Below are 57,402 nucleotides of genomic sequence, written 5' to 3' on the forward strand. Positions count from 1 at the left end.
TTCCTGCACGACTTGTAATTGCGATGGGGGGACGGAGAAGGCTAGGTGGGCCAGGCGACGGTTGTCCTGGTGAAAGTGCGTAGGTGGTGTTTCTAGGCAAATCCGGAGACACAACACTGAGACACGAGACGAACGCACTACGGTGTGGAAGCCATTGATGCCCTGCTTCCAGGAAAAGCCTCTAAGCTTCAGATTACAAGTCATCGTACCCCAAACCGACACAGGTGGTCGGGTAGAGAATACCAAGGCGCTTGAGAGAACTCGGGTGAAGGAACTAGGCAAAATAGAACCGTAACTTCGGGAGAAGGTTCGCTCCTGACAGTGAAGTCCCTTGCGGATGGAGCAGTTGGGAGTCGCAGTGACCAGATGGCTGGGACTGTTTATCAAAAACACAGCACTCTGCAAACACGAAAGTGGACGTATAGGGTGTGACACCTGCCCGGTGCCGGAAGGTTAATTGATGGGGTTAGCGCAAGCGAAGCTCTTGATCGAAGCCCCGGTAAACGGCGGCCGTAACTATAACGGTCCTAAGGTAGCGAAATTCCTTGTCGGGTAAGTTCCGACCTGCACGAATGGTGTAACCATGGCCATGCTGTCTCCACCCGAGACTCAGTGAAATCGAATTCGCCGTGAAGATGCGGTGTACCCGCGGCTAGACGGAAAGACCCCGTGAACCTTTACTACAGCTTGGCACTGAACATTGAACCTACATGTGTAGGATAGGTGGGAGGCTTTGAAGGCGTGACGCCAGTTGCGCTGGAGCCGTCCTTGAAATACCACCCTTGTATGTTTGATGTTCTAACGCAGGGCCCTGAATCGGGCTCGCGGACAGTGCCTGGTGGGTAGTTTGACTGGGGCGGTCTCCTCCCAAAGAGTAACGGAGGAGCACGAAGGTTGGCTAATCCTGGTCGGACATCAGGAGGTTAGTGCAATGGCATAAGCCAGCTTAACTGCGAGACGGACAGGTCGAGCAGGTACGAAAGTAGGTCATAGTGATCCGGTGGTTCTGAATGGAAGGGCCATCGCTCAACGGATAAAAGGTACTCCGGGGATAACAGGCTGATACCGCCCAAGAGTTCATATCGACGGCGGTGTTTGGCACCTCGATGTCGGCTCATCACATCCTGGGGCTGAAGTCGGTCCCAAGGGTATGGCTGTTCGCCATTTAAAGTGGTACGCGAGCTGGGTTCAGAACGTCGTGAGACAGTTCGGTCCCTATCTGCCGTGGGCGTTGGATGATTGAAGGGAGTTGCTCCTAGTACGAGAGGACCGGAGTGAACGAACCTCTGGTGTTCGGGTTGTCACGCCAGTGGCACTGCCCGGTAGCTAAGTTCGGAATCGATAACCGCTGAAAGCATCTAAGCGGGAAGCGAGCCCTGAGATGAGTCATCCCTGACCCCTTGAGGGTCCTAAAGGGCCGTTGGAGACCACAACGTTGATAGGTGGGGTGTGTAAGCGCGGCGACGTGTTGAGCTAACCCATACTAATTACCCGTGAGGCTTAACCATACAACACCCAAGAAGTGTTCTAAGGCTTGTAGCAAATACCAAGCGAACTACTCAAAATTCAGTGATAGTGACAAGCCAAGCGAAACATCACTACTCACGTCAGCTTTCTAGATTAAGAATTTGCCTGGCGGCCATAGCGCCGTGGAACCACCTGATCCCATGCCGAACTCAGAAGTGAAACGCGGTAGCGCCGATGGTAGTGTGGCATTCGCCATGCGAGAGTAGGACACTGCCAGGCACCTAATTAAACAGCGATGTGAAGAATCACGACGCTGGCTGCGAGGATGACACCTCATAGAAGCGGCACATGATTTAGCGAAAGCTAACCGAATGCGGAGCGGTAGTTCAGTCGGTTAGAATACCGGCCTGTCACGCCGGGGGTCGCGGGTTCGAGTCCCGTCCGCTCCGCCACTAATTTGAAGGCCTTCCCAGATGGGAAGGCCTTTTTGCTATGGGTGGTTTTGTCCAGTGGCCACAGATTTGTACGCAAGAATCAACACAAAGCCCGGTTTCATAACCGGGCTTTGGTGTTTTTAGCCTCCGACATCCCACCGCGATGACAATACCTTCCTCTGTTGGCGTTCTTGCTACTGTTTCCACCTCTATATCGCAGCACATCCCATCTTGGCCATAGAGCTTGATGATTAAATCAGGCCACCTTGCAGCGGTACATCATCGCTTCCGCTTGTTTGTGTAATTCCCTGATTTGTTTATGGATTTATTCCATTAAAACAGTCTCTTATCAAGAGTGTGAGCTGTTCTGCGGCAGGAATACCGCATGAACCAAATGATAATGATTATTGTTTGAATGATCGAGGCAGGGTCGTTACAATGCGGGCTGATTAATAAAGTGCTTTTCAAATGAGCCTTTTCTAATGCTGCGTCTGGCCGGATGCCAGGGCGTTGTAATGAGTGAAGTAAGGGAATACGTCACCTTCCTACTAATAATGTTCAGGCTAAAACATGACAACAGTGAAACCGAACAAGCTTGCCTTGCTGATCTGCTCCCTTCTTGTGACCCAGGCCTATGCTTCCGAACAAGAGGTGATGGTCGTCACCGCTTCCGGCTTCCAGCAGAAGATTGAAGACTCTGCCGCCTCCATCTCTGTGATTACCCGTGAGCAACTGCAAAAGCGGGCATATCGCGATGTGACCGATGCCCTGAAGGATGTGCCCGGTGTTGTGGTGACCGGCGGTGGCAGTAGCAGTGATATCAGCATTCGTGGTATGGGTTCGAAATACACCCTGATGCTGGTTGATGGCAAGAAGGTGGATAGCCGTGGCACTCGCCCGAACAGCGATGGTCCGGGTATCGAGCAGGGCTGGCTGCCGCCACTGCAGGCGATTGAACGCATTGAGGTCGTCCGTGGCCCTATGTCATCCCGTTATGGTTCCGATGCCATGGGGGGCGTGATTAACGTGATTACCCGCAAGACCACCGGCCTGGCCTGGCAGGGCTCGGTTCATGCTGATTCTACCTTCCAGGAGAACAAGGATGCCGGCAACAGCTTCCAGACCGATGCCTATACCGCAGGTTCACTGATCGATGGCGTGTTGGGGCTGCGTTTCAACGGTCAGCTTGCCCATCGTGGTGAAGACAAATTTACCCAGGGTTTTGCCGAGCAGGAGACTCGCACTGGCACTGCGGTGCTCAGCTTCAAGCCTGATGACCATAACCGCTTCGATCTGGAAGCCAGTCGTAGTCTGCAGGATCGGGATCGCACGGCCGGCAATTCGCTGGCTGCCAAGGCGAAAGATAGCCTTAACCGCTACGAGCGCACCAACTATGCGCTGACCCATGATGGCCAGTATGATTTCGGCTCTTCCAGCAGCTATCTGCAGCAGGAGACCAACACCAACCCCGGCCGCAAGATGGAACTTACCAACACCATCGCCGATACCCATACCCAGTTTATTCTGGGTGATCACTACCTGAGTGTCGGTGGTCAGTATCGCTATGAGGATCTGCACGATCAGGGCAATACCCTGAAAGTGGCCAACCCTGCCGAGCAGCTGACTCGCTGGAGCTGGGCGATGTTTGTCGAGGATGAGTGGTCACTCACAGACAGCTTTGCCCTGACCGGTGGCGCCCGCATGGATCGGGATCAGAATTACGGCTCTCACTGGAGCCCGCGCCTCTACGGAGTTTGGCATCTGGATGATAGCTGGACCCTGAAAGGGGGCGTATCGACCGGTTACCGCTCTCCTGACTTGCGGATGTCAGCGGCCAACTGGGGTCAGGTCACCGGTGGTGGTAGCCTGGATGGCATGCTGGTCGGTAATCCTGATCTCAAACCCGAGACTAGCGTGAGTGAAGAGATCGGCCTGTTGTGGAACGGTCATCAGGGCTTCAACGCCGGGGTTACCCTGTTCAACACCGACTTCAAGAACAAGATATCCGAAGTGCGTCGTTGCACTAGCAAGAGCGATCCCGCCTGTACCCTCAATGGTCACAGCTATGACTTCATCAGTGATCGGGTCAACGTCGACAAGGCGAACATGCGCGGTGTCGAGGGGATGATGGATTGGGCCATCAATGAGGATTGGTCGGTCAGCTCCAGCTACACCTTTACCCAGTCCGAGCAGAAGAGTGGTCCACTGGCGGGTCATGCCCTCAACCAGATGCCCCGCCATATGTTCAACGGCAGTGTTGACTGGCAAACCACCGAGGATCTCAGCCTCTGGTCACGGGTAAACTTCCGTGGCGAGACCTCCGAGTACCTGAGCCGGGTCAAGATGGCGGAGGGGACTCCTTCCTACACTTTCTTTGACATGGGCCTGGTCTACAAGGCCAACAAGCATCTGGATCTGACTGCCGGGGTCTACAACCTGTTCGACAAGACGGTGGATTACAGCAGCTATGGCACTGTGCTGGATGGTCGTCGCTACAACCTGGGCGTAACCTACAACTTCTGATAGGGAACCCGTCATGCGGCCGCCATCTTCCGATGGCGGCCTTTTTTATTGCGCGTCCGTCAGGGGACTATGCCTGATAGGCGGCGGCTTGCCAGGTATTGCGCCCCCGTCCCTTGGCCTGATACATGAGGGCGTCAGCCTGCCGCAGTAGCTGGTCGGCATCAGCCTCTCTCTCTGCGGCTACCCAGACTGCCCCAGTGCTGATGGAGAGGATCACCTCGCCGCTGCTGGTGTGCAGGGTTTGCCGGTTGCTCTCCAGGCAGATCCGCTCGGCCCATTGCTCTGTCTCTGCCAGCGTGGCCAGCGGCAGCAGCAGGCAAAACTCTTCGCCGCCGATGCGGGCCAGCAGAGCCTCTTCGGGCAACAGGTTGGTCACAGTCGTGGCCAGCTTTTCCAGCAACAGATCCCCGATGCCATGACCAAAGCGGTCATTGGTCTCCTTGAAGTGATCCACATCGAACAGCAACAGGGCACAGGGCATGCCGCTTGCCAGCCGCTGCTCCATGGCAGGCATGAATGCCCGTCGGTTGAGCAGGCCGGTCAGGGGATCTGTACTGGCTTGTTGCTCCAGTCTGGCGTTGGCGCGGCTCAACTCGGTGGTGCGGCTGGCAACAGCGCGGCGCAGTTGCACTATGTAGGCCACCATGATCAGCACTCCGGCCAACAGCAACCAGGGACCGAGATGGATGGGGTAGACGGTTTCGACATGCATCCATTTGCGGATGATCCGCTCCCGATCGCTCTCTTTGAGCTTGGCGAACCCCTCTTCCAGCCGGTTTAACAGGGCAAGGTCGCCCTTTTTCACCGCAAAGCGGATCTGGTCGGTATAGAGGTGGCGAACCGGAATAAAGCGGGTGGGATCGTCCGAGGTATAGATGTAGAAGTTGGCGACCTGCAGATCGGCGATAAAGGCCTTAATGTCGCCCCGAAAGGCCGCCGCCAGCAGGGTGTCATTGTCGTCGAAGGTCTGCAGTCTGGTGCCGGGGAAGTAGCGTCTGGCGTAATACTCCTCGTAGCCACCGGCTACCACACCGACCGTTTCATGGAGCAGGTAGTAGTGGACATCGGTGCCGCGCAGTTCGCTCGAGAAGAAGAGTTGGGAGTCGAGCTGGGCGAGAGGCCGGCCATAGTCGAACAGTTTGTCCCGCTCCGGTGACCAGAGCAGTCCGGCGTGAACATCCGCTTTCCCCTCATGGAGCAGGTCGAGAGAGCCTTGCCAGTCGACCAGCCTGAACTCGATCTTCTGGCCGGTGACCCTGGCATATTCACGCCACAAATCGATCAGCAGGCCATCCGGCTGGCCCGACTCATTGATATAGGAGAAGGGCTGCCAGGCTTTGGAGTTGGTAATGATGATCGGCTCTTCCGGGGCTTTGGCCCAGGCAGGCAGGGCAAGGGCGAGCAGCAGGAGCCCCCATCCGATACTGACTATGACTCCTGTCCTGGAAGAGGCCATCCTTGCTCCAATCCGTTGCCGTATACCGTCCCGTGGTCACCGATTATCACCGCCTTTCTCATCGAAGAACAAGCGCTCAAATGATGAAGTTTGCATGATGCAAATGGCGCCATGACAAGGCTGGCGGATAGAGTGACTACTTACAGCGGCAGGCTGATCCGCGCCTCCAGTCCCCCCTGTGGTCGATTGAGCAGGGTCAGCTCGCCGCCGTGCTGATGGACCAGAGTGCGGGCGATGGAGAGGCCCAACCCGACACTGCCGGACTCGGTGTTGCGCGCTTCATCGAGCCGCACGAACGGCTTGAACACATCCTCCAGCCGCGCCGGATCGATCCCCGGCCCGTTATCGCAGACCCGGATCAACAGCTCCTCCTTGCGCCGCTCCAACGACACTTCGGCGCTACCGGCATATTTGATGGCGTTGCCGATCAGGTTCTGCAGTACCCGGCGTAGGGTGTTGGCCCGGCAGGCGTAGACCTCTTTGCCTTCCGCCAGACAGGTGACCGGCTGTCCGGTATCGGCATAGTCATCGCACAGGCTGACCAGCAGGCTGACCAGATCCAGCTCGCGGGTCGCTTCCTGCTGCCCCTCCTCGCGGGCAAAGCTGAGGGTGGCCGCCAGCATCTGTTCCATCTGTTGCAGGGTCTGCTGGATGCGCTCCTTGTCCTCGCTATCGGCCAGAAACTCGGTGCGTAGCCGCAGGCTGGTGATGGGGGTGCGCAGATCGTGGGAGATGGCCGCCAGCATCCGGGTTCTGTCCTGCACGAAGCGGTCGAGCCGGGTGTGCATCCGGTTGAAGGCCTGAATCGATTCGCGGATCTCGGTCGGCCCCTCCTCTTTCAAGGGCTCGATATCCTCGCCCCGCCCGAGCCGCTCCGCATTGCCTGCCAGCTGCTTGAGCGGGCGGGTGGCACGGCGAAACAGCAGCACCATCAGCCCGATCACCAGACTGGCAACAAGCATCAGGTTGAGGGTAGTCTGCCACGACCAGCTACCCGCCTCCTTGTCGACCAGCGAGCTGAACTGCAGCCAGCCCCCCTGCGGCAGTTCGATGGAGCCATAGAGCCGCATATCCCGTGGTGGGGGCGGCCCCTTGCGATCCCGCATCATGCGGGCGTGATGTTCCCACGCCTTGCTGCGCTGAGTATCCTCTTTCAGCTCGGCGCTGATCTCTACCGTGAGGCCGGGGGGATAGTTGAGGCGCGAGCGCACCAGCTGCTCGAAGCGGGGACTGCGGTTATCCGGTTGCAGCGGCTCGTCGGAGAGGCGCAGCAGCAGGGTCTCGCTGCGGCTCGCCTTGAGGATCTCGTCATAGAGGGACGGGGGGAGAGGGAGAGCAGCCTGACCACAGAGATGATCCGCTGCATGGCGTTGCGGCTGTTGACGAAGCCGAGCGCCTCCTCCCGATCCGTGCGGTAGATCTGGATACTGAGCAGCTGGATCAGGATCAACCCCGCCAGCGCCACCAGAATGATCTGGCCGGTCAGCCCCTTGGGCCACATCCGTGCCCACAGTCGTCGCAAGGTGCCCACTGCTTAAACCTGCGTCACATCGGCGGAGAACATATAGCCACCACCCCAGATGGTTTTGATCAGTTCCGGATTCTTGGGATCCCGCTCCAGCTTGCGGCGCAGGCGGCTCACCAAGGTATCGATGGCGCGATCGAAGGCTACCGCCTCGCGGCCACGGGCCAGATCCAGCAGTTGATCCCGGCTCAGCACCCGCTGCGGGCGTTCGAGAAACACCTTGAGCAGATCGAATTCGGCAGTGGAGAGGCTCAGGCCCACCCCATCCTCATCGACCAGCTCCCGGCGATTGACGTCGAGCAGCCAGCGATCGAAGCGCAGATCCCGGGTCAGGGTCTCGGTGGCGGGCTGGGTCTCGGCCTGGGTGCGGCGCATCACCGCCTTGATGCGCGCCAGCAGCTCGCGCGGGTTGAAGGGCTTGGCCAGATAGTCATCGGCCCCCATCTCCAGCCCTATGATACGGTCAGTCTCTTCCCCCATGGCAGTCAGCATGATGATGGGCAGGTTCGATTTGACCCGCAGCTCGCGGCAGAGGGTCAGACCATCTTCACCCGGCATCATCAGATCCAGCACCAGCAGGTCGAACTCCCGCTCCTCCAGCAGGCGCTTCATCTCCTTGCCATCCCGGGCACAACTGACCCGCAGGCCGTGCTGTTCCAGAAAGCGCTTCAACAGATCGCGGATCTCGCTGTGGTCGTCGACCACCAGAATGTGGGTGTTACCCTGGTTCATGAATACCTCCCCTGCTTGGCGTTGGCACGAGTATACGAAAATCCGCCCGGCGGTTTGTGTCAAAGTGTGCCAGATCCGCACGATGCCACACTCTGCTACAAAAAAGGGTGATGCTGGCAAAGTTCAGACACCGATAGGGTGTTTACTTGAGGGCAAGGCAAGAGCGCCGAACCAGAATCATCCCTACAGGAGATAGACCATGAAAAAGCTGACCAAAACCCTGCTGACCGCCACCCTGATCCTTGGCCTGCCGCTGGGTGCCTATGCAGCCAGTGAAGCAGCCCCCACTGGCCAGCCCGGTGCCATGGTGGATTGCCCGATGGACGGTGGTGGCATGATGGGTGGCAAACACCACGGTGGTCGCCACGACAAGATGGCCCGCATGCAGAACATGACCCCGGAGCAGATCCAGGCCAACCTGCAGCAACGTTATGACCGCATTGAAGATCCTGCCAAGAAGGCGGAATTCATCAAGAAGCTCAACGAGCGTGCCGCCGGCATGACCAAGCACGCCGAAGCGATGAAGCAGTTCGCCGAAGCGAACCAGTAACAGCGCCAGCTGTTATCAACCCAAGGGTGGCCGAGGCCACCCTTTTTGTGATCGTATCGATCCATTTTCGCTCGAATCCTTATCTTACTGTCGCTTATGTGAGCGATGGCAAACGCGCCGTGAGCGAATTGCAAGATAATGCCCGCTCATATAACAAGCTGCAGTGAGCAGTGGCCGAAAACAGGAGAGGGTATGGGTTGGGATCTGGGGACAATCAAGGGGCGATATACCGCCGTTTTTCTGGGATTCATGGTGGCGGTCTGTGTGCTGACCGTAATCGGCATCCAGTTATGGGTCAAACCCGAGCTGCAACGGGCGGGTGAGCAGAATCTGGTGCTGCGGGTCAGCGAGATTGCGACCGACATTCGCGATCAGCTCAACGGGGTGCAGAGCCAGTCACGCAGTATCACTCAGCTGGTTGCCCAGCTGCCGAGTGAGCAAATCGATGCTGTTCTCCCTGCTCTGATCGATCAATATGGCAATGCCATGGTGTTTGGTGGCGGCATCTGGCCGATGCCGGATCAGCGGGAAGCCGGTCGCATCAAGTTCAGTACCTTCTTTCATCGGGATGGTGCCAACAAGCTGATCCCCAACACCTACTGGAACTCGGCCGAGGCGCCCAACTATTTCGAGCAGCCCTGGCACAGAGCCGGGCAGCAGGCGGAGAAAGGCATGTGTGTCTGGGCGGCGGCTTACAAGGATGGTGCCAGCCAACAGCCGCGCACCAACTGTGCCATGGGGATCTATCGTGACGGTTCCCTTTACGGGGTGTCCACCATCGATGTGACGCTGGGTTTCTTCAATGATCTGGTCGCCAAAAAAGAGCAGGAGATCGGTGGTCAGGTGATGATCGTCGAGGCCGACGGCAAGATCCTCAGCAAGAATGGTCGTTTGAGCGGGGATGTGGTGCTGGGCAACCTCTCATCTCACGGGGACTATCCCTTTGCCAGCGCCATCGCTAGCCTGCTGGGGCCGGGTAATGGCGCCGCGTTGCAGCGCACTACCTTTCAGGATCTGGGTGAAGAGCAGACATTGCTGATGCAACCCATCGAAGGAACCCCCTGGCTGTTGGCGGCGGCGCAGCCGACCAGCACCCTGACCCACGACAGTCAGGAGGTGCTCAAGACGCTGGCAGCGATCCAGCTACCGTTAGTGGTGCTGCTGTTTGCGCTGATGTTGATGGCCATCAAGCAGCTGGGCAGTCGACTCGACACCCTCAAGCAAAACATCGATGCGCTCTCGGCCGGAGATGCTGATCTGACTGCCCGGATCCGGGTCAAGGGGCGCGATGAGCTGGACCATATCGCCCAATCGGTGAACCGCTTTATCGCCTATCTGCAGCAGATGATGTTGCAGGTGACCGAGACCACAGAGCTGATTACCCGTGAATTGGCCCAGCTTGACCAGCAGACGAGCCAGGCCAGACGTATTCTCGGTGAGCATGCTGCCGAGACCGATCAGATAGTGACAGCCCTGACCGAGCTCAGCTCCACTGCCGACAGTGTGGCGCACCACGCGAGCGATTCCGCCAGCTTTACCGAGTCTGCCAATGGTCAGGCGATTCAGTCCCGTCAGGTAGTGGGTCAGGCCTCTGCCAGTGTGGCGGCGCTGATCGATGAAGTGGATCTTGCTGCGACCAAGGTATTGGGGATGCAGGAAGATGCTCGTCAGATCAGCAGTGTACTCAGCGTGATCGGCGATATTGCTGCCCAGACCAACCTGTTGGCACTCAACGCGGCCATCGAGGCGGCGCGGGCCGGTGAGCAGGGCCGTGGTTTTGCCGTGGTTGCTGATGAGGTGCGCGCACTGGCGGCGAGAACCCAGAATAGCACTGCCGAGGTGGGGAGCATGCTCTCCCGGTTGACGCAGGGAGTGGCCGAAGCCGTGGTGGCCATGGAGCACACCAAGCAGAGCTGTCAGGCGGCGACCGAGAATACCGAGCAGGTGACCGGCGGGCTCGACAAGATGGCGGATGCCGTGGTGCAGATCAACGATCTGGGTACCCAGATTGCGACTGCGGCAGAGGAGCAGAGTCGAGTGACCGAAGAGATCAACCGCAACATGGTCACGATCCGCGACATGGTCAATCTGCTGGTGGATAACGGTCAGAATACCGAACAGAGTTCGGCCACCCTGCTGGAGTCCAATCGCCAGCTGGTGGCGTTGGTGCATCGCTTCAAGGTGTAACAAACCGATAATGAAAGAGGGGGAGCCTGATGCTCCCCCTCTTGCTATCTGTGTCGGTGCGAGTGTGCAGCCCACTCCACCGGACGAGCGAACTTAGCCCTGAGCCTTGTCGGTCAGGTCTACTTTCTTGACGGTTTCGCCTTCGAACTTGATGACCACGTTTTTCTTGGCGGCGTCTGTATCTTTCAGCAGGGTTTTGGTGGTTTCTGCCAGCAGCGGAGAGGCTTTGTTCAAGGCATCCAGATCATAGGTCCACACTTCCAGACCGGATTCGGTCTTGGTGGTGGCAGGAGCGCCCAGCTTCTCTTTAATAGCCTGCTTGTTGGAGCCGCCTTCCTTGATATCCAGTGCCTTTTTGATGGCTTCGTTGGATGCGCTGTCCATGGCACCGGATACGGCAGTGCTGGCCGCATCCTTGACGCTGCTGGTGACGCTGTCGGTCAGCGAATCCATCAGGCCGGCATTGGCAAACAGGGGCAGGGTGGTGAGGGCAACCAGCAAACTCTTTTTCATTTTCTACAGCTTCCATGGGTTCAATGAGGCGGCTATGAAATCAGCAAAGATATTGGGCGTCAAGTGAGGCATGCAATTAACATTTCTGTTAACTGGATCTCATTTCTCACCAGTTGCAAATAGTTTTGGTATCTCCCGCACCAGCCAGCTTTTGGCCTTGCCCATGGTGTCTCGCCGCCAGGCCAGCACCACCTGCAATTGATGGCGATATTCGGGGCTGATCACCTTGAGCCGACCGGCCCGGATGTCTTCCTCAATCCAGCTCTGTGGCATGGTGCCGACGCCGATCCCTGCCAGCAGGGCATCCCGTTTCTCCGTCATGGTGCTGACAGTGAGGCGCGGCTGCTTGTCCAGCAGGCGGTAGGTGAGAACCGGTTTGCGCAGGGCTGTGTCGGCCACCGCGATGGCGCGGTAGCGGCGCAGGGTCTCGTCGGCCAAGGGTTCGGGCTCCTGATGCAGCGGGTGATCGGGATGGGCGACGTAGAGCATCACCTCGTCCTTGATCACCTGATGCTTGATGCCGGTCATCATGATGTCCGGGTTGATGGAGGAGATAAGCAGGTCGGCGCGACCATCTTCCAGACACTCCAGCTACCCGCCAGCACCTCGGCCCGCAGCCGCAGTCGGGTATCGGTCTGTTCGGCCAGCTTCTCCACCAAGGGGTAGAGGGCCTGCACCGGGACCAGTGCATCGACGGCGACTGTGATGTCGGTCTCCCAGCCACGGGCCAGCGCCCGGGTCTCTCCCACCAGATGCTCGGCTGCCTCCAGCAGTACCCGGCCGCGCTCCAGCAGCATGCGTCCCGCAGGGGTGAACTTGGTGCGGTGGCCACTGCGGTCAAACAGCATGGCATCCAGTTCATCCTCCAGCTTCTGCACTGTGTAGCTCAATGCCGAGGGGACCTTGCCCAGCTCGTCGGCCGCCGCCGCAAAGCTGCCGCGGCGGTCGATGGCGTCCAGCACCCGGATTGCCTCCAGGGTCAGCGCCCGCTCCTTGTTCGATTCCTTGGTCATTCCTCACCTTCAATTTTTTTGAATATGTTTGCCAGTTTATCTCGCTAACAAGTTAGGTCATGTCACTTTAATATTCAATCAACGCTTAGGCAGGAACGTCGAGCGGCCAAATATGCGGGTAGTTCCGTACTGTGACACACCAAATAGGTCTGTCTGACGTCGGTGAAAGAACAACACACTATTTGAATGACCTCTTGCATGGATGCATTGATTCTGGCCGAAAAGGCCTTGGCAATGACATATAAAACAAGAGAGTGAATGAACATGAAAAACGTAATCAAGATGCTGGCCGTTGGAGGCCTGATGACCACTGGTTTCGCCCAGGCTTCCGTACCGGCTGACTTCAATGCCATGCCCGGCGTGCTGTTTGTGAACTGGAACGCCACTGCCGCAATGGATGGCAAAGCCAATCCTATGCTGGAAGTGCGTGACGAGTCTGGCGATCTGCTGGCATCAGTCCACGCCAACCTGACAGGCACCCAGCAGGTGCGGATCCCGAGCCGTACCCAGGGCAACCTGACTGTCAGCTTGGCTGACCAGAGCAGCGAATACCGTATTCCGTTCGGTATCGGTAGCGGCAAACAGCGTTAATCAACCGTCCCGGTAGGTGAGGAGCACACCATGATGCAATTGAGAGCCGCAGAAGCGCGGGGCAAGGCCAACTTTGGCTGGTTGGACGCGCGCCACAGTTTCTCCTTCGGTCACTACTATGACCCGGAGTGGATGGGACACTCGGTACTGCGGGTGATCAATCAGGATCTGGTTGCGCCGGGTGGCGGATTCGCCACCCACCCTCACGCCAATATGGAGATCCTCACCTGCGTGCTGCAAGGCACCATAGAGCACAAGGACAGCCTCGGCCATGCCGAGCAGATCCCGGCTGGGGATTTCCAGCTGATGAGCGCAGGCAGCGGGATCCGCCACAGCGAGTACAACCCCTCGCAGACGGATCCTCTCTCCCTGTTGCAGATCTGGATCGAGCCGAACGAGTTTGGCACGCCACCCGGATATCAGCAGAAGAAGATCGAGTCCAGACCGGGCATGACGCTGGTGGCGTCACCGGATGGTGAGGCAGGATCGCTGCGGATCCGCCAACAGGCCCGCGTATGGCGGCTGGAACTGGCCCCGGGCGAGACGCTCGACTGGGCACTGGCTGGCCGACACGGTTACCTGCAGATGATTTCAGGGGGGTTGACCGCCAACGGTCTGGCTGCCCGACCCGGCGACGGGGTACTCAGTCGTGATGAATACCGGTGGGAGCTGGTTGCGACCAGTGCCAGCCAAGCTCTGTTATTTGACCTACCCTGAAGCAGTCAGCGGTGATGTGACACAAACGAGGAATATGAAATGGACAAGATGAAAGATGTAGCGCTGCTGGCGGGTCGTGTACTGCTGGCGCTGATGTTCGTAATGGCGGGCTGGAGCAAGATCGGCGGTTACGCAGGTACTCAAGGCTATATGGAAGCGATGGGCGTGCCGGGCTTTATGTTGCCGCTGGTGATCCTGCTTGAGCTGGGTGGTGGCCTTGCCGTCGTGCTGGGTCTCTTTACCCGCAGCCTCTCCGTGCTGCTGGCCGGTTTCACCCTGATGGCTGCCTTTATTTTCCATTATCAGCCTGCCGAACAGATGCAGATGCTGATGTTTATGAAGAACGTCTCAGTGGCCGGTGGTTTCCTGGCCCTGGCGGCGGCCGGAGCAGGGGCTTTCAGTCTGGATGCCCGTCTCGGCAAAAACTGGTAATGCCCTGAAGAGTCAAGTTTTCCAATGCCTTTTGGCCGGTGCAACTGCACCGGCTTTTTTCTGTCTGCGTTTTCCGGATAGGTGAGGCGGCGCGCCAAATCTGCGGCGCCTCTCATGGTTCAGCGGTTTACCCGCCTGCTGGCCACAAGAGCCTTTTGCATCTTCCCCCCCGATCCCCGACAATTCCCTCTCTTGTAAAGTGACGGAAATGGCTCGCCTTTTCCCTCGCCCCCTCTCATCCACAGGCGGGAATTGCTCATGTTTACCCTCTACCACTCCAATCAGCTGGATCTGCTCAAAGATCTGCTGGTGAGCCGCATCCGGCAGGCCCCTCTCTCTCACCCTTTCGATCGGGAGCAGATCCTGGTGCAGAGTCCGGGCATGGCCCAATGGCTCAAGCTGGAGCTGGCCAAGGCCTTCGGCATCGCCGCCAATATCGACTTTCCGCTGCCCGCCAGCTTTATCTGGGAGATGTTCACCCGGGTGCTGGCGGATGTGCCGCGCCAGAGTCCCTACAACAAGGGCTCCATGAGCTGGCAGTTGATGACCATCCTGCCCGCCTTGCTGGATCGCCCCGCCTTTGCCCCGCTCGCCGCCTATCTGGGCGGTGGAGAGGACGAGGATCCCGCCCAGGATCCCGAGCAAGTGCGGCTGTGGCAGCTCTGCCAGAAGGTGGCGGATCTCTTTGACCAGTATCTGGTCTATCGGCCGGACTGGATCGCCCGCTGGGAAGAGGGGGAAGGATTGAGTCAGGAGCTGGCCGGGGTGAGCGGTCAGGATTGGCAGCCCGAGCTGTGGCGCGAGCTGGTGGCTCGCACCCTGGCGCTCTCTCCGAGCGGCTACCACCGTGCCAACCTCTACGAGGAGTTTATCCACGAGCTGGAGCGTACCGCCGATCTGCCGGGCAAGCTGCCGCAGCGGGTGTTCGTGTTCGGCATCTCGGCGCTGCCGCCGCGCTATGTGGAGGCGCTGCTGGCCCTCGGCAGTCGGCCGGAGGTGGAGGTGCACCTGTTCGTCACCAACCCCTGCCGCTACTACTGGGGGGATCTGCTGGATCGCAAGACGCTGGCTCGGCTCGAAAACAAGCTCAAACCCGGTACCGATATCGAGACATTGCAGGGCCCCGCCAACCCGCTGCTTGCCTCCATGGGCAAGCTGGGGCGCGATTACCTGCATCAGCTGATGGAGCTGGAGGTGCCGCAAATCGAGGCTTTCGTCGATATCGACGAGGTGGATGACAAAGGCAATGTCAGCCTGCTGCGCGCCATCCAGAAGGATGTGCTGGAGTTGGCAGAACGGGGCGCCGGCCAGTTCGATCTCGACTGCAGCCATCACAAGAGCTCGATCGATCCGGCGGATGGATCCTTGCAGATCCACGCCTGCCACGGCCCGATGCGGGAGCTGGAGGTGCTGCACGACCGGCTGCTGGCGCTGTTCGAGCAGGACCCGACCCTCACCCCGAAAGATGTGGTGGTGATGATGCCGGATGTGAACAGCTACGGCCCCTACATTCAGGCGGTGTTTGGCGCGCGCGGCCAGATCCCGTTTGCGGTCTCGGATCGGGCGGCGAGTCAGGAGAGCCCGCTGCTGCAAAGCTTCCTTGCCCTGCTCAGGTTGCCCAACGCCCGTTTCGGGGCGGGGGAGCTGCTCGCCATTCTCGAGGTGCCCGCCGTGCTGCGCCGCTTCGAGCTGGATGACGACGAGTTCAACCAGCTGCGGGTCTGGGTGCAAGAGACCGGCATCCGCTGGGGGCTGGACGACGGCTACCCCGTCCGTTTCGATCTGCCGCCCATGTCCGGCAACAGCTGGCTGTTCGGCCTGCGCCGCATGCTGCTCGGTTTTGCCATGGGGGATGGCGAGCCGGTGGCGGGCATTCTGCCCTACGCCGATATCGAGGGTCAGCAGGGCTTGGCGCTCGGCAAGCTCGCCTGGTTCGTCGATTCGCTGGCCGAGTTTTTGCCCCGCCTGCAACAGGCGCAGCCGCTGGCCGAGTGGAACGCCTGCCTGCTGGCGCTGCTGGAGCGTTTCTATCTGGCCGACGAGGATGAAGAGCGTCAGCTCCAGCTCATTCGCAGCCAGCTGGCCGAGTGGCAGACCCGGCTCGGCGAAGCCCGTTTCGAGCAACCCATCACCGCCGATCTGCTGCAGGATTACCTCGGCAGCGTGCTGGGGGAGTCCCGCTCCAGCCAGCGCTTCCTCGCCGGTCAGGTCAACTTCTGCACCCTGATGCCGATGCGCTCCATCCCCTTCAAGCAGGTTTGTCTGCTCGGCATGAACGACGGCGTATACCCGCGCACCCTGCCACCCATGGGGTTTGACCTGATGGCGGTGGCGGGCCGGCGGGGGGATCGCTCCCGCCGTGATGATGACCGCTACCTCTTCCTCGAGGCGCTCTTGAGTGCCCAGCAGGGGCTCTACATCAGCTATCAGGGCTTCAGCGCGCAGGACAACAGCGACAAGGTGCCATCGGTGCTACTGGCGGAGCTGATCGACTATGTGCGGCAGGGCTTTGTGCTGGTGGGGGATGAGGATCTCGATGATGAAACCTCCGGCAAGCGGCTGCTCAACCATCTGATGGTGGCGCACCCGCTCACCCCCTACAGCCGCAACTACTTCTACCCGGAGGCGGGTTCACGCCTCTTTACCTATGCCGCCGACTGGCTGCCCGCCCTCAATCCGGTGCGCGGCGCGGCCAACTTCCAGAGCGGCGAGCTGCCGCTGCCCCCCGAATGGGGCAAGGAGCAGGGGCTGGAACTGGCAGAGCTGCTGCGCTTCTATCGCCAGCCCACCAAATATTTCCTCAACCGTCGCCTCAAGGTGTGGTTTGAACTGAACGAGGCCAACATCGAGGACAGCGAGCCGTTCGAGCTGGATGGCCTGCAACATTACCAACTGAAAGATCTGCTGCTCGATGCCCATCTGGCGGAAGGTGAAAGTACCGAGCGGCGCGAGCGGTTGCAGCTCACCGGCCTGCTGCCGCAAGGGTGGTTCGGCAGCCTGCTGCTGGACGATCTGGACGCCGAGATGGGCAAGCTGGCGGATCGGCTGCGGCCATGGGTTGCTGCCAATGAGTCAGAAAAGCAGGCGGTGGAGATCGATATATCCCTGACTCAGGGCCAGCTGCAAGGGTGGATCGACACTCAGAAAGGGCGCTTGCTGGTGGTCAAACCCGGCAGCTTCAACGGCAAGGATCTGCTGCTGGGCTGGATCCAGCACCTCTGCCTCTCATTGAGCAGCGCCCCCGGCGACACCCTGCTGTTCGATGCCAAACAGAGCCTGCGTCTGCCTGCTCTTGCTGCCGACGAGGCGCGGCCCAAGCTGGCGGCGCTGGTGGCCTGCTGGGCGCAGGGGATGAAGCGGCCGCTGCCCTTCTTCCCCAACACCGCCTGGGATTGGCTCAAGGCGATCGAGAAGGATCCCGACAAGCCGGAGGCGGCCGACAAGGCGGCCCTCACCCGTTTCAACGGCGGCTGGATGATCAATGGGGAGGGGCAAGACGTTTACGTCGCCCGCTGCTTCCCCGAACTCGATGACGAGGTGCTTGGTCAGTTGCAGGCGCTGGCCCGCGAACACCTGACCCCGCTGCTCAAGACCCTGGAGGAGCTGAAATAATGGCTAACCCGCTCAATACCTTGCGTTTTCCCCTCCATGGTGAACGACTGATCGAAGCCTCCGCCGGTACCGGCAAGACCTACACCATCGCCGGTCTCTACCTGCGTCTGCTGCTGGGCCACGGCCCGCTCATTGAAGAGGGAGCTGATGCCGGTCAGCCGAGCGCCCACGAGCGGCCGCTCTCGGTGACCGAAATTCTGGTGGTGACCTTTACCGAAGCCGCCACCGCCGAGCTGCGCGGGCGGATCCGTGGTCGCATTCACGAGGCACGGCTCGCCTTTATGCGTGGCCATAGCAATGACACCCTGCTGGCCCAGCTGCTGGACGAGGTGGCGGATCACGAGCTGGCGGCCCGTCGCCTGCTGGCCGCCGAGCGGCAGATGGATGAGGCTGCGGTCTTTACCATCCACGGCTTCTGCCAGCGGATGCTCAAGCAGAACGCTTTCGAGTCGGGTGCCCTCTTTGAAACCGAATTTCTTACCGACGACAGCCAGCTCAGGCTGCAGGCGGTGAGCGACTACTGGCGATCCGAGTTCTATCCGGTGGATAAAACCCTCGCCAGCGCCGTGCGCGCGCTCTGGCCGAGCCCCGCAGCCCTGCTGCGGGAGATGGGCAGCTGGCTCGACAACAGCGAGCTGGAGATCCACCCCGCGCTGGGGGACGAGACCCTCGCCGCCCGCCATCAGGCGGCCATGAGCCGCATCGCGGCGGTGAAGAGTGAATGGCTGGCGCAGATGGACGAGATCCGCCGCCAGACCGACGGGCAAGTAAGCCGCTACACCGGCAAGAACTACGAGGGCTGGCTTGCCAAGATCGGCGACTGGGCGCAGGACGAGAGCAGTGGCTACGCCATCCCGAAGGAGCTGGAGCGCTTTGGCCAGACGGTGCTGGAGGAGAACCTCAAGAAGGGGGGCGCCGTGCCGACCCTGCCGCTGTTCAGCCAAATCGATGAGCTGCTGGCGAGCCGCCCCGGTATTCGGGATCTCATCCTGCAACGGGCGGCCAAGGTGGTACGCAGCCGGATGCAGGCCAGCAAGCGGCAGGCTCATCAGCTCTCGTTCGATGACCTGCTCAAAGACCTCGACGGGGCGCTCGGTTCCAGCCTTGGTGAGCGGCTCTGCGAGCGGATTCGCGCCACCTATCGGGTGGCGATGATCGACGAATTTCAGGATACCGATCCCCAGCAGTACCGCATCTTCCATCGCCTTTACGGCGGCCACACAGACACGGCGCTGTTGATGATCGGTGACCCTAAGCAGGCCATCTACGGCTTTCGCGGCGCTGACATCTTTACCTACATTCAGGCGCGGCGAAATGTGAGCGCCCACTACACCCTCGGGCGCAACTGGCGCTCCAGCAGTGCGTTGGTGGGGGCGGTCAACGGCCTGTTCGAGCGGGCGAAAGATCCCTTTATCTACGAGGCGGATATCCCCTTCCTGCCGGTGGAGGCGCAGGGCAAGAGCAAGGCGCTGCTGCTCGATGGCGTTACCGCCCCCGTGCTCCACTGCTGGCAGCTGACCGGCCAGCCCACCTTCAATCGGGGGGATTACCAGAGCAAGATGGCCCGCGCCACCGCCGCCGAGATCCACCGCCTGCTGACCCTGGCCCGCGAGGGCAAGGCGCTGATCGGTGACAAAGCGGTGAAGGCCGGGGATATCGCCGTGCTGGTGCGCACCGGAGCCGAGGGCAAGCTGGTGCAGCAGGAGCTGGCGCGTCTCGCCATCGCCTCCGTTTATCTGTCGAACCGCGAGAGCGTGCTGGAGCAGACGGAGGCGCGGGAGATTTTGCTGATCCTGCACGCCTGCCAGAACCCGAGCGAGGAGCGCAGCCTGCGGGCGGCTCTGGCGACCGGCCTGTTTGATCTCGACGCCAAGGCGCTCGATGGGCTGGCCAGCGACGAGCGGGCGTGGGAGAGCGCGGTGCAGGAGTTTATGGAGTACCGCAAGATCTGGCACCGCCGCGGCGTGCTGGCGATGCTGCGGGCCCTGCTGCACCGGCGCAATCTCGCCTCTTCGCTTTTGGCGAGCCCCTATGGCGAGCGGCGGCTGACCAACTTCCTCCATCTTGGCGAGCTGCTGCAACAGGTGAGCAGCGAGCTGGATGGGGAGTATGCCCTGCTGCGCTGGCTTGGGGAGGCGGTGAGCCGCCCCAACGGGCAAGATGCGGAGCAGGTACTGCGCCTCGAATCCGAACGGAAATTGGTGCAGATCGTCACCATCCACAAATCCAAGGGGCTGGAGTACCCGCTGGTGTTCCTGCCCTTTATCTGCAGCCACAGAACCGCCGAGACCCCGCTCTATCACGAGGCGGACGAGGCGGGCAATCGCACCATCCTCGATCTGACCGGCGCCGAGGACTCCTTGGCGGAGGCCGACCGCGAGCGCCTTGCCGAAGATTTGCGGCTGCTCTATGTGGCGCTGACCCGGGGCGTCTACGCCACCTGGCTGGGGTTGGCGCCGGTACGGGCGGGGGCGGGCAAGTCGGAGAAGACCGATCTGCACCACACCGCCATCGGCTACCTGCTGCAAAAGGGTGAAGAGGGGGATGCGCAAACGCTGGCGACCGCGCTGACCGAGCTGGCACAGGCGCTGCCCGGGGTGGCCGTCGGTGAGCCCTCGCTCACCCGTCCGACCCCGCTGCCGCCAGAGGTGGAGCTGCTGGGCGAGCCGCAGGTGCGCCACTTTAGCGGTTCCCTTGAGCGGGACTGGTGGATCAGCTCCTACTCCGGGCTGGCGGCGCAGGGCCACGGCCACAGCAAGGGCGTACTCGCCAATCCCGGTTTCGATGATGAGGTCGTCACCGAAGCAGCCGCTGCGCTGGCGGCGGAACAACCGGACGAGGCGCCCCAGCCCTCCATCTTCACCTTCCCGAAAGGGGCGCGCCCCGGCACCCTGCTGCACAGCCTGTTCGAGACCATCGACTTTCAAAGCGCCGCTGGCGAGCCGCTGGCAGAGCATATCGCCAGCTTGTTGCTGCAAGACGGTTTCGACGAGAGCTGGGCCCAAGTGCTGCAACAGCAGGTCGAAGCAGTGCTCGATACCCCGCTGGAAACAGATTTTCTTGCAGAAAGCGGCGAGCCGGTACGGCTGCGGGATCTGGCCCCCGAGCGCAAACAGGTGGAGCTGGAGTTCTTCCTGCCCATGGGGCGGGTGACGGCACCGGCGCTGACTGCGCTCTGCCAGCAGCACGACCCGCTGTCGCGGGGCAACAAGCCGCTCAGCTTTGCCACCGTGCAGGGGATGCTCAAGGGCTTTATCGATCTGGTGTTCGAGTGGCAGGGGCGCTGGTATCTGCTCGACTACAAATCGAACCACCTCGGCATGAGCCCCGCCGATTACAGCCGTCCGGCGCTGGAGCGGGCGATGGCCGAGCACCGTTACGACCTGCAATACCAGCTCTACTCGCTGGCGCTGCACCGGCTGCTCACCCTGCGCCTGCCGGGCTACGACTTCGAGCAGCACTTTGGCGGCGTTTTCTATCTGTTCCTGCGCGGCATGCCGCAGGGGGGCATTTTCCATACCCGCCCGAGCCGTGAACTGGTGCTGGGGCTGGATAAGTTATTTCGCGAAGGCAGTGAGCTGCCAGCTGCGGGATCTCAAGCATTGAACGAGGTAGAGGCATGAGCGGCACCATGATCAGCACAGCGACCAGCGCAATGATGGTTGAACGGTTGAAAACACTGGCGCTGGCTGGCCGCATCCGCCAGCTGGATCTGCAATTTGCCCGGCTGGTGGCCGACCTTGGCGGCAGCCCCGAGCTGGTGCTGGGGGCGGCGCTCGCCTGCTTCGAGCTGGGGCGTGGCCATGTCTGTCTGCCGCTTGAAATGTTGACTGCCGGATCCCTGCGGCCGTTCGGGCTGGATCCCCAGCAGAGCCGGGATCTGCTGGGGGATCTGGCGGATCCTGCCCGCTGGCCCGCCCTGTTTGCGGCAAGCCCGCTCGTGGGTACGGAACAGGATGAGGGGCTCGCCCCGCGCTGGCCGCTGCGGCTGTGGCACGGACGGCTCTATCTCACCCGCTACCACGATTTTGAACTGGGGGTGGCCCGCCACCTTCGAGCCTTGAGTGAAAGAGCCGAATGGCCGGAGATTGCCCCGGCCCTGTCGCGGCTGTTTGCCCGCGACTACGCTCTGGTGTTCCGGGCGCTGCTCAAGGCCCGCCTCGCCCCCGACTTCTCGGCCCGCCACTTTACCCTGAAGTATCTCGATCTGGTGTTCCCGAACCAAGTGGACTGGCCCGCCATCGAGGCGCTGCTGGCCAGCGCCCAGGCGGCGAGCGATTTGAGCAAGCTGGATACGCTGGTGCCCGAGGCGCTCTGTTGCAACGGCCAGAAGCTGGCGGCGGCCACCGCGGCGGCGCGCCCCTTTGCGGTGATCTCCGGCGGCCCCGGCACCGGCAAGACCACCACGGTGGCCAAGCTCCTGGCCATTCTGGTGGAGACCGGCCTGCAAGCGGGCAAGGCGCCAGCGATCCGGCTGGTGGCCCCCACCGGCAAGGCGGCGGCGCGTCTGACCGAGAGTATCGGCTCTGCCCTGCAGGCCCTCGATCTGCCCCCCGAGTGGGTCGAAGCGATCCCCACCGAGGCGGGCACCCTGCACCGGCTGCTCGGGGTCATTCCGGGGCGCAGCCAGTTCCGCCACCACGCGGGCAACCCGCTGCACCTTGACTTGCTGGTGGTGGATGAGGCCTCCATGGTCGACCTGCCGATGATGGCGCGCCTGCTCGATGCGTTGCCAAGTCACGCCCGCCTGATCCTGCTCGGCGACAAGGATCAGCTCGCCTCGGTGGAGGCGGGGGCCGTGCTCGGCGATATCTGCAGCTTTATCGAACAGGGGATCAGCCCCGCGCAGGCGGATTGGCTCTCCCGCCAGACCGGCTACCGCCTGCAGGGCACGCCCGCAGGGGCTCCGGTGCGCGACAGCCTCTGTTTGCTTTCCAAGAGCTGGCGCTTTGATCAGCACTCCGGCATCGGTCAGCTGGCGCGCGCCTGCAACAGCGGCGATGCCACGGCGGTGGAATCAGTCTGGGGCGCAGGATTCGCCGATATCAGCCTGCACCCCTGGGCCGGGGAGGCCTACGACGCCCTGATTGCCCAAGGGGTGGCCGGTTACGGCAGCTATCTGAAGGCGGCCCGCGCGGGGGAAGCGCCCGCCGCCGTATTCAAGGCATTCAACAGCTTCCAGATCCTCTGCGCCCTGCGCGATGGCCCGTTCGGCGTGCTGGGGCTAAACGAGCGGCTGGAACTCGCCCTGTCACGGTCTGGGTTGATTGCCCGCGATGGCGACTGGTATGCCGGTCGCCCGGTGATGGTGGTGCGCAACGACCACGGGGTCGGCCTCTATAACGGCGATATGGGGCTCTGCCTGCCCGATGACAGCGGGCGGCTCAAGGTCTGGTTTGAGCAGCCGGATGGCACCTTGCGCGCCCTGTTGCCCAGCCGCTTGCCACCCCACGAGACGGTCTACGCCATGACCATCCACAAATCCCAGGGCTCGGAGTTTGCCCATACCGTGCTGGTGCTGCCCGACAGCCCCAGCCCGCTGCTGACCCGCGAGCTGGTCTATACCGGCATCACCCGCGCCAAGGCCCGCCTTGATCTCTACGGCGATCGCGCCCTGCTGGCCCAGGCGGTTCGGAAAAAGACCGAGCGTTATTCCGGATTGGCGGAGAGGTTGGGGGAGTAAGCGATTGGATGGCGGTAAAGGGAGTTGCCGCCGTTTTAATGTCATTCACTAATTGAAAATTCAGAGGGAGGATTTATTTGCTCAAAAACCCACTCCGAAAAAACTTTTTCAACATCCCATCTATTATAATTTTCGTCAGGGTAACGCTTTCTCATTAAATCTGACTTACAGGAATTAAACTCATGATATTTTTCCATGAATTTCTTGGACAGTTCATTTAGTTCACTGTCACTGTTAATTATAAAAAATGGCAATTTTATTATGGGTGGTTTTAGTTGGGTTGTGATTGGTGTAGACAGTGTTTGATATGTATCACAATGCACTTCACTTTTTCTTATGTGTTGAAATAAACTATATTCAATAGTTCCTTTTTTATAATAGTAAATCTCACAGTAAAATTCGGCATTTAACCCATCTTGAGCTTCTGGATAGGTAATAAACTCAATGCTTGGGAATGGTATAGTCAAACCCTCATTGTAGTAATTAACAACAGGCAAGGTCTTAATAATTCTGTTCTTATATTTTAAGTGGTAGTCAAACTGTCTTGTATTCTCAAAATATAAGTTTTGCCACCAATAATTACCCCCCCCCTCATGTTCTACATTTCCAATCTCAATAGTGAAATCAGGATCATTAGAATAGAAGGCTTGGCTAATACCGTCATAGTCCCAACATTTGGCATCTTCTAAAAGAATGGAGAATCTATCAGGGGCTTTTAGGTTGAGGCCGAATCTTTCACGCCACATCGTTCTGACGTCAATTGGATTGGCACATGAATCTAATGGCGTATTAGCATCATTTGTCCGTGAATAAACAACACCAGCTCGTATGGATTTACCTTGATAACTGTATTCTTTTGTCAGGTAATATGGTTTTAAAGGCTCATTAAATATTGTTAGGATTGCTAACTTGGCTTCATTAAATTGTAAAAATTCAAGCTGAATGTTTGGGATGTTATCTTCACTAAAACTTAGTCTTCTAAGCGCAGTGATAATATCTGCTTGAGTATATTTTTTATCACTGTCATTTAATCCAACTACTTCTAATGAATCAGATATTCCGAAAGCTATGTATCTATTCCCATTGTGAATTACATTAGCCATACATAGAATATCATGGACCATTGCAGCCATATTGTTGTGGAATTTTTGTTTGAAGTCCCACCAGAGACCTTCTTTACCTTTTGAGAGTAAGTCATTAATAATGCTGTTCATTTAATAAAACCATGAAGTAATGTAAATTGTATTTTGCAATTGTCGTCAGTTTACCTTCAAATATGACCGCAATGGAACTATTTACATGCTTATAAGCTGAACTCGCATGTTGGGCTTCGCAGGCTGGTAATGACTCCAATCAGTTGAAATGGTGTCTTTCTATAAAGGCACCAATCACTTTCTCGTGGAGCTCAACGGAACGAGAGAAGCAGATGGTCTTGCGAGCCAATCGCTTGATGCGCATTCTGAGCGTCAGGTTGTTACGCTCGATACGCTGGGTGAATATCTTCCCGGTCAGATGCATCTCGCTCGGCACCTCTCTGGCATAGCTTCCCCAATCATCACTGGTGATAAAGCCTATCTGGAACGGAGAAAGCAGGCTCAGCAACCGACGGCATGTCTCATCGTTGCGTGGGCCAAAGGTATATGCCACGACTCGTTTTCTCTTGGTATCAAAAGCATACCAAAGCCAATGTCGATGCTGTTTGTTGCCAACATAGGCCCATTGCTCATCAAGTTCACAGATAAGTGCCACGTCATCGAGCACCACCTTTTCGGAGGTTACTTGCCTTGGGGTGAGTTTTTTAGGGTGCGTATGACTGTGTTGATGCCAATCTTGAGGACGCGAGCAGTATCACGAACACCTGAGCCGTTGAACGCCATATCAACAATCTTGTCTTTGACGCCAGGCTTGCGGGCTTCATAGGTGTAGGTGAGCTGAAACACGTGCGGACAGACGGGGCAACGATAGCGAACATGGCCGGCAGGGGTCTTCCCATGGCGATATACGTGGTCAGAGTTGCAGCGAGGGCAGTGAACGGTGATGGATGCCATGAAGCTGTCGGTCTCAAAAGAGTTCATCATATCAACTCAACCGATCGGATGCATCACCCGCAGGCTCAGCACCAACCTACCGATTGTGTAGGTTGTGGCTGAGCGTAATGAAGCCCAACGTTTACCGCGTAATCTCTTTTTCCTTCCCCTCATCCCCGACCCTTCTCCCGCAAGGGGAGAAGGGAGATTCGGCTTCGTGGATATACACGCGATTGCCAACCTCATATCCCCGATGCTGATTTATTCCCTCTCCCTCCGGGAGAGGGCGGGGTGAGGGGTAGGGTGCAAAGAACGAAGTGAATTGCACCGCTGCTATTTATCTGCCAAAAGGTGTAATTCGCTGTGCTTATTACACCCTACATCCAACCCACACACGACAGGATGTCATTGCTTGAGACTTGAATTTAACCCCATCGATCTGGATCGCGATTACGAGCTCTGTGTGCAGGCGCGCAGGGATGCCTATTTTTGCAGCTTTCATACCCATGACGGTTTTTCCGACTTTATCGACGGCTATCGGGAGCGGATCCGCGAAAGGCTGGGGCAAACGCAATGGCACTACCTTCATGTCTGGGCGGGTGAACAACGGGTGGGCCAGCTGGAATTTCGCAGCTTTTCCGATGAACCCGAGACCGGTTATGTGCAGCTGATTTATCTGTTCCCTGAATATCGTGGCTGCGGGTTGGCAGCGCAGTTACAGGCTTATATCCGCCAGCAGTTGCTGGGGGCGGGTTGTAAATGGGCGATGCTCTCCGTGAGCCGTACCAATGTGCGGGCCTTGAATCATTACCGGCGCTTTGGCTGGGTATTTCTGCGCCCCAATCCGAAACATCAGGAGACGGATTTTTATCGACTGACTCTGGCCGAGTGACCTCTGTGGTGGCCTCTGGGTATCCCCTTATTTTTCCCATCCCCCAAATGACTGAATCGTGAGTTAAATCCGGTAAATGGGGCGCGCTTGAGCCACACTTATGACCACCCTGATTCAGCCTGCGCCGTGAGTGGTCGATAACCGGGGAAACGGTGGTTCGGTGGGGTTCTGGCTGACAGATCTGTTGCAATATGCCAAGGTAGCGCCTCACGACAACAGCACGATTCCCCGTGGTGGCGCGGGGCGGAAGAACAAGGATAACTGCTATGGTGCAGGACAGTGACACGATCAGGATCTCGGATGTCAGCGAGGCCGTGGTGCATGGCATTCTGGAGGTGACCAGCGATGGCATCTGGGATTGGCATGCCAATACCGGTTTTGTCTATCGCAACCCCGGCTGGTACCGGATGCTGGGGTACGAGCCTCACTCCCTCGGCAATACCGTCTTCACCTGGGAGAACGTGATCCACCCCGACGATCTGGCGGCGGTGATGGCGAAGTTCGATCTCTGTCTGAGCGGCAGCGCCCATGAGTATCGCGCCGAGTACCGTTGCCGCTGCCGCGATGGCAGTTATCTCTGGATTGAGGATTGCGGCCGCATCATTGAGCGCAATCCCGACGGGTCTGTGGCGCGGATGATCGGCGCCCATCGCGATATCCACGCCAGCAAGCTGTTGCTGGAGCAGCTGGAGCGGCGCAATCACTCGCTGGAGCAGCAGGTTGCCGAGCGCACCGCCGAGCTGGTGCGACTCAACGAGGCGCTGCAACAGAAAGCCGAGGAGAACCGTCTGCTGGCAGAGACCGATGCCCTGACCGGCGCCGCCAGCCGCTATCGGCTGGAGCGGGCGTTGCAGCTGGAGTGCGAGCGGGCGCGCCGTTTCCATCAGCCGTTTACGGTGATCGCCATGGATGTGGACAACTTCAAGCAGATCAACGACAGCTATGGCCACAACGCCGGGGATCAGACCCTGATCAACATAGTGGCGCTGGTGCGCCGTCATATCCGCGAGATCGATCTGCTGGCCCGCTGGGGCGGTGATGAGTTTATGGTGTTGTTGCCCAACACCGGCCGCGAGGATGCGCTGGTGGTGGCGAGCAAGTTTCAGGCATTGATGGCGAGCGAGCCCATCTGCCCCCACGCGCCCGCTACCATGAGCTTCGGGCTGGCGGAGTATCAGCAGGATGAGCAGAAGGAGAGCCTGATGGTGCGCGCCGATCGGGCGCTCTATCAGGCCAAGCAGCTGGGTAAAGACCAGATCTGCTAACGCGGGGTACGGAAAAAGAGCAGTAAAAAGGGCCGCAGGTTTGAAACCTGCGGCCCTTTTGTATTGTGACTGACGCGGCGCGACTTAGAAGTGGTAGCGCAGACCCAGCTTGAAGGTATCCAGAGAGTAGTGCTCGTCACCCAGGCTCAGGGCGTCGAACTGGCGCTCGTAACCGATACCGGCAGAGAAGTGGTCGTTGAAGGCGTAGTCCAGACCTACTTCCAGATTGGGGTGTACCTTGCTCTTGGTTGCGCTCTCGTTTACCTGACCGCTGAAGCCGAGGAGGGTGGCGTTGCCGACAACTTCCACTTCGGTGCGGGTGTAGGCGATGCCCGGTTTGGCATAGGCGCTGAAGCCCCAGGCCAGCGGCTGACTCAGCTTGGCTGCCAGGCTGATGCTGCGGGTTTCGATGGTGGTGTCGGCAAAGCCGGTTGCAATCGGGGAGGTCACCCAGGTCAGCTGATCCATCTGTTGGGCGTGCAGGCCGCCTTCAACCGCCAGCCAGGGTTTGAAGCTGTAACCCACGATCAGGCTGCCGCCGTCGAGCTGGTCGTCGATCACTTTGGCGTCATAGGCGTCTTTGGCAGCACCATCGAGATCCATCTTGGAGGTAGTCAGATCCAGACCTGCATACCAGCCTTCGGCATGGGCGCCGCCATTCATGGCCAGAGCAAGCAGGGAGAAAGCGGCAATTTTATTAAACTTGTTCATGGATAAATAACCTTGTGTTGCGTGAACTGCGTGTGATTTATATTGCTCAATCCATGAAGCTTTTTATATTTCCGTCATTGCTCTGCTTTCACAGAGGGGCCGCAGTATAGTCAGCACATTTCTGAATAACAAGAGAGTGATTTTCCCATTCTTCTAAATATGACTGGCTGCAAGCAGGGGCATTTTGTTTAATAAATGGTGTTATTAGAGTTTTAGCTTTATTGAGGTTTAAATAATTAACTGGTGAGGCAAATGACAGGCTGAGGGTTCGATTTTGATTCTATGTGATTGATTTATATCAGCATTAAATTTTCATTCTAGCGTAGCCGTGATGAGTTGTCTAAAAATTGACATCTCAGATGTCACTCACAGGCGCCAGGCTCTCTTCGATGATTTTTTGAACGGCTCACAAAGTGAAACCGTGAGAAAAAAATCTATCTTTTTGCCTGTTTTTTGCTCTTTTTTAGGTTTGGGATTGTTCCCATTGTGACTTTTGGTGGTCTTTTGAGGCTGCTTTTGCGTGGGCCATGCTACCCATCAGATACGCGAATGTGCGCTTGTGGGTGGCTTTTCTTTTCTCCCGGCAGCACGCGTTGGGGCGGGCATGAGGAGAGATAAGCAGATATGGGTCGTGCGGCCTGATTAATTTTGTCTGCTTATATACACAAGCCATTTAAAAGATAGATTTTTGGAGTTTTAAATAACTTTATTATATTCGTTTTTATATTTAATGAAGCTTTCCAATCAAGCCATTTAAATATATTGAATGGCAATGAAACGCTATTGATGATCGTTTAGGATACCTTGCCAGAGAGGTTGTAGTGGCTGGCGCATCAGTGGGCGGCGGGTGGCCTGTGACACTTCCCCTTGCCGGGGCCCTTGACCTGACCTGCGAATTCAGGGAAAAGAAAAGGGCGGTGCTATCAGCGCCGCCCAATGCCAGGAAAGAGAAAAAACCTTACGGTTTAAAAGATAAAAATTTGGAAGCAAACAATCGATTTCTCAACCAGGAAGGGTCTTGAATTCGATACGTTTCGATTATGCGCGATGTTCTATGCAGCACTAGCAAAATGTTTGCGGGTTGAAAGATATGCACTGTCTGGTGTCAGATTTTGCGACCTCATCGTTCAACTGGTCTGTCCTGATGGGTTTTGTAGGCGATTTTTTCTCTAGGCTGTTTTTTCGGTGTCAATATCTGAGCCTTGAAGGTAAAAACAGGTCAGAAGCTGACTCGGCATAACCATGCAATGAAAGTGCGATAACAAGGAAGAGTGGCATGACCTACAGCCAGACCCTGGCCAACAATATTCTCGACACCCTGAAGAAGACCCTGACCGACAAGGGGATCCGCTATCAGACCCTGGCAGAAGCCATGGGTGTCTCCATCGCGACCGTGAAACGGATGATGAACAAGCCCTCCCTGCCGTTCGATACTCTGCTGGAGATCTGCCATCTGGTGGGGCTCTCGTTCGAGGAGCTGCTGGATCGCACTCAGGACGCTCAGAGCCGCCGCGCCGTCTTTACCCAGGAGCAGGACGAGGCGTTTCACAACGAGCCGGGGCTCTACGCTTTTCTCGCCAATATCTTCTGGCGCGACAAGACGCTGATCGATCTGAAGCGGGAGTACGGCCTGACCGATGCCTCCTGCTACCTCTATCTGCGCAAGCTGGAGAAGCTCGGTATCTTGCAGCTTGGTATCGACAACAGTTACCACTTCTTGATCAGCGAGCGGATCAGCTTCGAGCAGCACAGCCGTTTCGCCCGCCAGCAGGCACGGCAGGCAATGTCGGTGCTGGGGGAGTATCTGGTGGAGAACATGCACAAGTCGAACAACTATATGGCGCTCTGCCAGTTGCACCTCAACGAGGGGGAGGCGATGGCGCTGATCGATCGGATGAAGGAGTACTGGCATCAGGAGATCAAGCTCAACCGCCCCGCCATCGGTCAGCAGGAGCACGCCAAGACCTACACCATGTCGCTGCAACTGGCCGACTGCGGCTACCAGAGCTTCGACGACATGATCCCCAATATCGACAACTGATCCCGGCGGATCCTGCGGGATCCACCATGTTGGTGTCTGGTTATTCCGTCAATTGAACTGCCTGCGATCTGCCTGCGGCCGGTTGCAGCGCCCGCTTATCGAGGCAGATGCGGATGGCCACTGTGCTCGACGGTGCTCTGGATATTCCCTAATCGGCGACCCGGGTTTGTTGCAGCTTGCCTGCGGGCGACTGCAATGCTCGGGTATCCAGACAAATGCGGATGGCATCCGGCCGCCAGTGCTCGATATCGCAATCCACCAGAGCACCCCGCTCGTCATAGTTGACCCGCACCAGCCGCAGCACGGCGCTACCCTCCGCCAGATTGAGGGCGCGGGCGATGGCGCCGCGCGCCGCCGAGGGGGTGATCTCGAGACTCGCCCCACCCTGGCCTATGCCATAACGCTGCTGATAGAGCTCGGTGAGGGAGCTGGCCAGCGGCGCACTGGCGATATCGGGAAAGCGACTCGCCAGCAGGTGGTGGCTGACGTGGAGCACCGGACGACCGTCGATCAGCCGTTGACGGCGGATCTCATAAAGTGGAGTGAAGGGTTCCAGCCCCATCCAGCGACAGAGCTCGCTGCTGGCAAGCTCGCTGCCGTGAGCCAGCACCCGGGTTTCGGCGGTGCGCTGCTGCTCGCCAATCCACTGGTGAAAGTGGGTGTGGATGGCGGGATCGTAGGTGAGGCGGGGCGGGGCCACGAACCAGCCGCGCCGCTCGGCACGGTAGATAAGGCCGTCTGCTTCGAGGCTGGAGAGCGCCTCCTTGATGGTGATCCGGGTGGTGGCGAAACGCTCGCTCAGGGCCCGTTCGGCCGGCAACTGCTGCCCGGCCCCCAATTGGCCGCTGCCGATATAGCGGCGCAGGGTCTGGCAAATCTGTTCGCACTTGGAGGAGGAGCGGCCATCGGCCATGCTCTGTTCGTTCACTCTCTGCTCACTCAATCTCGGCTCGGTCACACTCTTGTCCCTGTTGCTTATTCAGAAGGCGGGTGGCTGGCCAATCCCTTACTGGAATAGTCCAGCCTCACTCGGGTTCAGAGTTGTAACTGCTGTGGATGACAGCGCCATGACAGGGTGATTGTCATCAAACTGCCATTAAAGCGCCCCGCCACCGTCACAATTCCCCTCTAGCATCCCTCTCGAACCTTAACTGACCTAGTCCAGAGGGATGGGATGATGAAAAGCGTGATCGCAAGTGCACTGGCCATGGTGGCCATCAGCCAACCGTTGTTTGCCACAAATAGCTATGCAGCCGAAAATATCGCGGATCTCGAAAAGGCCGCCCGTGGCGAAGGCCAGCTCCACAGCATCGGCATGCCCGACAGCTGGGCCAACTGGAAGGATACCTGGCAGCAGCTGGGCAGCATCTACGGCATCAAGCACCAGGATACCGACATGAGCTCGGCGCAGGAGATCGCCAAGTTCGCCGCCGAGAAGGCCAATGCCACCGCCGATATCGGCGACGTGGGCGGCGCCTTCGGTCCGGTTGCGGTCAAGCAGGGTGTTACCCAACCCTACAAGCCCTCCACCTGGGCTGACATTCCCAACTGGGCCAAGGATGCGGACGGTCACTGGATGCTGGCTTATACCGGCACCATCGCCTTTCTGATCAACAAGGATCTGGTCAAGGCCGCTCCTACCAGCTGGCAATCCCTGCTGGGTGGCGACTACAAGGTGACCCTGGGTGATGTGGGCGTAGCCTCCCAGGCCAACAACGGCGTGCTGGCGGCGGCCTATGCCACCGGCGGTAGCGAGAAGAATCTCAAGCCCGCCCTGGAGTTGTTCGGCAAGCTGGCCAAGCAGGGTCGTCTCTCCCTGAACGATCCCACCATCGCCAATATCGAGAAGGGCGAGGTGGAAGTGGGTGTGCTGTGGGACTTCAACGCCCTCAACTACCGCGACCAGATCGACCCCAAGAAGTTTGATGTGGTGATCCCAAGCGACGGTTCCGTCATCGCCGGTTACACAACCATCATCAACAAGTGGGCCAAGAACCCCAACGCCGCCAAACTGGCCCGTGAATACATCCTCTCCGATGCCGGTCAAATCAACCTGGCCCGCGGCTACGCCCGCCCGATCCGCAGCAACGTGACCCTGCCGGATGATGTGAAGGCCAAGCTGCTGCCAGCCGAGCAGTACGCCAATGCCAAGCCGGTGCAGGATCACGCCGCCTGGGAGCAGAGCTCCAAAGCCCTGCCGCGCCAGTGGCAAGAAACCGTCATGATCAACATGCAGTAAGGGAATCCAGTGCAACACAAGGTGATAGTGGTACTTGTGGATGGTCTGGCAGCCGAGGTAGCCCACACCATGGGCTACCTCGGTGGCATGGTGGAGGCGGGGCGGGGCCTGCATACGACCCTGAATGCTGCCCTGCCGTCTCTCTCTCGGCCTCTCTACGAGTGCATCCTGACCGGCGTGCCGCCGGTGGTGAGCGGCATCACCCACAACGGGGTGAGTCGCCTCAGTCTGCATGACTCCATCTTCCATCTGGCCCGCGCCGCGGGTAAACGCACCGCAGCGGCGGCCTACCATTGGGTGAGCGAACTCTACAACCGCAGCCCCTGGCTGGCTGCCCGTGATCGCTTTACTCATGACGAGCAGTTGCCGATCCAGCACGGCTGCTTCTACTGGGATGACAACTATCCCGACAGCCATCTGCTGATGGACGGGGAATGGCTGCGCAGCCAGTACGATCCCGATTTTCTGCTGATCCACCCGATGGGGGTGGACGATGCGGGCCACAAGTTTGGCCTCGATTCCCGCCAGTACCGCAATCAGGCGCGCCGCATGGACAGCCTGCTGGCCGATCTGCTGCCCCAGTGGCTGGCTGAGGGATATCAGGTGGTGATCACCTCGGATCACGGCATGAACAACGATCTGAGCCACGGCGGCACCCTGCCGGAAGAGCGCACCGTGCCACTCTGGCTGTTTGGCGATGCCTTTATCGAGCGCTGGCCGGATGGGGTGGCGATCGCCCAGACCCAGCTCTGCGCCCTGATGGCCGATCTGCTGGGCATCCCGCACGACAAGCCGGCGGCGCCACCGCTGCTCAAGGCGGCCTTTATGCGCGAGGTGCACTGATGATGCCTGCAACCACCGAGATCCTCGTGGATCAACCTGTGGCAACCAAGCAGAAGGTGCGCCGCCACTGGCTGCCCGCGCTGGTGCTGCTGCCGTTTATCCTCTTGATGATCCTGTTCCAGCTCGCTCCCATGGTGTGGGTGCTGGTGGGCAGCTTTCAGACCCCAGATGGGTGGGGCCTCGACTACTACCGGGAGATTTTGAGTTCCCCCTTCTACCTGCAATCGTTCGGCAACTCGTTGCGCATTGCCGGTATCGCCAGTCTGGCGGGGCTTGCCATCGGCACCCTCGGGGCAGCCGCGCTGCGCCACAGCGGCGAGCGGGTCAAGCGGGTGCTGCTGGCCTTCGTCACCATGACTGGCAACTTCAGCGGTGTGCCGCTGGCATTCGCCTTTATCATCATTCTCGGCATCAACGGCGCGGTCACTCTGCTGCTGAAATCCTGGGGACTGATCGACGGCTTCAACCTCTACTCGGGGTCGGGCCTTATTCTCATCTACACCTACTTCCAGATCCCGCTCGCCCTGCTGTTGCTCTACCCGGCGTTCGATGCGCTGCAGGATGAGTGGCCGCAAGCGGCCGCGCTGCTCGGCGCGAGCAAGGGACAATATGTGTGGCACGTGGCGCTGCCGGTGCTGACGCCTGCGCTGCTCGGCACCCTGATCATCCTGTTTGCCAACGCGGTGGGGGCTTATGCCTCCGCCTACGCCCTCACCACCGGCAACTTCAATCTGGTGACCATCCGGGTGGCCAGTCTGGTCTCCGGCGACATCTTCCTCGAGCCCAATATGGCGGCGGCGCTGGCGGTGATCCTGATGGTGCTGCTGGGAGTGGTGACGGCTGCCAACCAGTGGCTGCTGAAAAAGAGCTATGTGAACAAGGGGCAATCCCATGCATGATTTGACGCCGCGCTGGCCCAAGTGGGTGCTGGGGGGGCTGGTCGCCACCCTGCTGCTGCCGCTGCTGGCTACCTTTCTCTACTCCATCTCCACCCGCTGGGGGGCGACCCTGCTGCCGGACGGCTTCACCCTCGACTGGTATCTCAAGCTGTGGGGCGACCCGCGTTTTCTGGCGGCGTTTGGCCGCAGCCTCCTGGTCTGCTTCGCCACCCTGCTGCTGGGGACCCTGGTGCTGGTGCCGACCGTGCTGGTGGTGGCCTACTACTTCCCAAAGCTGGATCCCTGGATGAACCTGCTGATCCTGCTCCCCTTTGCGGTGCCGCCAGTGGTCTCGTCGGTGGGGCTGCTGCAGATCTACGCCGATGGTGTCCTGCCCATTATCGGCACGCCGTGGATCCTGATCGGCACCTGGTTCACCGTGGTGCTCCCCTTTATGTATCGGGCGCTGGCCAACAGCCTGCAAGGGGTGCCGCTCAGGGATTTGATGGATGCCGCCCATCTGCTGGGGGCCAGTAGTCGGCGCGCCTTTCTGCTGGTGGTGATCCCCTGCCTGCGCAAGGGGCTGCTGGCGGCGCTGTTTCTCTCCCTCTCCTTCCTGCTCGGCGAGTTCGTGTTTGCCAACATGCTGGTGGGCACCCGCTACGAGACCCTGCAGGTCTACCTCTACAACATGCGCGCCACTTCTGGCCACTTCACCAGTGCGCTGGTGATGAGCTACTTCCTGCTGACCCTGCTGCTCACCTGGGCGGCCAACAGATTTCATCGGTGATCCAAGATGTTTCATTTAGAAGTGAATCAACTGCACAAATCCTACGGCGATACGCCGGTGTTCGAGGGGATCGAATTCGGCATCCGCAAGGGGGAGCTGGTGACCCTGCTCGGCCCCTCCGGCTGTGGCAAATCTACCCTGCTGCGGGCGCTGGCCGGGCTCACTCCGGTGGATGGCGGTCAGGTGCGGGTGGCCGGTGAGGAGATCACCTGGCAGGCGCCCCAAAAGCGCGGCATCGGCATGGTGTTCCAGAGCTATGCGCTCTTCCCCAACATGACGGTGTGGGACAACGTCGCCTTCGGCCTCAAGATGAAACCCCAGCCGGGGCGGGAGCTGGCGGCCAGCGTGCAGGAGGCGCTGGCGCTGGTGGAGCTGACCGGCTTCGAGCGCCGCTATCCTGCCGAGCTCTCCGGCGGTCAGCGCCAGCGGGTGGCATTGGCCCGGGCTTTGGTGGTGCAGCCGCGGATCCTGCTGCTGGACGAGCCGCTCTCGGCGCTGGATGCCCGCATCCGTCGCAGCCTGCGCCAGCAGATCCGCGAGATCCAGCAGCGCCTTGAGCTCACCACCATCTTCGTGACTCACGATCAGGAGGAGGCGCTTACCATGTCGGATCGGATCTTCCTGATGAACAAGGGATCTATCGTCCAGAGCGGCACGCCGGAGGAGATTTACACCCGTCCCGCCAGCGAGTTTGTGGCGGGCTTTATCGGCAACTACAACCTGCTTGGCGCCGAGCAGGGCAAGTCGCTGTTCGGCCCCCGTTTTCAGGGCAAGTTGGCGCTGCGGCCTGAGTCCATCACCCTGCTGCCCGCCGGGGCGACCAGCAGCGAACCCTGCCTGCCCGGCATCGTTCGCCAGCAACAGCTGCTCGGCAACGTGATCCGCTATCAGGTGGAGTGCGAGGCGGGGCTGTTGACGGTGGATTGCCTCAACCGCTCGGCTGGCGATCTGCTGGCCACTGGCAGTGCCGTGACCCTGGCGGTGGCCCGGGATCAACCCTGTGAGGTAGCATGACGCCTCGTTTCATTTTCGTTGTTACCGCAAGGAGCTCTCATGGCACTGGCATTGTTTGATCTGGACGAGACCCTGATTGCCGGGGATTCCGCCAGCCTCTGGCTGGAGTACATGGTGGCCGAGGAGCTGGCCCCCGCCAGCATGATTGCGGAGGAGCAGGCCATGATGTCCCTCTACCATCAGGGCAAGATGGATATGCACCAGTACATGGCCTTTACCCTGCAACCGCTGGCGGGCAAGACGCGCCAGTGGCTCGACTCGCTCTCTACCCGCTTCGCCGAGCAGGTGCTGCGCGAGCGCCTCTACCCGGAGGGGTTGGCGCGCATCGAGTGGCACCGCCAGCGTGGTGACGAGCTGGTACTGATCTCCGCCTCCGGCGAGCATCTGGTGGCCCCCATGGCGAAGATGCTGGGGATGGATCACTGCGTCGCCATCCTGCTCGATGAGGAGGAGGGGATGCTGACCGGCCAGACCCGCGGCACCCTCAGCTTTCGCGAAGGCAAGGTGGCCCGCATCAACCAGCTCTTTGCAGGCAGGGACCATCTCTGGCAGGGGAGCTTTGGCTACAGCGATTCCCACAACGATCTGCCGATGCTGCGGGCAGTGAGCCATCCTCATGCGGTCAATCCGGCCCCCGCGCTCCGTCAGTGCGCCTCGGAGCTGGGCTGGCCGGTGTGGGAGTGGCAGCGCTGAGTCGTGCGCCACACAGGCTTAACGTGCGGCAAGGAGCACGATAAACAAAGAGAGAGGCAGGAGCCTCTCTCTTTGTTTTTGCTGACAGCGTTGTGGTTGATGTTGGCGGTGGTGGCTACCCCTCGTTGGTTTGTTGCCGGGGCTCGCCAAAGGCGGGAATGTCCTCCTCGGCACTCTGGTGAGGGGTGTGGCGCAGCGGGAAGCAGATACGGTTTTTCCCCTCCCGCTTGGCCTGATAGACCCCCTTGTCGGCCAGCTCCACCAGCTCTTTGGCCGAGAGCCCGGAGCGGCTGAAGGCCACCCCGCCGCTGATAGTGATAGTGAGATCGGGTTCGCGCCACTCCAGCTGCTCCACCCCGAGCCGGAACGCTTCCAGCAGGGAGGGGAGCATCGGCTGCTCTTCGCCGTAACGGAAGATCAGCACCAGCTCCTCGCCGCCATAGCGGCAGAACCAGCCCCACTCGTGGAACAGATTCATGCCCAGCTTGCTCACCCGCTTGAGCACCACATCCCCCGCCTGATGGCCGTGGGTATCGTTGACTCGCTTGAAATCATCCAGATCGAACATCACCACCCCGAAGGGAGCGCCACTGTTGAGCTGCTTCTGCAGGCACTCGTCGAAGAAGCGACGATTGTAGAGCCCGGTGAGCTTGTCCTGATTGGCTTGCAGCCGGATCTGGGCAAAGTCCTGGCTGGCGGCATCCATCTCTTCATAGACCTTGGCCAGCTCCAGCATGCGGCGGCCGTTGTAGGCGATACCGCCGGAGCGGCTGGCGCGGATCAGCAGGGTGATCTCCCCCAGCATGCGGCGGAAGTAACGGGACCAGAGCAGGGCCAGCAGCAGATAGAGAATGCAGGCGACGGCAATCATCAGCTGCACGTTGATGGAGACGCTGTCGATCACCTGTTGCATGCTGGCAGTCGGCTCGACGCTGAGCAGGATCCAGCGCTGCTCGGGGATGCGGTAGTAGGAGACCATCAGGCCGCTGGCATCATCGAGGAAAAAGCCCTGCGGCTGTTGCATCCGGGCCAGCCAGTCGGGGTGGGCGAGGGGTTTGAATACCCGTTCGCGATCCGGATGGGCCAGCACCAGCCCGTCATGGTTGAGCAGGAGCTGATAGCCATTACCCAGATGGTGACTCTGAGCATGCCGACTGTTTAGCCAGCTGGCGAGGGGGGTGAGCTGGGTATCCAGCGAGAGTACGCCAACCCGCTTGCCGTCAGGATCTTTAATTACCCGAGCCAGCGCCATGGTGAGAGTGCCCAAGGTGTAGTCGTAATAAGGATCAGTCCAGACAATCTGTCCGGGATGGCTGGCGGCCAGCAGATACCAGGGGCGGGTTCTGGGATCGAACTTCTCGTCGGCCTGCCAGGATGGGTGGATCAGCATCTTGCGATGCTCGGTGCCCACGTAGACGTAATCGAGCTCCATCACCTTGTGATAGGCCTGCCACTGTTGCAGGTAGCGCTCGCCGTTGCGGATCTCCGGACCGCTGAAATCCCGATAATTTACCTGCTGATAAATGAGCGTAAACTGGCGTTTGAGGGTCGCCAGATAGGGTTCTATCAGGGTATGGAAATACTGGGTGTTGCGAGCAATCAGATATTGTTGCTGCTCGTGGCGCAGGGTGCGCTCCATATGCAGGTAGTAGATGCTGCCGAGCAGCAACACAGGGATAAAGAGCAAGAGGAAGCCCAGCCGCATGCGGGTGATCAAAGACCAAGTGTTCTTGGGCTTGGCGGGGGACATGAACAGATCCTTTTCGTCTCGGGTGACACCAGCATATATGATGCTGTGCGGCTCGTCTAAAGGCAGAAAATGAGATGTTTCCGATGCTGAACCACACTCTGCTCTCAATGATTCATTATGGCAGCATAGCGGTGCTGATCCTTGCCCTCTGTGTCGAGTATCTGATCTTTCGGCGCGGCCTGAACATGCTGCGAGTGCGCCGCCTGCTGCTGGCAGATGGGGTGGCGGCGCTGGCGCTCTTCTCCATCTTTGCGACCGGGTGTCTGCTGGCCCTCGAGCATGCCAGCTCGGTGGCAGAGATCTTTGCCCATCCTTCCCACGGCCTCAAGATGGGGCTGTTTCTGCTGATTGTCGGCTCCCTCGTTTATCCCAGCCGCCTCTTCTATCGCTGGCGTCGCGCCCTGCGTCTGGGCAAGGCGCCGATGATCTCCATCCAGCAGCACTTCCGGGTGGTGTGGATCCTGCGGGGCAATCTGCTACTGATTGCCCTGTTGGCCGTGTTCACCAAGCCCTCGCTGCTGTAACACTCGCTGTGCTCAAAAGCAGTGCGATGCAGAGCATGGAGAGCAAGGGCGAAGACAAAGAGTGGAGACAAGAGGATAGGGAGGCGGGTATCTTGGATCGGATAACCCGTCACGCGCCGATTTAAGGAAGAATCGCCATGCGCTCCAATCTGATGTTGCTGATGGCTGCCACCATCTGGGGTATGGGCTTTGTCGCCCAGCGCCTCGGGATGGATCACATGGGGCCCTATACCTTCAATGGCCTGCGCTTTCTGCTCGGTGCCATCTCCCTGCTGCCGCTGCTCTGGTGGCTCAAATCCCGACAACCTGTTGCCGTCGCGGGCGACCATCGCCAGCTGCTGATCGGTGGTGTGCTGGCCGGGCTGGTGCTGTTCTGTGCCGCCTCCCTGCAGCAGGTGGGGCTGCTCTATACCACCGCCGCCAAGGCCGGTTTCATCACCGGGCTCTACATCATTCTGGTGCCGGTACTGGGGCTGCTGCTGCGCCACAAGAGTGGCCTCAATACCTGGATCGGCGCCATCATAGCGCTGGCCGGTCTCTATGTGTTGAGCGTCACCGAGGAGTTCACCATCGGCTTTGGCGATCTGTTGCAGGTGGTCGGCGCCCTCTTCTGGGCCGTTCACCTGCTGCTGGTGGATCACTACTCCAACCGGGTTGCCCCCATCAAGCTGGCTGGAGTGCAGTTCGTGGTCTGCGGCCTGCTCAGCCTCGCCACCGCTTTTGTTATTGAAACTCCGACTGTTAGCGGTGCCGTGGCCGGTTGGCAGGCGCTGCTCTACGCCGGGCTGGTGTCGGTCGGGGTGGGTTATACCCTGCAGGTGGTGGGGCAGCGGGGCGCTCATCCGGCCCATGCCGCCATCATCCTCAGTCTGGAGACCGTCTTTGCCGCCGTGGGTGGCGTATTGCTGCTGGGTGAGACGCTGGATGAGCGCGCCATTGCCGGTTGCGCCCTGATGCTGGCGGGGATGCTTATCTCCCAGATCCGCTTGAGATGGTGGTGGAAGTCGCGCCGAGACAAGGTGCCTGTGACCAAGTAAACCGCGCTCGCAGCATAACAAAACGCCCCGACTGTCGGGGCGTTTTGCATGGTGGCTGTTTGGATCAGGGGCGCTGATCCAGCTCGCGCTCCAGCTCCATGGCCTTCTGACGGGCCGGATGGGTATTGAGGCGTTCCCAATAGGCTTGCAGATGCGGGAAGTGGGCCAGCTGGCCGCTTTGCGCCAGCAGATCCACCAGGAAGGAGTTCATGATGTCGGCGCCGGAGAGGCGATCCCCCACCAAGTAGCGGCGATTCGCCAGTACCTCATTGAGGTAGCCCAGCACCTTGGCACACTCGGCCTTGGCGTAGTCCGGCAGGAAGCGCATCGGGCTGCCATCCTTGCGCACGAACATGTCGAGCAGCAGCGGCAGAATGCCGGAGCTCTCGGCAAAGTGGAGCCACTGCAGATATTCGGGATACTCCGGGCTATCTGGTGTCGGTGCCAGCCGATCGGCGGCGTAGCGGGCGATCAGGTACTCGGTGATGGCGCCCGATTCCGCCAGCACCCGGCCGTCGAACTCGATGACCGGCGACTTGCCGAGGGGGTGGATGGCTTTTAGCTCGGGCGGTGCCAGAAAGGTGGTGGCATCGCGCTGATATGCCTTGATCTCATAGGGCTGGCCCAGCTCTTCGAGCAGCCAGATGATGCGTTGGGAGCGGGATTTGTTCAGGTGGTGCAGGACTATCATAACGACCTCGATTCGGTGGCAGGATGGGGTATACGAGCGGACGAGGGGGGCGGTTCACCGATGGCTAAAAAAGAGCGGGCTGATGCCCGCTCCCTCGTTGACTGACTCAGGCCTCCAGCGCCTGATCCAGATCCGCCAGAATGTCCTCGATCGCCTCGATCCCCACCGACAGCCGGATCATCTCCGGTTTCACCCCAGCCTTGGCCTGCTCCTCCTCGCTCAACTGGCGATGAGTGGTGGAGGCCGGGTGGCAGGCCAGCGACTTGGCATCGCCGATGTTGACCAGCCGCTTGAAGATCTTGAGCGCATCGTAGAAGCGCACGCCCGCCTCGTAACCCTCTTTCAGGCCGAACGAGAGAATGGCCGAGGGGCGACCGGCCATGTACTTCTCCGCCAGCAGATAGTGCGGGTGGCCCGGCAGACCGGCATAGCTGACCCAGGCAACCTTGGGGTGATGCTTGAGGTGGTTGGCGACCCGCAGGGCGTTGTCGACGTGGCGCTCCATGCGCAGGCTCAGGGTCTCCAGCCCTTGCAGCAGCAGGAAGGCGTTCATCGGCGCCAGCGCCGCGCCGGTATTGCGCAGGGGCACTGTGCGTACCCGCCCGATAAAGGCGGCCGGGCCAAAGGCCTCGGTATAGACCACCCCGTGGTAGGAGGGTTCGGGTTTGGTCAGCTGGGGGAAGCGCTCGGCGTGATCCGCCCAGGGGAACTTGCCCGAGTCGACCACCACGCCACCCAGCGAGTTGCCGTGGCCGCCGACATATTTGGTCAGGCTGTGTACGACTATGTCAGCGCCGTGTTCGATGGGCTTGCAGAGTACCGGGGTGGCGACCGTGTTGTCGACGATGAGCGGCACACCACGGGCGTGGGCGGCCTTGGCCAGCGCGGCCAGATCGACGATGTTGCCTGCCGGGTTGCCGATGCTCTCGCAGTAGACCGCCTTGGTCTTGTCGTCGATCAGGGCGGCGATGGCTTCGGCGCTGTCATCTTTGGCGAAGCGCACCTCGACCCCGAAACTCGGCAGCATGTGGGCGAACAAGGTGTAGGTGCCGCCATAGAGCTGGGGCGTGGAGACAATGTTGTCACCGGCGGCGGTCAGCGCCTGAATGGCGTAGGTGATGGCGGCGGAACCTGCCGAGACCACCAGCGCGGCGATCCCCCCTTCCAGCGCGGCCATCCGCTGCTCCAGCACATCGTTGGTGGGGTTCATGATGCGGGTGTAGATATTGCCCGGCACCGCCAGATTGAACAGATCCGCCCCGTGCTGGGCGCTCTCGAACTCGTAGGCCACCGTTTGGTAGATGGGCACGGCGACCGCTTTGGTGGTGGGGTCGTTGGAAAAGCCGTGGTGCAGGGCTAGGGTCGCATCTTTCATCACACACTCCTTGTTGGATGTTGCTTATGGCAGTTATAGATGGATAGACGTCCAATCTATCAGGCCCGTGGCCGATGTAAACAGCAAGATCCGGCAAAGCAGTGTCGCCCGCAGGGGACGCGTGTCCCGAGTGGTTGGCATGGCCCGCACTCAGAGGCGACGGCGATACTCCTTGTCATCGATCTGGTTCATATCCCACTGCATCAGGCGGTTGAGCTGCTGCATGGGATCTTCGATAAGTGGCAGCGGGCGCGGCAGGATCCGCTTGAAGTAACGGCGCAAGGTCTGCTGGATCCGGTTCGGTTTGAGGGGGTTGGCGTGGCTCATGATGGTGTTCCTCTGCTGTGGTTCTCACGTTCATCAGCAGTATTGAGCTAAAATGCGGAAGTAAAAACTGATGACTTACAGCAACAGGATTTCCTCTTTTATGCCGACCGGTCGCCTCTACCAGCAATTTCAACGACTCGCCCAGCTGCTTGGCAGCGACGAACGGGAGATCAGCCTCGCCGAGGTGGCGGATCTGCTCTGCTGCACCCCGCGCAACGCTCGCCTGCTGCTGCGGCGGATGCAGGATCAGGGCTGGCTCAGCTGGTCGGCGGAAGCGGGGCGGGGGCGGCGCTCCCGGCTCACCCTGCTCGATAGTCAGGAGAGCCTGACCCGGCGCCGCTTGCGGGATCTGCTCAGCCAGGGCCAGTTGGCGCAGGCGGTACGGCTGGCCGAAGATCGCCTCGATCTGCTCACTCCATTGCTGATAGAGCAGCTCGGTCAGGCCACCCGCGAGGGGCGCCAGATCCTGCGGGTGCCCTACTACCGACCGCTGCCGCAGTTGCTGCCCACCGGCCCGATGCGCCGCTCCGAAATTCACCTGAGCCGCCAGATCTTCAACGGCCTCACCCGGCGAAATGAGGAAAATGGGGAAATCGAAGGGGATCTCGCCCACCACTGGGAGTGTCTGGGTCCTTGCCACTGGCGTTTCTACCTGCGCCCGGCGGTGCGTTTTCACCACGGTCGCGAGCTGGTGGTGGAAGATGTGATGGAGAGCCTGCTGGCCCTGCGGGCTCGCCCGCTGTTCGCTCATCTGGACCGGTTGGAGAGCCCCTGGCCGCGCACGCTGGATCTCTATCTCGACAGCCCGGATCCCTGGCTGCCCCACCTGCTGGCCGAGCCGGTGGCGACCATTTTGCCACGGGAGCTCAAGGGGGCGGCGGGCTTTGCCCTGCAACCTGTGGGCACCGGTCCTTACCGGGTGGCCGCCAACGATCCCCTGCATCTTTGCCTTGCGGCGTTTGACGACTACTTCGGCCTGCGGGCCCTGCTCGACGAGATCGATATCTGGATGCTGCCGGAGCTGGCGGATCGACTGGAGACCCACCTGCAGCTGGGGCGCGACAGCCCTGAGCTCGGTACCATGCGCGGCGAATCGGAGCTGGAGTCGGGCTGCTACTTCCTGCTGCAGGACGATCGTTCCGGATCCTTGCAGGATCCCGCCCTGCGGCAGTGGCTGGGCCAGCTGCTCAATCCGGTGGCTCTGATGGGGCGGGTCGCCCCCGAGTTGCAACGGGGCTGGACCAGCGCCCTCGGCCTGCTGCCCCACTGGCGCGAAGCACTGCCCGCCCCCTTGCCCACACCGGCGCAGTTGCCGACGACCTTGGTGCTTGCCTGCTTCAACCAGCATCTGGAGTTCAACGAGTGCGCCAACGCCATGAGCAGCCTGCTGGCCGAACAGGGGATCCGGCTGGAGGTGCGCACCCTCGATTACGGTCGCTGGGTGAGTGGCGAGGATGAAGACGTGGATCTCTGGCTCGGCACCCTCAACCTCGAACATGCCGGCCCCTTTGCCCCCTACGCCTGGTTGCAGGGCACCCCGTTGCTGCGCAAGGTGTGGAGCAGTCAGCATGAGTTGTGGCAAGGGTTGATGCAGTGGCGCGCCAGCGGTGAGGAGCCAGGCCCCCGCGCCCTGCTGGCAACGGTGCAGCAGCAGAGCTGGTTTGTGCCGCTGTTTCACCACTGGCTGGAGCTGGAGAGCCGGGTCGGCGTGCACGGGGTGCGGATGACGGCGCTCGGCTGGTTCGATTTTCGCAGCGCCTGGTTGCGGCCGGAACCGCCCCATCAGCCCGCGGAGGCGTCATAGTTCGTCCAATTTCTGTCGCGGCCGACGAGTGCTCCGTGGCCGCTTGCGTGAAAGATCCGTAAATCGGCCGCTGCTGCACAGTTTGTGTCACGCCTCTGTGCCATGCTGTTTCAGGTTATGGACAGCAGAGCAAATGAGGAAAACGATGAGCAATAATTCAGACAGTTCCGCAGGAAAATGCCCGGTCATGCACGGGGGAACCACCTCCGTCGAGACGTCCAGAATGGAGTGGTGGCCGAAGAGCCTCAACCTCGACATTCTTCACCAACACGATACCAAGACCAATCCGCTGGGGGCCGGTTTCAACTATCGGGAAGCCTTGAAGGGGCTCGATATGGCGGCCCTCAAGCAGGATGTGACCGCCCTGATGACCGACAGTCAGGAGTGGTGGCCCGCCGACTGGGGCCACTACGGCGGCCTGATGATCCGCATGGCCTGGCACTCGGCCGGGACTTACCGCATCGCCGATGGCCGCGGCGGCGGTGGCAGCGGCAACCAGCGCTTTGCCCCCCTTAACTCCTGGCCGGATAACGCCAACCTCGACAAGGCCCGTCGCCTGCTGTGGCCCATCAAGAAGAAGTACGGCAACAAGATCAGCTGGGCCGATTTGATCATTCTGGCGGGCACCGTGGCCTATGAGTCCATGGGGCTCAAGACCTTCGGCTTCGCCTTTGGCCGCGAGGATATCTGGCATCCGGAGAAGGATATCTACTGGGGGTCGGAGAAAGAGTGGCTGGCGCCCAGCGGCAAGCCGGGCGGTCGTTACTCCGGCGAGCGGGATCTGGAAAACCCGCTGGCGGCGGTGATGATGGGGCTTATCTACGTCAACCCGGAAGGGGTGGATGGCCAGCCCGATCCACTGAAAACCGCGCAAGATATGCGAGTCACCTTCGCCCGCATGGCGATGGATGATGAAGAGACGGTGGCACTGACCGCCGGTGGCCACACCGTCGGCAAGGCTCACGGCAACGGCGATGCCAAACAGCTTGGGCCCGAGCCGGAAGGGGCCAGCCTCGAAGAGCAGGGGCTGGGCTGGATCAATCACCACAGCCGCGGCATCGGCCGCAATACTGTGACCAGCGGCATTGAGGGGGCCTGGACCACCCACCCGACCAAGTGGGACAACGGCTACTTCGATCTGCTGTTCAAGTACGACTGGTGGTTGCAAAAATCTCCGGCGGGGGCCCATCAGTGGGAACCGATCAATATCGCTGAAGAGGATATGCCGGTGGATGTGGAGGACCCCTCGATCCGCTGCAAACCCATGATGACGGATGCCGATATGGCGCTCAAATTCGACCCCGAGTACCGCAAGATTGCCGAGCGCTTCCGCGATGATCCGGCGGCCTTCTCCGACGCCTTCGCCCGCGCCTGGTTCAAGTTGACCCACAGGGATATGGGGCCGAAGAGCCGCTATGTCGGCCCCTATGTGCCGACAGAAGATCTGATTTGGCAGGATCCGGTGCCAGCCGGACGTGCCGATTATGACGTGGCGGCGGTGAAGGCCAGGATTGCTGCCAGCGGCCTCTCCATCAGCGAGCGGGTCACTGCCGCCTGGGATAGTGCCCGTACCTTCCGAGGCTCCGACAAGCGGGGCGGCGCCAACGGTGCCCGCATTCGGCTGGCGCCGCAGAAGGATTGGCCGGGCAACGAACCGGCGAAGTTGGCGAAGGTGCTGGCGGTCTATGACAAGCTGGCGGCCGAGTGTGGCGTCAGCGTCGCGGATCTCATCGTGCTGGGGGGCAACCTCGCCATCGAGCAGGCTGCCCAGGCCGCCGGGGTGACGGTGAGCGTGCCGTTTGCGCCGGGCCGGGGGGACGCCACTCAGGCTCAGACCGATGTGGCCTCGTTCGAGGTGCTGGAGCCGTTGGCCGATGGCTTCCGCAACTGGCTCAAGCAGGACTATGTGGTGACGGCGGAGGAGCTGCTGCTGGATCGCGCCCAGCTGATGGGGCTCACCGCTTGCGAGATGACGGCGCTGGTCGGCGGGATGCGGGTGCTCGGCACCAACCATGGCGGTACCGGGCACGGGGTCTTTACCGACCGGGTCGGGGTACTCAGCAACGACTTCTTCGTCAACCTGACCGACATGGGCTACCAGTGGCTGCCGAAAGCGAGCAATCTCTACGAGATCCGCGATCGCCGCAGCGGTGCCCTGAAGTGGACTGCCACCCGGGTGGATCTGGTGTTCGGCTCCAACTCGGTGCTGCGCGCCTATGCCGAGGTCTATGCCCAGGATGACAACAAGGAGAAGTTTGTCTGTGACTTCATCACCGCCTGGAACAAGGTGATGAATGCGGATCGCTTCGATCTGTTGGGCTAGTCCCCGAGCCGTTTGGTTATCTGCATCAGCCCCGCACACCCTAGGTGTGTGGGGCTTTTTACTGTCTGCTTTTTGCAGAGCACCACAATCTACCGCGCTGCGACACCCGCTGGCCGGTCGCGCAGGGCCGCTGGCATCCCTGTGCTTGGGCCAGCAGTATCATGTAACATGCTGATCCGCTGGTGATGCCCGGCGGCCACCCATTGGCCACTGATGTCCCATGAACGGACAAGGACAGAAACAAAGAGACAAGGAGTCAACCCATGCTGGAAATGCAGATCCAACCCCGCTTTCAGGAGACGGATGCCCTCGGCCATATCAACAATACGGTGCCGGCGGTCTGGTTCGAATCGGCGCGGGATCCCCTGTTCCGGATCTTCTCCCCCGATCTGGATGTGCATAACTGGCATCTGATCATCGCGGGCTATACGGTGCAGTTCAAACGGGAGCTGTTCTACGGCCAGCCGGTCACCATCAAGACTGGCGTGCGCCGCATCGGCACCAGTTCCTTTACGGTCTGGCAGGAGGCCTGGCAGGGCGGCGAACTGGCCGTCACCGCCGAAACGACCCTGATCCATTTTGACTACCGGGCCCGCCAATCCCTGCCCCTGAGCGATGCTCACCGGGAAGGGCTGCGGGCCTGGCTGACAGAGAGTTAACCACGGGCCGGATGGCCCATCACAGGAGTGTTATGTACAACTCAATGCGCAACACAGCGATCGCGCTGACCCTGGGATTCTGCTCCCTCCCTTCTCTGGCCGCTTCTCTCGCCGAGCAGTTTACCCTGATGGAGAAGGGGGCCGAGAGCGCCCTCGATACTCGTCAATTCAGCCATGACGGCGTCGATATCAAGGCCTGGATCGATGGCGCCCCCGTCATCATCGCCGTGCCCATCATGAACGAGCTGGGCAAGCTGGAAGGGGAGAGCCGCTACTACTTCAAGGGCGGCAAGCTGTTCGGGGTCAAAGAGCCCGCCGCTCAGTTCGCCTTTGATGACAGCGGCAAGCTGACCCAATGGCTGGACGAGAAGGGCCAGCCCGCCGAGTTCGTCAGCAAGATGAGCATGCAGCAGCGTGAGGAGTGGCTCACCAAGCGAGCCGCCGAGCTGAGCAAGCTGTTTGTGGTGAGCGCGGCCGAACAGAAGGCGGCCAAGGGGGGCGTCAAGCTGAAGGGGGCGGATCTCGCTCACTGGCTCTGCAACGGCAAACTGATGGATCTCGCCCACGGCGACAAGGTGATCTTCGAGCAGGATAAGCTGAAGATTGGCGAGCAGGGGATCGAAGGGGAGGTCTCCCTGCGTCAGGATAAGGGGTGGCAGGAGCTGAGCCTCAAGTGCGAGGTGCAGGGCACCCAAGTGACCCGCCTCACCTGGCAGCCGCTGCCGGGTGCCAACAAGCCGCAATAAGCGCAATAGCAAGGGGGCCCATCTCGGGCCCCCTTCTCATTCGGTGTGTGGCTCCCCTAGCTTGAGCCGGGTGAGTGCCTCGACCCGGCGCCACTGTCCGGGTTCGAACCAGCGGGCCAGCAGCTCCTGCTGCTGTTCGGCCCTGGCCTCGTTCGGCAGTTGCCTGAGCTCGGCCAGAAAGCCGCTGAGCTGCTCCTCGAACCCTTGCCGGTTCTGCTCCAGCTGGCGCATCCGATCCACCGCTTCCGGCCCCCCTGTCTCCAGCAGCAGAGCCTCCCGTTTGGCCGGGTCCATCTGCGCCAGCTCTTGCAACTCCTCAATCAGACGGCTGTTGGCCTCCGCCTCGCGAAACCAGCCCGGTTGCTCCGCCAGCCAGAGATCCAGCTCGCTGGCCAGCTGCGACTTGTCGCTGTCTCTTGCCTCCGCCAGCGCCCTGCGGCGCAGGGTCAGCTGCTCCATCAGTCGATCCTCGGCAAACAGCTGGGCCTGCTCGGCCGGGGTAAAGCTCTGCTGGCGCAGCTGCTCCCGCTCGTCAAACAGGATCTGCAAGCTGGCGAGGGAGATCTCGGTGGGCACCGTCAGGCTGCTCTGGGCGGAGACAAAGGTGCGATAGCGCGCCTGCAGGGCATCGGCGGCCTCCTGCTCGGGATCGTGCGGGTGGCTCTGTGCATGCTGGCTGGCTTGAGCGGGGGATGAGTCTGCCGTCGGTGCCGTGGGCCAGAGCAACACCCCGCCAAGCAGCAGGGTGATGGCGCAGGGCACGACGAGCAGGGTGGCTATCTTCATAGTCCCAGCTCCTTGAGACGGTTGGCATGCTGGCGATAGAGGGTGACCGGATCGGTCTCGAACAGATGGTGGATGCCGAAGGACTGGTTCACTTCGTCCAGATGGTTCATCCGGTAGTCGGTGCCGATCACCTTGCCGAGGTGGCTGCTGCAGACCCCGACCAGTCCGTCATTGGGCTCCTTGAAGAAGGCACCGGTCAGCGCCAGCGCAGGATCCACCGGATCCAGCAGATTGGTCAGGTTGCCGCGCCCGCTCCAGGAGAAGTAGTAGACGCCGTTGGTCGCCTGCATCGGCCCCTCGCCACAATAGCTGCTGGGCAGCCCCTCCGGGTAGCGCTGGTTGAACTGGCTGGCCCCCTTGCTGGTGAGGGCATCGAGGGCGGCGACCGGATCTTGCGGCAGCTGGCTCCCGCCCGAGAGCAGTGAAATCATGCCGGAGAGGGCGTGGGCCGCGGCGGCCGCCAGCTTCTCGGCGGCGCTGCCGGGGGCGGCATTGGCCCGCACCAGATCGGCAATCTCTGAGCCGTAGTTGACCCCGCCGACGCTGGTGGCGGAGGCGACCAGCTCGGGGGCGACCGAGGCGACATAGCGGATGGTGGGGCCGCCGTGGGAGTGGCCGATCAGGTTGACCTTCTCGGCGCCGGTGGCCGCCAGCAGCAGCTCAACCTGGGCGAGCAGCTGTTCGCCCCGTTGTTCCGAGCTGGCGGTGGCCGACACCTGAGCCACGTAGACTTTGGCACCATCCCGGCTCAGGGCCTGGGGAATGCCGTAGAAGTAATCGACCCCGAGCAGCTTGTCGAAGCCGAACAGGCCGTGCACCAGCACTATGGGGTAGCGGGTCTGGGTGTATCCGCTGGCGTGTGCCAGCATGGGCAGGGTGCAGAGCAGCACCAGAAGCCATCTCTTCATCATCAGCATCCTTGTTGATTCGTGAGGAACAGATTGTGTGGCGTACTCCATGTTCGCCGGTGCCAGTATGGTGGCTGCTGACGGGAGAGGCTGTGAGGGGGATCGCAACTCGGGATTCAAAAGGGATTCTGGGTGCGGGCGGGGAAGCTGAGCTCCCCGCCCTGCGGCTTATTGCCACTCCACCAGGTGATACTGCTTCTTGCCCCGGCGCAGCAGCAGGTAGCGGCCAAACAGCCGATCAGTGGCGCTCAGCTGATCATCTTGCTTGAGCACACCATTGAGGCTGATGGCGCCCGCCGCCAGCAGTTCGCGGGCGATGCGTTTGGAGTTCGCCAGACCGCAGCTGACCAGTAGGCTGACCAGATCCGTCTCGCCGCTGACGGTGCTGCACGGCATGCCATCCTGCGCCAGCTGGGCCAGATCGCTCTCGCCGAGGCGGGCCACATCGCCGCTAAACAGCAGCTCGCTGATGCGCTGCACCGCCGCCAGCGCCGCCTTGCCGTGTACCAGCTCGGTCAGCTCGTTCGCCAACACCTGCTGGGCCTGCTTGCGCCCCTGCCGCTTCGCGTCTTCCGCTTCCAGTGCATCAATCTCGCTCAGCGACATAAAGCTGTAGTAGCGCAGGAAGCGGTAGACATCCTCATCCGCGGTGCCGAGCCAGAACTGGTAGAAGGCGTAAGGGGAGGTGAGCGCCGGATCGAGCCAGACCGCGCCACCCTCGGTCTTGCCGAACTTGGTGCCGTCTGCCTTGGTGATGAGGGGCAGGGTCATGCCGTGTACCTGCGCCTGATGGAGGCGACGTGTCAGATCCATGCCGCTGGTGATATTGCCCCACTGGTCGTTGCCGCCAATCTGCAGGGTGCAGCCGAGCCGCTGGTGCAGCACCGCAAAGTCGTAGGATTGCAGCAGAGCGTAGGAGAACTCGGTGAACGAGATGCCCTGATCCGGGCGAGCCAGCCGCTGACTCACCGATTCCCGCGCCAGCATGGCGTTGACCGAGAAGTGCTTGCCGATATCCCGCAGAAAATCGAGGGCGGACATCTGCCCCATCCAGTCACCATTGTTGACCAGTTGCGGGGCTGACAGGCCCTCATCGGCGGGCAGCAGCGCCCTGATTTGGGCAGACAGGCTGGCGACCCAACCCTGCACGGTATCGGCACTGTTGAGGCTGCGCTCGGTCGCCTTGAAGCTGGGATCGCCGATAAGGCCGGTTGCCCCGCCCACCAGTGCCACCGGGGTGTGGCCCGCCAGCTGGAAGCGGCGCAGCATCAAGAGCGGCACCAGATGACCGATATGCAGGCTGCCAGCGGTGGGATCGAACCCGCAATAGACGGTGCGCGGGGTGGCAAGATGATCGGCCAGGGCCGCCGGGTCGGAATTCTGGGCCACAAGGCCGCGCTCGGTCAGCTCATCGAGCAGGTGGGGGTTGATCATGGGTGCTCCAACAACAGGGGAAAAGCCGTCATCCTCGCCGTTCTGGCCGGTGGCGGATATGTCCCCTGAGGGACAGTTTTACCACTCTCGTGCTAGCATTCAGCCATAGCGGGGAATCGCTCCCCGCCACCGGAAACGTGCCACCATGACCCAGCCATTCACCACAGATGCCTTGACCCGCAGCATGACCGAGGTGGTCGATGCCCTGCACAGCAGCGCCTTTGCGGCGGCGCTGGTGCGGCTGATCCAGCAACAGGTGGCGTTTGATTGCGCCCTGCTGCTAGGGGTGGGGCAGCGCCCCGTCTACCTCTACGACAACCTCAATCATCAGCGGGCTCTGTTGTTTGACCGCTACCTCACCAGCCACTTCAGTCAGGATCCCTTTATGCAGGCGCTGGAACAAGGCTTGCCTGCTGGCGTCTGGACGCTGGCACAGGTCTCTCAAGGGCGGCTCGATCCCGAATATCGCCACCACTTCTATCAGGCCACCGGCTGGCAGGAGGAGGTGGGGCTGATCCTGCCGGTGCGGGACGGACTGACGCTGATGCTGTTTCTCGGGCGACTCGACAAGCGCAGTACCCTCAGCCGTAATGAGCTGGCGAGGCTGGAGCAGCTGTTCCCGCTGGTACATTCGCTTTGTCGTCAGCAGTGGCGGCAGAGCCAGCCGCTGTTGGCCCAGAGCACGGCACTGTCAGATAGCGCCAGCCTCAAGATCGCGGTGGAGCAGGCGATGTCGAGTGTCGGGGGCGATAGGCTTACCCGGCGCGAGCGGCAGGTGGTGGAGTTGCTGCTGCAGGGGCTGGATACGGAGGCGATTGCCGCGGAGCTCGGGATTGGCAGCGGTACGGTGAAGAATCACCGCAAGCACCTCTACGGCAAGTTGCGGCTCGGCTCGCGGGCCGAGCTGTTCAATCTCTTTCTGAACCACCTCATTACGACTCCGGTGGAAGCATCACAGGCGTCATCGGCGGGAGATAGAGAGAGCCCGCCATAGGGTGGGCCGGGGTTACTCGAGGCGCGGGATGGTGGGAGTGGTTTCGGGCAGGATACTGAGCAACTGGTAGCGCTTCATCAGCTGCTTGTATTCATCCCCCTGTCTGACCTTGTCCAGCGCCTGTTGCAGGCGGGCAACCTGTTGCTTGTCTGCCCTCAGGTTGAAGGCGAAGCAGTTGTCCTGCTCTTCAATGATCGCGACGGTGACAAAATCCTCGCTGGGGAAACCCAGCTCTTTGGCCTGATGGCGCAACATCACCTCGTTGCCCGCCACCAGATCGGTGCGTGCCATGATGAGCTGGCGCACCACCTGATCCATGCGCTCCACCGACATCATATTGCCCGGGCTGATCCCGCGGTTGAGCAGCAACTGCTCCCCGACATCTGCCTGCATCACACCAATCTGCAGCTTGGCGAGATCCGCTTTGCTGGCCACTTTGGGGGCATCCTGCTTGCGGCCGACCAGAGCGACCCTGGAGTGGCTGATGGGGCAGACCCAGAGGAAGTGGGGATCCCGCTCCTTGGTGTGCGCCGTGGTAAAGAGCACGGCCTCTTGCTGCTGGGTCAGCAGATACCAGCCGCGGGCCCAGGGCAGAAAGTGGATGGGTTGCTCCGGCTCTCCCATTTCGCGCCACATCAGGCGCAGCAACTCGACCGCCAACCCCACAGGCTGACCATTTTTATCCAGGCCATTGAGTGGCATGTTCTGCTCCGAATAGTAGATAAGTGCCGGAGCTGGGAGCGCGATAAACAGGGCGAGAGAAGCGAGAGCAGGGAGCAGACGACGCATGATGCACTCCTTGTGCGGGTAGTTACCTAACAGTCTATGTGGCCTTTTCCATAACGTCATGATCCGGTAGCGGGATAAAAAACAGGCCACCTTTCGGTGGCCTGTCTGTTTATTTGAGCAGGGCTTCCATCTCCGCCTCTGCCTTGGCGCGCGCCTTGGCCTCCGCCGCTCTGGCGGCATCGGCGACGCTCTCTCCGGTCGTATGAGAGGCAGCGCTAACGGCCTGTTTGGCCGGAGCGGCAACGGCTTTGGTCGCTTCTTGTGTCAGGGTAGCTGTGGCACTGCTGACGGCCTGTTTGGCAGGAGTGGCAACGGCCTTGGTGGCTTCTTGGGTCGCGGCCGTAGCGGCGCTGCTGACTGCCTGTTTGGCCGGAGCGGCAACGGCCTTGGTCGCTTCTTGGATCGCGGCCGCAGCGGCGCTGCTGACGGCTTGCTTGGCTGGAGCGGCTACGGCCTTGGTCGCTTCTTGCGTTGCGGTCGCAGCAGCGCTGCTGACGGCCTGTTTGGCCGGAGCGGTAACGGCCTTGGTGGCTTCTTGGGGCGCGGTCGCAGCGGCGCTGCTGACAGCCTGTTTGGCGGGTGCAGTGACTGCGGTGGTTGCAGTGCGGGTAAGAGCGGTCGTGCTTTGGCTCACCGCTTGGGTGGCCTGCCCTGTGGCGTTGGCGGCTGCGCCGCTGATGGCCTGGCTGGCGCTGTTGGTCAGCGAGCCGGTGACGCCGCGGGTCACTGTGCCCAGAGCGCTGCCAAGGGAGAAGGGGGAGGCGCCACTCTGACTGGTCGCCGCCCCGGTCAGGGCATTAGCCGCCGGGGTGAGCTGGCTGGTGGGGGTCTGCCAGCCCTGCATGGCGGTTGGCCATGTCGGTGCCGTGCCCGCCAGATTTTCGCCGAAGGTCAGGGTGGTGCCATCCCCTTTTTGCAGCAATACAGACATCTGGTTGGTTTGCGAGTTCCACACCATCCCCGCCTGCTTGGCGATATCCGGCACGGGCGCATACTCGGAGACCACATAGAAAAGCGGCCCCTCCTGCTGTAACTTGTCGGCAGTCTTGAGCAACTGCATGGTGCTGTCGTAATTGGGGCCAAGGATGGCGGTCATCCGATCCTTGATCAGGGGTTGTTCGAACAGATTGACCTCGTTCGGGTCAAAGCCGACCAGCGGCTTGAGCAGGGCCCACATCAGCTGGCTGGTGGGGCTCATCATTAGCAATGGGGCAACGCAGGCGGACAACATCAGGCTCAGGCAGGCAGCCTTGAGCAACGGCATGATACGCATTGGGATAAGATCCAAATAACGATTTGATAAATAAGGTTATATTTTGTCAGGACGTGACAAATTCACCGGGAGTTTGCGCGTGGCAGCGAGAGACTGCCCGCAGGCGCTGGCAGGCTACCATATTGGTTCCACAATGCCAGCAGGCTGTATGATTATCCGTCAAGTAAACTCGGGGCCGGGTTGATTGCTAGAGTGGGCCTGAGAGTCTGGCGTTCCCCTGCGATGGTGCTGCCAGTGGCCACATGGCAGCAAAACCAGAAGAGGATTTCAGGGGGCCAGTGAGGCTTTTCTTGATCCAGCTAAAGACATGGACGTGATCCCTGTCGCATAATGCAGCTCCTTTCTACTCTTGGCTGGAACCTAAGAAATGGCTCGTCGCTCTTCCAATGCACAACGTCGTCGCAGTAGCTGGTGGTACAAACGCCTGTTGGCAAGGGAGCGGCAAGAGCGCGAAGCGCGTTCCGTCCGGGATTGATAAAGCATTGAAAAACGGAGCGTTTGCTCCGTTTTTTTTCACCTATGAAACTGGCTGAATGGCTCAGTGTGCAGCCCTGTCTGCCGACAATAAATCACTCTGACCGTGCCGGTTGTATGGACTGATGCGATGGATGATGCATGATGGACGTTTCGAGAAGGAGCCTCATATGCAGATTACCATCCGTCATGCCGAATCCGCCGATGCCCCCGCCTTGCGGGATCTTTACGCCATGCCCAATGCCCAGGCGGGCACTTTGCACTTGCCTATGCCACCCCTTAGCCAGTGGCAGAAGCGGTTGGAGAGCGACAGCGTGGTGGCACTGGTGGCCGATGTTGACGGCATGCTGGTAGGCCAGCTCTCGCTGCTGGTTGAGTCCAATCCGAGACGGGTGATGCATCCGATCGGTTGAGTTGATATGATGAACTCTTTTGAGACCGACAGCTTCATGGCATCCATCACCGTTCACTGCCCTCGCTGCAACTCTGACCACGTATATCGCCATGGGAAGACCCCTGCCGGCCATGTTCGCTATCGTTGCCCCGTCTGTCCGCACGTGTTTCAGCTCACCTACACCTATGAAGCCCGCAAGCCTGGCGTCAAAGACAAGATTGTTGATATGGCGTTCAACGGCTCAGGTGTTCGTGATACTGCTCGCGTCCTCAAGATTGGCATCAACACAGTCATACGCACCCTAAAAAACTCACCCCAAGGCAAGTAACCTCCGAAAAGGTGGTGCTCGATGACGTGGCACTTATCTGTGAACTTGATGAGCAATGGGCCTATGTTGGCAACAAACAGCATCGACATTGGCTTTGGTATGCTTTTGATACCAAGAGAAAACGAGTCGTGGCATATACCTTTGGCCCACGCAACGATGAGACATGCCGTCGGTTGCTGAGCCTGCTTTCTCCGTTCCAGATAGGCTTTATCACCAGTGATGATTGGGGAAGCTATGCCAGAGAGGTGCCGAGCGAGATGCATCTGACCGGGAAGATATTCACCCAGCGTATCGAGCGTAACAACCTGACGCTCAGAATGCGCATCAAGCGATTGGCTCGCAAGACCATCTGCTTCTCTCGTTCCGTTGAGCTCCACGAGAAAGTGATTGGTGCCTTTATAGAAAGACACCATTTCAACTGATTGGAGTCATTACCCCGAGACGCAAGCATGTGGCCTGTATCGGTATGGGGGTACGGGATGACTGGGCCGGCAAGGGGGTTGGCTCTGCCCTGATGGCTGCGGCGCTGGATCTGGCCGATAACTGGCTCAACCTGCACCGGATTGAGCTGACCGTCTATACCGACAATGAGCCCGCACAGGCGCTCTATCGCAAGTTCGGTTTCACGCAGGAGGGGTTGGCCCGTGACTATGCCTTCCGCCAGGAGCGCTATGTGGATGCACTCTATATGGCCAGAGTCGCGGGGGGCGCCAGTCGCTAACGGTATGGTCGATTATCAGGCCAGATTGCGCCCGGTGATCCGGGCGCTGGAGCAGAATCCCGATCTCTCCATTGAAACGCTGGCAAGCAGTGCCTGCTTGTCTTTCTACCATTTTCACCGGGTGTTTACGGCTGTGGCGGGGGAGACGCCCGGGGAGATGTGTCGTCGTCTGCGCATCCAGCGGGCTGCTTGGCAGCTCTGCTATACCGATGCCAGTGTCACGGCCATTGCGTTGGGGGCGGGGCTCGCCAGCTCCCAGGCGTTTGCCAAGGTATTTCGCCGTTACTATGGTTGCACGCCGGGAGAGTTTCGCCGCGACAAGAGCAAGAATGGACACTTGATGAGCAAGGATGGACACGCATTTGTGAAGCCGAATCCTTATGCTGAGGGTCACTCATCTGCAAGGAGCAATACCATGAAAATCATCGAGATGGACGCCCGTACTCTGGCCTATATGCGTGTCACTGGCCCCTATGGCGAGGGGTATGACCCCGTCTGCAGCCAGCTGCATCAGTGGGCCAGCGCCCGCGGTCTGGAAGGTGGGGAGTGGATCTTCATCTATCACGATAACCCCGAGGTGACTCCGCCAGCTCAGTGTCGCACTGACATCGGGGTGACGGTGCCTGCGGGGACGGTGGGGATGGGAGCGGTCGAGATCCAGCTTATTCCCGCCGGTCGTTATGCCCAGTCCCGTTATCTTATTACCGACCGCAGTCAGTATGGCCCGCGTTGGCAAGAACATATCGGCGACATCGTTGCTGCCGGGCTGGAGTTTGGCAATGGTCCCTGCTTCGAGCTTTATCACAGCATGAGCGATGATCCTGTGCAGGACGATGTCAGCTTTTGCTCCAGCCTCAAGGGGTAGGGCACAACAAGACGCAAGGGATGGTACAGAACGCCGCGCAGAAACGAGAGAGCCGGACAGTGTCCGGCTCTTTTGCATCTGGCGGATAGGGCGGCGGTTAGCGCTGGAACCCCTTCTGGGCGAACTTGGGACGGGCGTTCATGATCTGCTCCACCTGCTCGTCGCTCATCTTGCCGCGCGACAGCCCCAGCACCTTGTAGGTGAGCAGCGGTCGGGCGGGCAGGGCGATCATCAGGGCGCGGATCTGGTTCTCGTCATCCTTCTCCCGGGTCGGCTTGCCGTAGGCGTAGGTGAGGACGCCGGCATCCATCAGGTTTTTGACGGCGGGCTCGGTGATCGGCAAGTTTATGACGCTTTTACGCTGCAGCACGA

44 protein-coding genes, 1 tRNA gene, 2 rRNA genes and 4 pseudogenes (2 of these 51 cut by a window edge) are annotated in these 57,402 nt (G+C 60.3%); 32 read left to right on the plus strand and 19 right to left on the minus strand.

Going from position 1 to position 57,402, the window contains the following annotated elements; translation table 11 throughout:
- From ACTG2G_RS12270 to ACTG2G_RS12285, 4 genes are all read left to right on the plus strand, one after another.
- Positions 1-1,508 (plus strand): 23S ribosomal RNA (locus ACTG2G_RS12270) (it extends 1,382 nt beyond the left edge of the window).
- A 123-nt stretch (positions 1,509-1,631) separates the two neighbouring features.
- Positions 1,632-1,746 (plus strand): 5S ribosomal RNA (gene rrf / locus ACTG2G_RS12275).
- Positions 1,747-1,842: 96 nt separating this feature from the next.
- A tRNA-Asp gene (locus ACTG2G_RS12280) sits at positions 1,843-1,919 on the plus strand.
- Between the two features lie 552 nt (positions 1,920-2,471).
- A complete protein-coding gene (locus ACTG2G_RS12285) occupies positions 2,472-4,424 on the plus strand; it encodes a ligand-gated channel protein (RefSeq protein WP_421386493.1) in 1,953 nt (650 codons plus the stop codon).
- Between the two features lie 67 nt (positions 4,425-4,491).
- Here ACTG2G_RS12285 and ACTG2G_RS12290 read toward each other — a convergent pair whose 3' ends face one another.
- The 3 genes and pseudogenes from ACTG2G_RS12290 to ACTG2G_RS12300 all read right to left on the minus strand — a co-directional run bounded on the left by ACTG2G_RS12290 (position 4,492) and on the right by ACTG2G_RS12300 (position 8,137).
- Positions 4,492-5,880, minus strand: coding sequence for a transporter substrate-binding domain-containing diguanylate cyclase (locus ACTG2G_RS12290; RefSeq protein WP_439985473.1), 1,389 nt, complete (start codon positions 5,878-5,880; stop codon positions 4,492-4,494).
- A 140-nt stretch (positions 5,881-6,020) separates the two neighbouring features.
- Positions 6,021-7,381: pseudogene (locus tag ACTG2G_RS12295) on the minus strand (ATP-binding protein).
- A gap of 33 nt (positions 7,382-7,414) precedes the next feature.
- On the minus strand, positions 7,415-8,137 hold the full coding sequence (locus tag ACTG2G_RS12300; RefSeq protein WP_058053585.1) for a response regulator: 723 nt from the start codon (positions 8,135-8,137) through the stop codon (positions 7,415-7,417).
- A gap of 199 nt (positions 8,138-8,336) precedes the next feature.
- On the opposite strand from ACTG2G_RS12300, the gene ACTG2G_RS12305 reads away from it, so the two are divergent.
- Positions 8,337-8,687, plus strand: coding sequence for a hypothetical protein (locus tag ACTG2G_RS12305; protein ID WP_005355311.1), 351 nt, complete (start codon positions 8,337-8,339; stop codon positions 8,685-8,687).
- A gap of 192 nt (positions 8,688-8,879) precedes the next feature.
- Positions 8,880-10,874 carry a methyl-accepting chemotaxis protein gene (locus ACTG2G_RS12310; protein ID WP_439985474.1) on the plus strand — a complete coding sequence of 665 codons (1,995 nt, stop codon included), beginning with the start codon at positions 8,880-8,882 and terminating at the stop codon, positions 10,872-10,874.
- A 93-nt stretch (positions 10,875-10,967) separates the two neighbouring features.
- Here ACTG2G_RS12310 and ACTG2G_RS12315 read toward each other — a convergent pair whose 3' ends face one another.
- Both ACTG2G_RS12315 and ACTG2G_RS12320 read right to left on the minus strand, forming a co-directional pair.
- Entirely contained in the window at positions 10,968-11,387 is a 420-nt protein-coding gene (locus ACTG2G_RS12315; protein ID WP_439985475.1) for a hypothetical protein, read from the minus strand.
- Between the two features lie 99 nt (positions 11,388-11,486).
- Positions 11,487-12,400, minus strand: a pseudogene (locus ACTG2G_RS12320) (LysR family transcriptional regulator).
- 258 nt (positions 12,401-12,658) lie between these two features.
- On the opposite strand from ACTG2G_RS12320, the gene ACTG2G_RS12325 reads away from it, so the two are divergent.
- The 6 genes from ACTG2G_RS12325 to recD all read left to right on the plus strand — a co-directional run bounded on the left by ACTG2G_RS12325 (position 12,659) and on the right by recD (position 23,435).
- Positions 12,659-12,991 (plus strand): hypothetical protein, encoded by a 333-nt coding sequence (locus tag ACTG2G_RS12325; protein WP_216952675.1) that lies wholly within the window; start codon positions 12,659-12,661, stop codon positions 12,989-12,991.
- Between the two features lie 30 nt (positions 12,992-13,021).
- Positions 13,022-13,708, plus strand: coding sequence for a pirin family protein (locus tag ACTG2G_RS12330; protein WP_429206107.1), 687 nt, complete (start codon positions 13,022-13,024; stop codon positions 13,706-13,708).
- Between the two features lie 39 nt (positions 13,709-13,747).
- A complete protein-coding gene (locus tag ACTG2G_RS12335; RefSeq protein WP_005342720.1) occupies positions 13,748-14,140 on the plus strand; it encodes a DoxX family protein in 393 nt (130 codons plus the stop codon).
- Positions 14,141-14,398: 258 nt separating this feature from the next.
- Positions 14,399-17,752, plus strand: a complete 3,354-nt coding sequence (gene recC / locus ACTG2G_RS12340) for an exodeoxyribonuclease V subunit gamma (RefSeq protein ID WP_421386497.1) — start codon at positions 14,399-14,401, stop codon at positions 17,750-17,752.
- The gene (recB, locus tag ACTG2G_RS12345; RefSeq protein WP_439985476.1) at positions 17,752-21,375 is read left to right on the plus strand and encodes an exodeoxyribonuclease V subunit beta; all 3,624 of its coding nucleotides are present in this window, start codon (positions 17,752-17,754) and stop codon (positions 21,373-21,375) included. Before recC ends, recB begins: the two co-directional genes overlap by 1 nt.
- Positions 21,372-23,435: an exodeoxyribonuclease V subunit alpha gene (recD, locus tag ACTG2G_RS12350; protein WP_439985477.1), complete on the plus strand. Its 2,064-nt coding sequence runs from the start codon at positions 21,372-21,374 to the stop codon at positions 23,433-23,435. Before recB ends, recD begins: the two co-directional genes overlap by 4 nt.
- 41 nt (positions 23,436-23,476) lie before the next feature.
- Here the strand turns inward: recD and ACTG2G_RS12355 are convergent, their stop codons facing one another.
- Together ACTG2G_RS12355 and ACTG2G_RS12360 are read right to left on the minus strand one after the other, a co-directional pair.
- Positions 23,477-24,649: an AlbA family DNA-binding domain-containing protein gene (locus ACTG2G_RS12355; RefSeq protein WP_439985478.1), complete on the minus strand. Its 1,173-nt coding sequence runs from the start codon at positions 24,647-24,649 to the stop codon at positions 23,477-23,479.
- Positions 24,650-24,788: 139 nt separating this feature from the next.
- A protein-coding gene (locus ACTG2G_RS12360) for an IS1 family transposase (RefSeq protein WP_270657729.1) occupies positions 24,789-25,483 on the minus strand; the annotation gives its coding sequence in 2 pieces (ribosomal slippage) (positions 24,789-25,237 and positions 25,237-25,483; 696 coding nt in all).
- Between the two features lie 391 nt (positions 25,484-25,874).
- On the opposite strand from ACTG2G_RS12360, the gene ACTG2G_RS12365 reads away from it, so the two are divergent.
- Both ACTG2G_RS12365 and ACTG2G_RS12370 read left to right on the plus strand, forming a co-directional pair.
- The gene (locus ACTG2G_RS12365) at positions 25,875-26,354 is read left to right on the plus strand and encodes a GNAT family N-acetyltransferase (RefSeq protein WP_439985479.1); all 480 of its coding nucleotides are present in this window, start codon (positions 25,875-25,877) and stop codon (positions 26,352-26,354) included.
- Between the two features lie 266 nt (positions 26,355-26,620).
- Positions 26,621-27,619: a sensor domain-containing diguanylate cyclase gene (locus ACTG2G_RS12370; RefSeq protein WP_042053424.1), complete on the plus strand. Its 999-nt coding sequence runs from the start codon at positions 26,621-26,623 to the stop codon at positions 27,617-27,619.
- An 84-nt stretch (positions 27,620-27,703) separates the two neighbouring features.
- On the opposite strand, the gene ACTG2G_RS12375 is transcribed toward ACTG2G_RS12370, so the two are convergent.
- Complete coding sequence (locus tag ACTG2G_RS12375) at positions 27,704-28,330, minus strand: porin family protein (protein ID WP_043821800.1); 627 nt, start codon at positions 28,328-28,330, stop codon at positions 27,704-27,706.
- Positions 28,331-29,606: 1,276 nt separating this feature from the next.
- Here ACTG2G_RS12375 and ACTG2G_RS12380 point away from each other — a divergent pair.
- Positions 29,607-30,371: a helix-turn-helix domain-containing protein gene (locus tag ACTG2G_RS12380; protein ID WP_005336490.1), complete on the plus strand. Its 765-nt coding sequence runs from the start codon at positions 29,607-29,609 to the stop codon at positions 30,369-30,371.
- Positions 30,372-30,519: 148 nt separating this feature from the next.
- On the opposite strand, the gene ACTG2G_RS12385 is transcribed toward ACTG2G_RS12380, so the two are convergent.
- Complete coding sequence (locus ACTG2G_RS12385) at positions 30,520-31,284, minus strand: UTRA domain-containing protein (RefSeq protein WP_439985894.1); 765 nt, start codon at positions 31,282-31,284, stop codon at positions 30,520-30,522.
- A gap of 264 nt (positions 31,285-31,548) precedes the next feature.
- Here ACTG2G_RS12385 and ACTG2G_RS12390 point away from each other — a divergent pair, with 264 nt between their 5' ends.
- The 6 genes from ACTG2G_RS12390 to ACTG2G_RS12415 are packed head-to-tail and all read left to right on the plus strand — an operon-like array spanning position 31,549 to position 36,828.
- A complete protein-coding gene (locus ACTG2G_RS12390) occupies positions 31,549-32,610 on the plus strand; it encodes an ABC transporter substrate-binding protein (RefSeq protein ID WP_042053429.1) in 1,062 nt (353 codons plus the stop codon).
- 9 nt (positions 32,611-32,619) lie between these two features.
- On the plus strand, positions 32,620-33,453 hold the full coding sequence (locus tag ACTG2G_RS12395; protein ID WP_149151941.1) for an alkaline phosphatase family protein: 834 nt from the start codon (positions 32,620-32,622) through the stop codon (positions 33,451-33,453).
- Complete coding sequence (locus ACTG2G_RS12400) at positions 33,453-34,352, plus strand: ABC transporter permease (protein WP_113740218.1); 900 nt, start codon at positions 33,453-33,455, stop codon at positions 34,350-34,352. The genes ACTG2G_RS12395 and ACTG2G_RS12400 overlap by 1 nt, the downstream gene beginning before the upstream one ends.
- Complete coding sequence (locus ACTG2G_RS12405; protein ID WP_005355251.1) at positions 34,345-35,121, plus strand: ABC transporter permease; 777 nt, start codon at positions 34,345-34,347, stop codon at positions 35,119-35,121. Before ACTG2G_RS12400 ends, ACTG2G_RS12405 begins: the two co-directional genes overlap by 8 nt.
- A gap of 6 nt (positions 35,122-35,127) precedes the next feature.
- Complete coding sequence (locus ACTG2G_RS12410; RefSeq protein WP_101530852.1) at positions 35,128-36,135, plus strand: ABC transporter ATP-binding protein; 1,008 nt, start codon at positions 35,128-35,130, stop codon at positions 36,133-36,135.
- 39 nt (positions 36,136-36,174) lie between these two features.
- Positions 36,175-36,828, plus strand: coding sequence for an HAD family hydrolase (locus ACTG2G_RS12415; RefSeq protein WP_439985480.1), 654 nt, complete (start codon positions 36,175-36,177; stop codon positions 36,826-36,828).
- 115 nt (positions 36,829-36,943) lie between these two features.
- Here the strand turns inward: ACTG2G_RS12415 and ACTG2G_RS12420 are convergent, their stop codons facing one another.
- Positions 36,944-38,578, minus strand: coding sequence for a sensor domain-containing diguanylate cyclase (locus ACTG2G_RS12420; RefSeq protein WP_139442752.1), 1,635 nt, complete (start codon positions 38,576-38,578; stop codon positions 36,944-36,946).
- A gap of 83 nt (positions 38,579-38,661) precedes the next feature.
- Here ACTG2G_RS12420 and ACTG2G_RS12425 point away from each other — a divergent pair, with 83 nt between their 5' ends.
- Together ACTG2G_RS12425 and ACTG2G_RS12430 are read left to right on the plus strand one after the other, a co-directional pair.
- Positions 38,662-39,102, plus strand: a complete 441-nt coding sequence (locus tag ACTG2G_RS12425; protein ID WP_118854472.1) for a DUF2214 family protein — start codon at positions 38,662-38,664, stop codon at positions 39,100-39,102.
- 137 nt (positions 39,103-39,239) lie between these two features.
- Positions 39,240-40,139, plus strand: coding sequence for a DMT family transporter (locus tag ACTG2G_RS12430; protein ID WP_439985481.1), 900 nt, complete (start codon positions 39,240-39,242; stop codon positions 40,137-40,139).
- A 64-nt stretch (positions 40,140-40,203) separates the two neighbouring features.
- Here ACTG2G_RS12430 and ACTG2G_RS12435 read toward each other — a convergent pair whose 3' ends face one another.
- The 3 genes from ACTG2G_RS12435 to ACTG2G_RS12445 all read right to left on the minus strand — a co-directional run bounded on the left by ACTG2G_RS12435 (position 40,204) and on the right by ACTG2G_RS12445 (position 42,532).
- Entirely contained in the window at positions 40,204-40,830 is a 627-nt protein-coding gene (locus ACTG2G_RS12435; RefSeq protein WP_439985482.1) for a glutathione S-transferase family protein, read from the minus strand.
- 106 nt (positions 40,831-40,936) lie between these two features.
- Complete coding sequence (locus ACTG2G_RS12440; RefSeq protein ID WP_201905055.1) at positions 40,937-42,205, minus strand: O-acetylhomoserine aminocarboxypropyltransferase/cysteine synthase family protein; 1,269 nt, start codon at positions 42,203-42,205, stop codon at positions 40,937-40,939.
- Between the two features lie 150 nt (positions 42,206-42,355).
- Complete coding sequence (locus tag ACTG2G_RS12445) at positions 42,356-42,532, minus strand: hypothetical protein (RefSeq protein ID WP_005336463.1); 177 nt, start codon at positions 42,530-42,532, stop codon at positions 42,356-42,358.
- A gap of 100 nt (positions 42,533-42,632) precedes the next feature.
- Between ACTG2G_RS12445 and sgrR the strand changes: the two genes are divergently transcribed.
- The 4 genes from sgrR to ACTG2G_RS12465 all read left to right on the plus strand — a co-directional run bounded on the left by sgrR (position 42,633) and on the right by ACTG2G_RS12465 (position 48,064).
- Entirely contained in the window at positions 42,633-44,336 is a 1,704-nt protein-coding gene (gene sgrR, locus ACTG2G_RS12450; RefSeq protein ID WP_439985483.1) for an HTH-type transcriptional regulator SgrR, read from the plus strand.
- Between the two features lie 145 nt (positions 44,337-44,481).
- Positions 44,482-46,659, plus strand: coding sequence for a catalase/peroxidase HPI (gene katG / locus ACTG2G_RS12455; RefSeq protein WP_439985484.1), 2,178 nt, complete (start codon positions 44,482-44,484; stop codon positions 46,657-46,659).
- Between the two features lie 263 nt (positions 46,660-46,922).
- A complete protein-coding gene (locus ACTG2G_RS12460) occupies positions 46,923-47,318 on the plus strand; it encodes an acyl-CoA thioesterase (protein WP_005336457.1) in 396 nt (131 codons plus the stop codon).
- Between the two features lie 44 nt (positions 47,319-47,362).
- A complete protein-coding gene (locus tag ACTG2G_RS12465) occupies positions 47,363-48,064 on the plus strand; it encodes a hypothetical protein (protein WP_439985895.1) in 702 nt (233 codons plus the stop codon).
- Positions 48,065-48,100: 36 nt separating this feature from the next.
- Here ACTG2G_RS12465 and ACTG2G_RS12470 read toward each other — a convergent pair whose 3' ends face one another.
- From ACTG2G_RS12470 to tyrS, 3 genes are all read right to left on the minus strand, one after another.
- Complete coding sequence (locus ACTG2G_RS12470) at positions 48,101-48,850, minus strand: lipase secretion chaperone (protein WP_376889519.1); 750 nt, start codon at positions 48,848-48,850, stop codon at positions 48,101-48,103.
- Positions 48,847-49,758, minus strand: coding sequence for a lipase family alpha/beta hydrolase (locus tag ACTG2G_RS12475; RefSeq protein ID WP_376890634.1), 912 nt, complete (start codon positions 49,756-49,758; stop codon positions 48,847-48,849). Before ACTG2G_RS12475 ends, ACTG2G_RS12470 begins: the two co-directional genes overlap by 4 nt.
- A gap of 168 nt (positions 49,759-49,926) precedes the next feature.
- Positions 49,927-51,192 carry a tyrosine--tRNA ligase gene (gene tyrS, locus ACTG2G_RS12480; RefSeq protein WP_421285500.1) on the minus strand — a complete coding sequence of 422 codons (1,266 nt, stop codon included), beginning with the start codon at positions 51,190-51,192 and terminating at the stop codon, positions 49,927-49,929.
- Positions 51,193-51,337: 145 nt separating this feature from the next.
- Between tyrS and ACTG2G_RS12485 the strand changes: the two genes are divergently transcribed.
- Positions 51,338-52,186: a helix-turn-helix domain-containing protein gene (locus ACTG2G_RS12485; protein WP_376889515.1), complete on the plus strand. Its 849-nt coding sequence runs from the start codon at positions 51,338-51,340 to the stop codon at positions 52,184-52,186.
- Between the two features lie 12 nt (positions 52,187-52,198).
- On the opposite strand, the gene ACTG2G_RS12490 is transcribed toward ACTG2G_RS12485, so the two are convergent.
- A complete protein-coding gene (locus tag ACTG2G_RS12490; RefSeq protein WP_058058128.1) occupies positions 52,199-52,975 on the minus strand; it encodes a substrate-binding periplasmic protein in 777 nt (258 codons plus the stop codon).
- A 109-nt stretch (positions 52,976-53,084) separates the two neighbouring features.
- Complete coding sequence (locus ACTG2G_RS12495) at positions 53,085-54,248, minus strand: hypothetical protein (RefSeq protein ID WP_439985485.1); 1,164 nt, start codon at positions 54,246-54,248, stop codon at positions 53,085-53,087.
- 644 nt (positions 54,249-54,892) lie between these two features.
- Between ACTG2G_RS12495 and ACTG2G_RS12500 the strand changes: the two are divergent.
- The 4 genes and pseudogenes from ACTG2G_RS12500 to ACTG2G_RS12515 form a co-directional block, all read left to right on the plus strand.
- Positions 54,893-55,114 (plus strand): annotated as a pseudogene (locus ACTG2G_RS12500) (GNAT family N-acetyltransferase); the annotation flags it as partial.
- A gap of 57 nt (positions 55,115-55,171) precedes the next feature.
- Positions 55,172-55,866 (plus strand): IS1 family transposase gene (locus ACTG2G_RS12505; protein ID WP_270657729.1). Its coding sequence is split into 2 segments (ribosomal slippage): positions 55,172-55,418 and positions 55,418-55,866, totalling 696 coding nucleotides; the frame shifts between segments, so codons are not numbered across the junction.
- 14 nt (positions 55,867-55,880) lie between these two features.
- Positions 55,881-56,165: pseudogene (locus ACTG2G_RS12510) on the plus strand (GNAT family N-acetyltransferase); the annotation flags it as partial.
- Between the two features lie 4 nt (positions 56,166-56,169).
- A complete protein-coding gene (locus ACTG2G_RS12515) occupies positions 56,170-57,030 on the plus strand; it encodes an AraC family transcriptional regulator (RefSeq protein ID WP_124241572.1) in 861 nt (286 codons plus the stop codon).
- Between the two features lie 97 nt (positions 57,031-57,127).
- Here ACTG2G_RS12515 and ACTG2G_RS12520 read toward each other — a convergent pair whose 3' ends face one another.
- Positions 57,128-57,402 carry the end of a superinfection exclusion B family protein gene (locus tag ACTG2G_RS12520; RefSeq protein WP_005336432.1) on the minus strand. The gene runs 313 nt beyond the window's last position, so only the last 275 of its 588 coding nucleotides appear in the window; its start codon lies beyond the right edge, outside the window — the gene reads right to left on this strand; its stop codon occupies positions 57,128-57,130.

It is taken from the genome of Aeromonas sp. 55A (assembly GCF_051919665.1).
Taxonomy (GTDB): Bacteria; Pseudomonadota; Gammaproteobacteria; order Enterobacterales; family Aeromonadaceae; genus Aeromonas; species Aeromonas veronii.

What these genes read in the sequence shown, in the direction of transcription:
- ACTG2G_RS12285 (WP_421386493.1), top strand. Translation starts at nt 2,472, where the DNA reads ATGACAACAGTGAAACCGAACAAGCTTGCCTTGCTGATCTGCTCCCTT.
- ACTG2G_RS12290 (WP_439985473.1), bottom strand. Translation starts at nt 5,880, where the DNA reads ATGGCCTCTTCCAGGACAGGAGTCATAGTCAGTATCGGATGGGGGCTC.
- ACTG2G_RS12300 (WP_058053585.1), bottom strand. Translation starts at nt 8,137, where the DNA reads ATGAACCAGGGTAACACCCACATTCTGGTGGTCGACGACCACAGCGAG.
- ACTG2G_RS12305 (WP_005355311.1), top strand. Translation starts at nt 8,337, where the DNA reads ATGAAAAAGCTGACCAAAACCCTGCTGACCGCCACCCTGATCCTTGGC.
- ACTG2G_RS12310 (WP_439985474.1), top strand. Translation starts at nt 8,880, where the DNA reads ATGGGTTGGGATCTGGGGACAATCAAGGGGCGATATACCGCCGTTTTT.
- ACTG2G_RS12315 (WP_439985475.1), bottom strand. Translation starts at nt 11,387, where the DNA reads ATGAAAAAGAGTTTGCTGGTTGCCCTCACCACCCTGCCCCTGTTTGCC.
- ACTG2G_RS12325 (WP_216952675.1), top strand. Translation starts at nt 12,659, where the DNA reads ATGAACATGAAAAACGTAATCAAGATGCTGGCCGTTGGAGGCCTGATG.
- ACTG2G_RS12330 (WP_429206107.1), top strand. Translation starts at nt 13,022, where the DNA reads ATGATGCAATTGAGAGCCGCAGAAGCGCGGGGCAAGGCCAACTTTGGC.
- ACTG2G_RS12335 (WP_005342720.1), top strand. Translation starts at nt 13,748, where the DNA reads ATGGACAAGATGAAAGATGTAGCGCTGCTGGCGGGTCGTGTACTGCTG.
- recC (WP_421386497.1), top strand. Translation starts at nt 14,399, where the DNA reads ATGTTTACCCTCTACCACTCCAATCAGCTGGATCTGCTCAAAGATCTG.
- recB (WP_439985476.1), top strand. Translation starts at nt 17,752, where the DNA reads ATGGCTAACCCGCTCAATACCTTGCGTTTTCCCCTCCATGGTGAACGA.
- recD (WP_439985477.1), top strand. Translation starts at nt 21,372, where the DNA reads ATGAGCGGCACCATGATCAGCACAGCGACCAGCGCAATGATGGTTGAA.
- ACTG2G_RS12355 (WP_439985478.1), bottom strand. Translation starts at nt 24,649, where the DNA reads ATGAACAGCATTATTAATGACTTACTCTCAAAAGGTAAAGAAGGTCTC.
- ACTG2G_RS12370 (WP_042053424.1), top strand. Translation starts at nt 26,621, where the DNA reads ATGGTGCAGGACAGTGACACGATCAGGATCTCGGATGTCAGCGAGGCC.
- ACTG2G_RS12375 (WP_043821800.1), bottom strand. Translation starts at nt 28,330, where the DNA reads ATGAACAAGTTTAATAAAATTGCCGCTTTCTCCCTGCTTGCTCTGGCC.
- ACTG2G_RS12380 (WP_005336490.1), top strand. Translation starts at nt 29,607, where the DNA reads ATGACCTACAGCCAGACCCTGGCCAACAATATTCTCGACACCCTGAAG.
- ACTG2G_RS12385 (WP_439985894.1), bottom strand. Translation starts at nt 31,284, where the DNA reads ATGGCCGATGGCCGCTCCTCCTCCAAGTGCGAACAGATTTGCCAGACC.
- ACTG2G_RS12390 (WP_042053429.1), top strand. Translation starts at nt 31,549, where the DNA reads ATGAAAAGCGTGATCGCAAGTGCACTGGCCATGGTGGCCATCAGCCAA.
- ACTG2G_RS12400 (WP_113740218.1), top strand. Translation starts at nt 33,453, where the DNA reads ATGATGCCTGCAACCACCGAGATCCTCGTGGATCAACCTGTGGCAACC.
- ACTG2G_RS12405 (WP_005355251.1), top strand. Translation starts at nt 34,345, where the DNA reads ATGCATGATTTGACGCCGCGCTGGCCCAAGTGGGTGCTGGGGGGGCTG.
- ACTG2G_RS12410 (WP_101530852.1), top strand. Translation starts at nt 35,128, where the DNA reads ATGTTTCATTTAGAAGTGAATCAACTGCACAAATCCTACGGCGATACG.
- ACTG2G_RS12415 (WP_439985480.1), top strand. Translation starts at nt 36,175, where the DNA reads ATGGCACTGGCATTGTTTGATCTGGACGAGACCCTGATTGCCGGGGAT.
- ACTG2G_RS12420 (WP_139442752.1), bottom strand. Translation starts at nt 38,578, where the DNA reads ATGTCCCCCGCCAAGCCCAAGAACACTTGGTCTTTGATCACCCGCATG.
- ACTG2G_RS12425 (WP_118854472.1), top strand. Translation starts at nt 38,662, where the DNA reads ATGCTGAACCACACTCTGCTCTCAATGATTCATTATGGCAGCATAGCG.
- ACTG2G_RS12430 (WP_439985481.1), top strand. Translation starts at nt 39,240, where the DNA reads ATGCGCTCCAATCTGATGTTGCTGATGGCTGCCACCATCTGGGGTATG.
- ACTG2G_RS12435 (WP_439985482.1), bottom strand. Translation starts at nt 40,830, where the DNA reads ATGATAGTCCTGCACCACCTGAACAAATCCCGCTCCCAACGCATCATC.
- ACTG2G_RS12440 (WP_201905055.1), bottom strand. Translation starts at nt 42,205, where the DNA reads ATGAAAGATGCGACCCTAGCCCTGCACCACGGCTTTTCCAACGACCCC.
- ACTG2G_RS12445 (WP_005336463.1), bottom strand. Translation starts at nt 42,532, where the DNA reads ATGAGCCACGCCAACCCCCTCAAACCGAACCGGATCCAGCAGACCTTG.
- sgrR (WP_439985483.1), top strand. Translation starts at nt 42,633, where the DNA reads ATGCCGACCGGTCGCCTCTACCAGCAATTTCAACGACTCGCCCAGCTG.
- katG (WP_439985484.1), top strand. Translation starts at nt 44,482, where the DNA reads ATGAGCAATAATTCAGACAGTTCCGCAGGAAAATGCCCGGTCATGCAC.
- ACTG2G_RS12460 (WP_005336457.1), top strand. Translation starts at nt 46,923, where the DNA reads ATGCTGGAAATGCAGATCCAACCCCGCTTTCAGGAGACGGATGCCCTC.
- ACTG2G_RS12465 (WP_439985895.1), top strand. Translation starts at nt 47,363, where the DNA reads ATGCGCAACACAGCGATCGCGCTGACCCTGGGATTCTGCTCCCTCCCT.
- ACTG2G_RS12470 (WP_376889519.1), bottom strand. Translation starts at nt 48,850, where the DNA reads ATGAAGATAGCCACCCTGCTCGTCGTGCCCTGCGCCATCACCCTGCTG.
- ACTG2G_RS12475 (WP_376890634.1), bottom strand. Translation starts at nt 49,758, where the DNA reads ATGAAGAGATGGCTTCTGGTGCTGCTCTGCACCCTGCCCATGCTGGCA.
- tyrS (WP_421285500.1), bottom strand. Translation starts at nt 51,192, where the DNA reads ATGATCAACCCCCACCTGCTCGATGAGCTGACCGAGCGCGGCCTTGTG.
- ACTG2G_RS12485 (WP_376889515.1), top strand. Translation starts at nt 51,338, where the DNA reads ATGACCCAGCCATTCACCACAGATGCCTTGACCCGCAGCATGACCGAG.
- ACTG2G_RS12490 (WP_058058128.1), bottom strand. Translation starts at nt 52,975, where the DNA reads ATGCGTCGTCTGCTCCCTGCTCTCGCTTCTCTCGCCCTGTTTATCGCG.
- ACTG2G_RS12495 (WP_439985485.1), bottom strand. Translation starts at nt 54,248, where the DNA reads ATGCGTATCATGCCGTTGCTCAAGGCTGCCTGCCTGAGCCTGATGTTG.
- ACTG2G_RS12515 (WP_124241572.1), top strand. Translation starts at nt 56,170, where the DNA reads ATGGTCGATTATCAGGCCAGATTGCGCCCGGTGATCCGGGCGCTGGAG.